Genomic DNA, 56645 nt, shown 5'->3' with positions numbered 1-56645 from the left:
GCGGCTTCGATGAGTTCGTGGTCGATGGGGGCGACGGGGTCGGGGGGCGCGGGGTGTGGGTGGTGCGGGTCGTGCGGGTGGTGCGGCGCGTGTGGGTGGTGCGGGTCGTGCGGATGGTGCGGCGCGTGTGGGTGGTGCGGGTCGTGCGGGGGCATGTTCTCCGCCTTCGTGGGACAGCGAGGGGGAGACAGTACTCTGAGGCCAGCGGGATCGGGCCCGCCGCACAGTGTCCGGGAGGCATGTCATGACTGCCGAGATGGTGGCCCCGGCGTGGATGCACGAGCAGATCACGGCGGAGGAATACGAGTCGTGGTCCGAGGAGCAGTGCGCAGGTATCGAGATCGTGGACGGAATGGTCGTCGTGAGCCCCAGCGCCTCCAAGCGGCACAACCGGCTGGCCCGCATCCTGGCCAACGCCCTGGACGTCGCCGCGGGCCCCGACTGGAACGCCGACACCGACTTCGACGTCCGCTTGCAGGACGTCCCGCTCACCAATCGCCGCCCCGACGTGATCGTCTACCGCGCCGACACGATCGACGTCACGCCCACCCGGCCCGAGCACGTCCTGCTGGTGGCCGAGGTCGTGTCGCCGGGCTCGGAGACCACCGACCGCATCGTGAAGGTCGACCAGTACGCCAAGGCTGGCATCGCCTTCTACTGGCGTATCGAACAGGCCGCGACGGGCGTGCCCCTGGTGTACACGTACCTCCTCGACCCCGCGACGAAGACCTACCGGGAGGGAGACGTGTTCACCGGGGTGATGAAGGTGACCGCTCCCTTCCCCGTGGAAATCGACCTCGGCCAGGTCTGAACGAGCATCATTACGTCTCCGTCTCGACTCACCCCTCACCCCTGACCCCTGACCCCTCACCGTACGACCCGTACCCACACCGCCTTTCCCTGCTCGCGGTCTCTGACCTCCCAGGCGTCTGCGAGGGACTCCACGAGGAGCAGGCCACGGCCTGAGGTGGCCTGCGGGTCGTAGTCGCGGCGGACCGGGTGGTGGGGGGACGGGTCGCAGACCTCGATCTCGATCGCCTTGCCGTCGCCGTCGGCGTCGCAGGTCAGGCCCACGTCGAAGGTGCGGTCGGGACGGTGGGCGTGGGTGACGGCGTTCGCGGCCAGCTCCGTGACGATCAGGGCGACCGTCTCCGTGGTGTCTTCCGGGACCGCCCAGGAGTCCAGCACGGCACGGACACCCTGCCGGGCCTCGGTCACGTTTTCGATGACCGGCATGAAGCGGCGGCACCAGGTGTGATGACTTTCTGTGTTCACACCTCCACTGTCAGTCCTCATCGCTAGCGTCACCAGGGGCCTAGCGTCAACGCCCCTGACCGGCGCGGACGTTGAGCGGACCGTTGAACTGTCGATGAGGTGTGTTGAGGAGGTGACTGCGATGCCGCAGTCCGGGAAGAAGTCATCGTCACCGGCCGCCCAGTACTTCGGTGAGGTGCTCCGCATGTTGCGCACGGCAGCGGGGCTCTCGCAGAGCGAACTGGGCGAGCGGATGTCCTACTCGGGCGCGGCGGTGAGCGCGGTGGAGACGTTCACCAAGCCCGCGACGGACGAGTTCATCAAGGCGGCGGAGAAGGCGCTGGAAGCCGGGGGAATCATCTCGGCGGCGTCCAAGTACCTGCGGTTGGAGAGGTATCCGGCGCACTTCCAGGGGTTCGTGCGGGTGGAGCAGGAGGCGCTCAGCGTCTCCTCGTACTGTCCTCAGCTCATCGACGGTCTACTTCAGACGCCCGACTACGCCCGTGCGGTGCTCAACTGTGCCTTCCCACCGTTGGAAGACGACGTGGAGGTGCTCGTCTCCGCTCGCATGGAACGCAAGGCGCTGTTGGATCGCAAGCCGACCTGCGTGGTCAACGTGATCCTTGAGGAGGTGGCGCTACGACGCCATATCGGCGGGCCCGAGGTGATGCGGGCGCAGTACGAGTTCCTGGTCGCCTCCGCGGCGCGGCCGAACGTCGTGCTCCAGGTCATGCCGACGGAACGGGCTGAACACGCCGGGTTGCAGGGCGGCCCTCTGACCCTCGTGGAGACTGCGGAAGAGACCATGCTGGCCTACATGGAAGGGAACGGGCACAGCGTCCTCGTATCCGATCCGCGCGAGGTCGGTCTCCTCGCGCGCCGCTATGCGATGATCAGAAGTCAGGCCCTCTCCCCGGAGGAATCCGTCGCCCTCATCGAGCAGTTGGCAGGTGAGCTTTGACCGAGCTGACGTGGTTCAAGAGCAGCTACAGCGACTCAAGCGGAGGCCAGTGCGTCGAGGTGGCCATCACCTCCGCCGTTCACATACGCGACTCCAAGGCCCCTACCCAACCGCACCTCACCGTCTCGCCCGCTGTCTGGGGACGCTTCCTCACGGAGGCACTCGGTCGTCGGGCGTCGGGCGGCGCCTGAGCCCTCCTTCAAGCACGCATGACTGACGAGTGACCGTGGGGGCCGCCCGCTTCTTTGGCCAGGGTCGTGCTTCCACGGCCCGGCCTCAAGGGCGCTCCGCTGTCGCTCCGCGTCGCCTTCGGCGATGGCCCTTCGGGCCACCCTTGACCCCGGTCCGCTCCAGCACGGGAGAGAAGCGCGCGGGCGGCCCGGAAAGACGGGGGGCCTGGGCCTGTTGGTCCCTCACGCTTGCTTCGGGGTTGGGGTGGGTGTGGGGGCGCGTCGGCGCCTCGCCTGCACGCCGGGAGGGCTTAGCGGCTTGCGGCCCGGTGGCGAGTGCGCGCCCGGCAAGTGGCGGCACGCCGGGCTGGCTCAGCGGCTTGCGGCCCGGTGGGAGTAGCGCGTCAGTCGGGTGGCGGCACGCCGGGCTGGCTCAGCGGCTGACGGGCCCGGCGAGGGGTGATAGCGGGCGCTCAGTGGGGATGGGGTGAGCCCATTGTGGTCTCCTCTGTCTCACAGGTCCCGGGAGTCACAGCTCAGGCAGCGATTGGTCCCTTTGACCCACGGCCCATTTGGTCGGGGGAGGAAGACCCGAGAGTGACGGGCGAGGGCAGGGACCGCCTTGAGTCAAAGGCGCCAATTACCCACTCCGGGCTCATTGGTGAGGTTGATGTGACAGGAGAGGCACTTCCACCCCGTCAGCATCTGCGTCTTCGCCGAGGTCTAGCGGCCCCTCGCGGGACCGTACTCGCGCCGCGCCCAACCACCACAGCCCGCACCCGCCAAGCACCTCAAGGCGCCCCACTCACCGGGCGCGCGCGACCCAGCGGCCGTCAGCCGCTGAGCTGCCCCGGCGTGCCGCCACCCGACTGACGCGCCACTCCCACCGGGCCGCAAGCCGCTAAGCCAGCCCGGCGTGCCGCCACTTGCCGGGCGCGCACTCGCCACCGGGCCGCAAGCCGCTAAGCCCTCCCGGCGTGCAGGCGAGGCGCCGACGCGCCCCCGCACCCACCCCGACCCAGCAACCCACCCAAGGGACCAACAGGGCGCGGCCCCCCGTCTTTCCGGGCCGCCCGCGCGCTTCTCACCCGTGCTGGAGCGGACCGGGGTCAAGGGGCGGCCGTAGGCCGATCGGCGCAGCCGACGCGGAGCGACAGCGGAGCGCCCTTGAGGCCGGGCCGTGGAAGCACGACCCTGGCCAAAGAAGCGGGCGGCCCCCACGGTCACCCCCGAAGGAAGGCGCCGTGCTACGACGCCGTACCCCTTGCCTGCGCCGCCTGGATCTTCATCGCCTGTTGGACCCCCACCGGCTGTGGTACCTCCGCCTCGCCGCCCGTGCCCACGGCTGAGCTGAGGCGGATCAGGGTCGGGCCCCGGCGGACCAGCGTGTACGACGTCGGGTTGGCGCGGCCGGTCAGGTGGAAGGACACCGCCTCGTCGCCGACCGGGACGGAGTCGCGCTTGCGGACCTCCGTGAAGGTCAGCGCGCCGCCCGCATAGCCGCCCGCGTACTTCGCCACCGCCGCCCGCAGCTCCGCCATCACCTTCTCGGCCCGCGCCGTGGTGAAGGACGTCAGGGTGATCGTCGTACCCGTGCTCCGGTAGTCGCCGGTCGTCGCCGCGGCGAAGCGGCGGGCCGTGGCTGTCGGGGCGGGGGGCAGCGCCGCCGTCGACATCGCTGCTGCCGTCCTCAGCCGCGTACCTCTGCGTCGCTCCATGACCCCCCACTCCTCACCCGTTCCCCGCCCCTCGGCGGAAGCGGATCACGCCGCAGGGGCCACCAGCGGGCACCCGTGAAACTACGCAACGACGTCAGCGCCACGCCGCCCACCAGCAGGACCGCCGCGCACCAGCGCAGCCCCGTCACCGGCTCGCCCAGGAACAGGGCCGCCGAGGACATGCCGAAGACCGGGACCAGGAGGGAGAACGGCGCGACCGTCGACGCCGGGTGGCGGTGGAGCAGCCAGCCCCAGGCGCCGAAGCCGAAGACCGTCGTGACCCAGGCGACGTAGGCGATCGTGCCCGCGCCCTGCCAGTCCAGGGAGCGCAGGGCGTCCAGGTCCCGGCTCGGGCCCTCCCACAGGAGGGAGAGGGCGAGGAGGGGGAGGACCGGGACCGTGCTGACCCAGACCATGAAGTTCAGGGCGTCCGGTGGGGACGCCTTGCGGGTCAGGACGTTGGACGCGCCCCAGCAGACCGCCGCCAGGACCACCAGGGCGAAGGCGCCGAGCGGGCCCGTCGTGCCCTCGTCCACGGCGGCGACCGCGATGCCGGAGAGGGCGATCACCATGCCCGTCAGCGCCAGGCGGGTCGGGCGTTCGCCCAGGGCCGCGAAGGCTATCAGCGCCGTGAAGACCGCCTGGATCTGGAGGACCAGGGAGGAGAGGCCCGCTGGCATTCCCGCGTCCATGCCGATGAAGAGGAGGCCGAACTTCGCCACCCCGAGGACCAGGCCCACCGCCAGGATCCAGCGCCACGCCACCTTCGGGCGACCCACCAGGAACACCGCCGGGAGCGCCGCCGCCAGGAAGCGCAGGGCCGAGAAGAGCAGGGGCGGGAAGTGGTCGAGGCCGATCTCGATGACGGTGAAGTTGACGCCCCAGACGGCGGCGACCAGGACGGCGAGGGCGACATGTGCGGGGCGCATGTCTGTGAGGATCACCCGGGCTGACCGTGAAGCACCAGCGATGATTTCTACATGGTTGGATTAAGCGACGCTGATGAATGGAGGGGACCCATGCTTGATCTTCAGCGGCTGCGCGCCCTGCACGCCGTCTCCGTGCACGGCACCGTCGGTGCCGCCGCCAGCGCGCTCGGGTACACCTCGTCCGCCGTGTCCCAGCAGATCGCCAAGCTGGAGCGGGAGACCCGGACGGTCCTCCTGGAGCGGGAGGGGCGGGGGGTGCGTCTTACCGCCGAGGCTCGGCAACTCGTCGATGCGGCGGCGGAGTTGCTGGCCATCGTCGAGCGGGCCGAGACCGAGCTTGAGGAGCGGCGTGGGGTGCCGTCGGGGCGGTTGACCGTCGCCGCGTTCGCCTCGGCCGCGCGGGGGCTGCTGCCCGGCGTGCTGGCGGATCTCGCCGTACGGCATCCCGCGCTGGACGCCCGGCTCAGCGAGGTCGACCCGCATCTGTCCGTCGACATGGTCGCCAAGGGCGCCGTCGACCTGGCCGTGGCGCATGACTGGGACATCGCGCCGCTGCCGCTGCCGCCCGGCGTGGAGCAGGCGGCCATCGGGGAGGACCCGTGCACGCTGCTCGTGCCGCGCGGGCACCGGTTCGCCGGGCGGGAGTCGGTGTCCCGGGCGGAGTTGGGCGGGCAGCGGTGGGTGTGCCAGCCGCCGGGGCGGGTGTGTCACGACTGGCTGCTGCGGACCCTGCGGACGGCCGGTCACGAGCCGGAGATCGTCCATCAGGCCGACGAGAACCCGACCCTCGTCGCGCTCGTCGCGGCCGGGCTCGGCATCTGTCTGGTGCCGAGGCTCGGGCGGGGGCCGTTGCCCGACGGGGTGGTGGAGGTGGTGCTTGATCCGGTGCCGGTGCGGCGGCTGTACGCGTTGTGGCGTACGGGGGTCGGGCGGCGTCCGGCGATCGCCGAGACCGTGCGCACGCTTCAGGCCCACTGGCCACCGGAGAGAACGTGACGACGCCTCCGCGCGCACTCCCTTGACTGGCAGAAACTTCCCGGATATTGGTGGCACCTCGGAAGTTTCCTTCAACGGATCTCCTCCGGAAGGAGCGCACGTGCAAGACACCGGCGCGGGTACCCCCGCATCCGTCCCCTCCAGACGCACCGTCCTCGCCGCCACGGCGGGCGTCACCGCCGCACTCGCCATGGGAGCACCCGCCTACGCCGCCCCCGACGACGACCGCCTCCGCGCCCTCATCTCCCGGATGACGCTGGAGGAGAAGGTCGGCCAGCTGTTCGTCTCCCGGGTCTACGGCCACTCCGCCACCGAACCCGACCAGGCCGACGCCGACGCCAACCTCGCGCAGTTCGGCGTGCGCACCGCCGCCGAGCTGATCGCCAAGTACCGGCTCGGCGGCGTCATCTACTTCGCCTGGGCGCACAACACCCGGGACCCGCAGCAGATCGCTGCCCTCTCCAACGGCATCCAGCGGGCGTCCCTCGGGCTGCCGCGCGGGCTGCCCGTGCTGGTCTCCACCGACCAGGAGCACGGCATCGTCGCCCGGGTCGGGAAGCCCGCCACGCTCTTCCCGGGTGCCATGGCCATGGGTGCCGGAGGGTCCGTCTCCGACGCGCGGACGCTCGGGCGGATCGCGGGGCGTGAGCTGCGGGCCATGGGGATCCGGCAGGACTACTCCCCCGTCGCCGACGTCAACGTCAACCCGGCCAACCCCGTCATCGGGGTGCGGTCCTTCGGCGCCGACCCGCAGGCCGTGGCCGGGCTGGTCGCCGCCGAGGTGACGGGGTACCAGAAGTCGGGGGTCGCCGCGACCGCCAAGCACTTCCCGGGGCACGGGGACACCGCCGTCGACAGCCACTACGGCTTCCCGACGATCACGCACACGCGCGAGCAGTGGGAGACCCTGGACGAGCCGCCGTTCCGCGCGGCGATCGAGGCCGGCATCGACTCGATCATGACCGCGCACATCCTGGTCCCGGCCCTCGACGACTCCGGCGACCCCGCCACCCTCTCCCGGCCCATCCTCACCGGCGTCCTGCGCGAACGCCTCGGCTACGACGGCGTGGTGGTCACCGACGCGCTCGACATGGCGGGCGTCCGCACCAAGTACGGCGACGACCGGGTGCCCGTGCTCGCCCTGAAGGCGGGCGTCGACCTGCTGCTGAACGCGCCCGAGCTGGACCTCGCCTGGAACGCCGTACGGCAGGCCGTCCTGGACGGCGAGCTGACCGAGGCGCGGCTTGAGGAGTCGATCCTGCGGGTGCTGCGGCTGAAGGCCAAGCTGGGCCTCTTCGCCGAGCCGTACGTCAGTCCGCGCGGGGTCGAGCACACCGTCGGCACCCGGGGGCACCTGGAGGCCGCCGACCGGATCGCCGAGCGGACCACCACCCTCCTCGTCAACGAGGGGTCCGTGCTGCCGCTCTCGCCGCGCCGCCAGCGGAAGCTCCTCGTGGCGGGACCCGACCTCTCCTCGCCCTCCGGTACGACGGGGCCCCCGACGAGTGTCCTCGCGGGGGCGCTGACTGAACTGGGGTTCACCGCCAGCCCGTTGACGACCGGCACCAGTCCGTCCGCCGCGGTCATCGAGCAGGCCGTCGCCGCCGCGGCGGACGTGGACGCCGTCGTGGTGACCACGTACAACGTCTCCGCCACCAGCGCCCAGCGCACCCTGGTGCGACGGCTCCTGGAGACCGGGAAGCCGGTGGTCGCGGTCGCCATCCGCAACCCGTACGACGTCAACCGGTTCCCGTCCGTGCGGGCCTACCTGGCCACGTACTCCTGGACCGACGTCGAACTGCGCGCCGCGGCGCGGGTCATCGCGGGGCGGGTCTCGCCGCGCGGGCGGCTGCCCGTGCCGGTGCAGCGGGCCGACGACCCGACGGCGGTGCTGTATCCCATCGGGTACGGACTGTCGTACTGACACCGGAAAAGGGCCGCGCCCGTCCGGGAAGGGACGGGCGCGGCCCGGCGTCAGGTCACGGGCGCAGGGTGCGTTCCGCTCCCCGGTGGTCGAGCCTGGTGTCGAACTTCGCCAGCGGCTTCGCGGTCGTCGGGTCCGACTGGACGGCGGCCGGGGCGACGCCCGCCCACTCCAGGATGCGGGCTGTGGCGAGCGCCCGCTGGTCCTCGACGAGACCGGCGACCCGGGCGCCGTGGTTGGCGCCGGGGGCGGTGAAGACGTAGCTGTCCCGCGCGCCCTTGCCGAGGCGGAACGGTTCCGCGCCCCACGGGTCGTTCTCGCCGTAGATGAACAGCATCCGGGTGGCGTGGTGCCGGACCCAGTTGTCGACGTCGCGCATCGCGGACGGCTGGAAGCGCATCGGGATGTCCCGGGGGACGAAGGAGCGCGGCGGGAGGTAGCCGTACCGGACGTACTTCTTCTCGATGTACGGGAAGTGGATCGTCGGCGCGCCGAGCTGGGTGCCCGCCTGGTAGTAGTACGGCGTGTAGGGCTCCAGGCCCTGGTCGGTGTAGAACGAGAAGCCCGCGATGGTGTCGACGGTCTCCCAGATCTGGTCGTCCGTGGCGTTCGCGGCGTCCGCCGGGACGGTGTCGCAGTCGGAGAGCAGGCTGTACTGCCAGAAGCCCCAGACGAAGTCGAGGACCGTCGCCTCGTACGCCTTGTCCAGGCTGCCGACGGTGTCGAAGGTGAAGCCGTTCTCGGCGGCGTAGGCCGCGTAGCGCTCCTCCAGCGGTTCGCGGCGCACCAGGGCCTCGCGCTGGACGCCGTTCAGGCGGTCGCGGCACTCCTTGGTCCCGACGGTCGCGAAGAAGCGGTCGTAGGCCGAGTCCTCCTTGTTGACGACGTCGTTGGGCGCCACGTAGGCGACGACGGCGTCCATGTCACGGGGGTAGAAGCGCTCGTAGTAGGTGGCGGTCATGCCGCCCTTGGAGCCGCCCGTGGACAGCCACTTCCTGTCGTAGACCGGCTTGAGCGCCTGGAAGACGCGGTGCTGGTCGCTCGCCGCCTGCCAGATGTCCAGCTTGCTCCAGTCGGCCGGGTCGGGGCGCGACGGGGTGAAGAAGCGGTACTCCATGGAGATCTGGTTGCCGTCCACGATCTGGGTCGGCTCGCGGCGGCTGGGCGTCGTGGAGACGTTGTAGCCGCCGGTGTAGAAGACCGTCGGGCGGGACTCGTCCCTGTGCAGCACGGTGACGCGCTGCTGGAACGTGCCCTGGGACGGGTGCCGGTGGTCGACCGGCTGGGTGTAGTTCAGGACGAAGAAGCGGTAGCCGGGGTACGGCTTCTCCTCGACCAGGCTCATGCCCGGGATGTCCAGGAGCCGGTCCTTGATGTCCGTGGCCTCCGGCTGGACGGCGGTGGCCGTTCCCGCCGTGCTCAGTGCGCCTATGAGCACCGTGAGCGCGAGCAGCCATCTGAGCGCCTTGCGCATACAGCCTCCCCTGTGAAACACATGTGCGCCGGAAGTTATCGGAGCAACCTCCCGCGCACCAGGGGGCTTCAGCAGAGGATCCAGCCCGAACTGACCGCACCCCGGCCCACCTTGCCCTTCACCCACACGCACCGCTGACCGGCGTGCACGGTCACCGGGCCCGCGCGGTAGCGGTACGTGCCCTTGTCGACGACGGGACGGTTGCCGCGCGCCTGCACGCTCACCGACATCGAGCGCTTCGGGCCGGGGTTCCTGGGCACGGTGACCGCGCAGACGTAGCCGCCGCCGCGGTGGATGTGCACGGTGCCGGTGGAGAACGGCAGCGACCTGACGGCGCGGCCCGCGCAGGACGACGCCGCCCGCGCGTCCGTGGGCGTCATGAGCGTCAGCAGCCCGGACGTGGCCAGCACCGCCGTGCACAGCGCCAGCCACCGCCGTATCGCACCCCTGTCACCCCTGCCCACTGGCCTGACCTCCCCGCCGTCCATGGACGTACTGGTGTACGGACGCACGGCGTGGGGCCGTTGGTTGCGTCAGCGTCCGGTGGACGCCGGGGCCAGGTCCTTCTCCTCCGGCGCGCCGATGAACGTCCGCCACAGCTCGGCGTACCGGCCGCCGCGCGCGAGGAGTTCGTCGTGCGTGCCGTCCTCGGCGACCCGGCCGTGGTCCATCACCACCACCCGGTCGGCGCGGGCCGCCGTGGTCAGGCGGTGGGCGACGACCAGTGTCGTACGGCGGCCGGCGAGCCGGTCGGTGGCCTGGTTGACCTGCGCCTCCGTCGCCAGGTCGAGGGCGGCCGTCGCCTCGTCGAGCAACAGCACGTCCGGGTCGACGAGTTCGGCGCGGGCCAGCGCGATGAGCTGCCGCTGACCGGCGGAGAGGTTGCGGCCGCGCTCGGCGACCTCGTGCAGGTAGCCGCCCTCCAGCGTGGCGATCATCTCGTGGGCGCCGACCGCGCGGGCCGCCGCCTCCACCTCGGCGTCGGTGGCGTCGGGGCGGCCGTAGGCGATGGCGTCCCGGACGGTGCCGGGGAACAGGTACGCCTCCTGCGGTACGACGCCCAGCCGGTGCCGGTACGCCGTCAGGTCGAGGGCGCGGATGTCGGTGCCGTCGACGGTGACCCGGCCGCCGGTCGGGTCGTAGAACCGGGCCACCAGCTTCACCAGCGTCGACTTGCCCGCGCCGGTCTCGCCGACGAACGCGACGGTCTGCCCGGCGGGGACGCGCAGGTCGATGCCGGTCAGGGCCGCCTCACCGTCATCGGCGCCGCCGTACGCGAAGTGGACGTCCTCGAAGGCGATCTCGCCGCGCAGGGAGCGTACGCCGGTGGGCTCGGCGGCGTTCCGGGTGGAGGTCGGCTCGCGCAGGAGTTCCTGGATCCGGCCGAGGGAGACGGTCGCCTGCTGGTAGCCGTCGAAGACCTGGGACAGCTGCTGCACGGGCGCGAAGAACAGGTCGATGTAGAGCAGGTACGCCACCAGCGCGCCGGTCGTCAGCGTGCCCGCCTCGATACGGCCCGCGCCGACGACGAGTACGGCGACCGCGGCGGCCGACGACAGGAACTGCACGAAGGGGAAGTAGACCGAGATCAGCCACTGGCCGTGGATCCGGGCCTGGCGGTAGCTGTCGCTGGCTTCGGCGAAGGCCCGGCCGCCGTCTCCCTCGCGGCGGAACGCCTGCACGATCCGCAGGCCCGCCACCATCTCCTGGAGGTCGGCGTTGACCGTGGAGACCCGTTCGCGGGCCAGTTCGTACGCCTTCACGCTCGCCCGGCGGAAGAAGAACGTGGCGACGACCAGCGGCGGCAGGGTGGCGAAGACGACCAGGGCGAGTTCGACGTCGAGGACCAGCAGGGCGACCATGATGCCGAAGAAGGTGACGACCGAGACGAACGCGGTGACCAGGCCGGTCTGGAGGAACGTCGACAGGGCGTCCACGTCCGTCGTCATCCGGGTCATGATCCGGCCGGTCAGCTCGCGCTCGTAGTAGTCGAGGCCGAGGCGCTGGAGCTGGGCGAAGATCTTCAGGCGCAGGGCGTAGAGGACGCGTTCGCCGGTGCGTCCGGTCATCCGGATCTCGCCGGTCTGCGCGGCCCACTGGGCGAGCACGGAGAGCAGCGCCAGCAGGGAGGCCGCCCAGACCGCGCCGATCGCCGCCTCGGTGACGCCGCTGTCGATGCCGTGCCGGATCAGGACGGGCAGCAGCAGGCCCGTGCCCGCGTCCACCGCGACCAGGGCGAGGCTGACCAGGAGGGGGGCGCGGAAGCCACGCAGGAGGCGGCGCAGGCCGTAGGAGTCCTCGGGGGTGACGGCGCGGGCCTCGTCGACGTCGGGGACGTCGGTCGCCGGGGGCAGGGCGTCGACCTGGGCGAGGAGTTCGGGGGTGGCGGGGCTGCCCTCCATCGCGGCGTCCCTCGGCTGGCGCTCGCCCGCCCAGAGCCTCGGGGTGATGCCGCGCTCGGCGTCGAACTCGGCGTCCAGCTCGTCGCGTACGGAGGTGTCCTCCCGGGGTGCCTCGGGCAGGGCGTGGCCCGGGGAGACGGCGCCGAGTTCGTCGGGGTCGGTGAGCAGGCGGCGGTAGAGCGGGGAGCGCTGTTGCAGTTCCTCGTGGGTGCCGACGGCGGCGAGGCGGCCCGCGTCCAGGACGGCGATGCGGTCGGCGAGGTTGAGGGTGGAGCGGCGGTGCGCGATGAGCAGGGTGGTGCGGCCCGCCATGACGTGCTGGAGGGCCTCGTGGATCTCGTGCTCGACGCGGGCGTCCACGGCGGAGGTGGCGTCGTCCAGGACGAGGAGGCGGGGGTCGGTGAGCAGGGCGCGGGCGAGGGCGATGCGCTGGCGCTGGCCGCCGGAGAGGGTGAGGCCGTGCTCGCCGACCTTGGTGGCGTAGCCCTCGGGCAGCTCGGCGATGAAGCGGTCCGCCTGGGCGGCGCGGGCGGCCTGCTCGATCTGCTCGTCGGTGGCGTCGGGGTGGCCGTAGGCGATGTTGGCGCGGACGGTGTCGGAGAAGAGGAAGGAGTCCTCCGGGACCAGCCCGATCGCCGCCCGCAGCGACTCCTGCGTCAGCTCGCGCACGTCGTGGCCGCCGACGCGGACGGCGCCGCCGGTGACGTCGTAGAAGCGGGGCAGGAGCAGGGAGACCGTGGACTTGCCGGAGCCGGAGGAGCCGACGACGGCGAGGGTCTCGCCGGGGGCGATGCGGAAGGAGAGGCCGTCGAGGACGGGGCGGTCGGGGTCGTAGCCGAAGGAGACGTCGTCGAAGTCGACGGTCGCGGGCGCGTCGGCGGGCAGGTCGCGCTCGCCGTCGGTCAGGGACGGCTCGGTGTCGATCAGCTCCAGGACGCGTTCGGTGCCCGCGCGGGCCTGCTGGCCGAAGGTGAGGACCATGGCGAGCATCCGGACCGGGCCGACGAGCTGGGCGAGGTAGGTGGAGAAGGCGACGAAGGTGCCGAGGGTGATGTGCCCGTGGACCGCGAGCCAGCCGCCGAGGGCCAGCATGGCGACCTGGCCGAGCGCGGGGACGGCCTGGAGGGCGGGGGTGTAGCGGCTGTTCAGGCGGATGGTGCGCAGCCGCCCCGCGAACAGCTTCCGCCCGACCTCGCGCAGCTTGCCCGTCTCCTGCGCCTCCTGCCCGAACCCCTTCACCACGCGTACGCCGCTCACCGCGCCGTCGACGACGCCCGCGACGGCGGCGGCCTGCGCCTGCGCGTACCAGGTGGACGGGTGCAGCCGGGTGCGGCTGCGCTTGGCGATCCACCACAGCGCGGGCGCGACGGCGAGGGCGACCAGCGTGAGCGGTACGGACAGCCACGCCATGATCACCAGGGAGATCAGGAAGAGCAGGAAGTTCCCGATGGTCATCGGGAGCATGAAGAGCAGGCCCTGGATCAGCTGGAGGTCGCTGGTGGCGCGGCCGACGACCTGCCCGGTGGACAGCTCGTCCTGGCGGCGGCCGTCGAGCCGGGTGATCGTGCCGTACATCTCCGTGCGCAGGTCGTGCTGGACGTCGAGGGCGAGACGGCCGCCGTAGTAGCGCCGGATGTAGGTGAAGACGTAGACGAGCAGCGCGGCGCCGATCAGCGCGCCCGCCCAGGGCGCCATGTCCCGGCTCTCGTCCACGACGACGTCATCGATGATCACCTTGGTGATCAGCGGCACGACCGCCATGACGGCCATTCCGGCGAGGGACGAGCCGAGGGCGAGGACGACGTCCTTCGGATACCGCCAGGCGTATCCGGCCAGCCGCCGAGCCCATCCCCGTTGCCTGTCCACGCGGGTGCCTTCCCTCCATCGAGCTGATCTTCCGGAAGGCACCAACGCGGACGGGGTCTGATTTCATCCCGGCACCCGCTCCGGTATTCGATTGCGGCGGGTCCGCCCGGTCGGATAGGAAGCGCGCATGTTGAAGGGGAGCAAGGTCGGGCTGCGGGCCCGGCACGAGGACGACATCCCGGTCCTGCGGACCGAGCTGTACGACGACGTGGTCAACGCCTCCCGGGCCGAGGCCGGGCCGTGGCGGCCGGTCACGCCGGGGGCGCGGGACCCCCGGCTCGTGGTGGACGACACACGGGAGGGCGTCGTCCCGTTCTCCGTGGTGGAGCTGGCCGGCGGCACGCTGGTCGGCACCGCCAACCTGTGGGGCATCGACACCCACAACCGGTGCGCGCACATCGGCCTCGGCCTGCTGCCGTCCGCGCGCGGCAAGGGCTACGGCACCGACGTGGTCGCGGTGCTGTGCCACTACGGCTTCGTGGTGCGCGGGCTGCACCGGCTCCAGGTGGAGACGCTGGCGGACAACGCCGCGATGCTGCGCTCGGCCGAGCGCAACGGCTTCGTCCGCGAGGGCGTGCTGCGGTCCTCGGCGTGGGTGCTGGGCGAGTTCCTGGACGAGGTGCTGCTGGGGCTCCTCGCCCAGGACTGGAGGCCGGGCTCGGCTCAGAGCCGGACGTGAGCGCGTAGCGGCGGGTCGTCCGGTTCGGGTTCCCGTCGTGGTCGCTGGCGAGGAGGACGCTCGGGCGGTGCCCGGCGCGACCGGTGACCGTCATCGCCCCGGCGTTGTCGGGCGGCGGGTCGGGCTGCGGCTGCTTCGCCGGGGCGCCCGGGGCGGGGCAGCCGACGAGGTCCGCGAGGAGGGGCTCGCGGACCAGGCGGACGGAGGATGACCGCCGTGGCGCGCCCGCCTCTCCGTCCGGGACGGACGCCCCCGAGGGCGTACGCGCGGTGATCCCACGGCTGGGGGAGCGTGGCCAGGACGCCAACACGCCCGGCGCCGCGACGGGTTGACGGACGCGTGTGGCGCAGGGGGACCAAAGTGCCGGGGTGGGGGATGTCGCCCCTCCGCCGGACGCGAGGGTGCCGGGTTCGGACGCGTGACGGAAATCTTCTGTTCACCCGTGGGTATGCATGTCCATGTCATGCTCAATCCGAGCCTTCGATCAACGCGCGTAGAGCACCTCGTCCACTCCCCCCGCGTAGAACGGACCCCCCATGCCCGTGACCTCGGTACGCCGCCGCCACCACCGACTCAAGCCCCTCGCCCTGGCCGTCTCGGCCGTCCTCGTCGCCCTCACGGCCCCCGCGCTCACCGCCGCCCCGGCCGCGGCGACGACGACCGACTACGACTCGACGTACTACAGGAACGCGGTCGGCAAGACCGGCAGCAGCCTGAAGAGCTCGCTGAACACGATCATCAGCAGCCAGACCAAGCTGTCCTACTCGGCGGTCTGGAACGCCCTGAAGGTCACCGACCAGGACCCGAACAACAGCGCCAACGTGCGGCTGCTCTACTCCGGCATCTCCCGCAGCAAGTCCCTCAACGGCGGCGACGTCGGCGACTGGAACCGTGAGCACGTGTGGGCCAAGTCCCACGGCGACTTCGGCACCGCCACCGGCCCCGGCACCGACCTGCACCATCTGCGTCCCGAGGACGTGCAGGTCAACAGCGTCCGCGGCAACAAGGACTTCGACAACGGCGGCAGCTCCTTCAGCAACAGCGGGGGCAGCCTGACCGACGCCAACTCCTTCGAGCCCCGCGACGCGGTCAAGGGCGACGTGGCCCGCATGGTCCTCTACATGGCCGTCCGCTACGAGGGCACCGACGGCTGGCCCGACCTGGAGCCCAACGACTCGGTCAGCAACGGCAGCGTGCCCTACCTCGGCCGCCTGTCGGTGCTGAAGCAGTGGAACGAGCAGGACCCGCCGGACGCCTTCGAGGAGCGCCGCAACGAGATCATCTACACCACCTACCAGCACAACCGGAACCCGTTCGTCGACCACCCGGAGTGGGTCGAGGCGATCTGGTAGGCGCCCGCCTCCGGCGCCGGTGCTCAGGGGCCCGTACGCCCCGCGCGCCGGCGCCCGGCACCGCACCGGACGCACCGCGCCAAGCCACCGGTTCGCTCCAACAGGTGGTGTGAACGCCCGTTCACGGGAAGACGGCCCCCGGGCCCGCGACCATGGCGAAGTCCCGTCGGACAGCCGACCGGGGCGTCCGCAGTGGTCCGCCCAGGACCCCCTGAGAACCCGTGGAGAGACCCGTGAAGCCTCGTACCTGGTCCGCCGCCGCCGCACTCGCCCTCACGGCGCTGGTGCTGCCCGCCCCGTCCGCCGCCGCCGCGCAGCAGGAGGCCGCCGCCCCGCCCCCGTGCGCCGACGGGTCGGTCTGCTTCTGGAGCGGGGAGGGCTTCGGCGGCGACACCTGGGAGTGGACGGCCCGCAGCGGCTACCGCGACATGCCGCCCTTCCTGCACGACCACGTCGGCTCGTTCGTCGCGAGCACCCGCGCCTGCTTCGTCAACTGGGGCCCCGAGGAGAAGCGCAACGTCTTCAACGGCGACTGGCGCTCGCGCTACCTCGGTGACTTCGGCGGGCGCATCGACGGGGTGGGCCCTGGCGGCTGCTGACGTCCCGTCATCCCGTATGGGTGGGCGCGAACATCCGCAGCACCGCCGGGAGCACCACCACCGAGGGCCCGGGTGACGCCAGGGCCTCGGTGAGGTCCGCTTCCAGGGTCCCGGGGGTGGTGCGGACCCCCGGGACGCCGAAGGACTCGGCGAGGGCGACGAAGTCCGGGCGGGTCAGCTCGGTCGCCGTCGTCCGGCCGAAGGCGTCGGTCTGGTACTCGCGCAGGATGCCGTAGCCGCCGTCGTCGACGATCAGCCACGTGACGTCGAGGTCGTGCTGCCGGGCGGTCGCCAGCTCGGCGACGGAGTACAGCGCTCCGCCGTCCCCCGAGACTGCGAGGACCGGGCGGGTCGGGTCGGCGACGGCGGCGCCGAGGGCGGCCGGGAAGCCGTAGCCGAGGCCGCCCGCGCCCTGCGCGGAGTGCATGAGGTTGGGCGCCTTGGCGTCGAAGGCCGACCAGGCCCAGTAGGCGAGGATCGTCATGTCCCAGAACGACGGCGACCGCGCGGGCAGCGCCCGCCGCACGGCGCCCAGCACCTCCCGCTCCAGGCCGAGGTCCTGCCCGGCGATCCGCTCCCGCACCCGCTCCAGCAGCGCCCGCACCCGCTCCAGCAGCGCCCGCACCCGCTCCGGCGCCGTCGGGTCGGTGCGCTCCCCGACCGTCTCCAGCAGCGCCTGGAGGGCGAGCCGGGCGTCGGCGTGGATGCCGAGCGCCGGGTGGTTGGACTCCAGCTTGCCGAGGTCGGCCTCGATCTGGACGACCCGGCCGCGCGGCCGGAACGTGAGGTAGTTCGAGGAGAGTTCCCCGAGCCCGGAGCCGACCACGAGGAGGACGTCGGCGTCCTCCAGGAAGTCGGTGGTGTGCCGGTCCTCCAGCCAGGACTGGAGGGACAGCGGATGCGTCCACGGGAAGGCGCCCTTGCCGCCGAAGGTGGTGACGACCGGCGCCTGGACCCGCTCGGCGAGCTGCCGCAGCTTCCGCGCCGCGTCCGCCCGCACCACTCCCCCGCCCGCGACGATCACCGGACGCTCGGCACGCGCCAGCAAGTCGGCCGCCACGGCGGTCAGTTCCGGCCTCGGCACCAGCTCCTCCGGCGTGGCGTTGACGCCGGTCACCACCGGGACCGCCGTCTCGGCGGCGAGCACGTCCCGCGGGATCTCCACCCACACCGGCCCGTGCGGGGCCGTCAGCGCCGACTGCCAGGCGGCGGCGACCGCGGACGGGATCTGTGACGCCGTACGGACGGTGTGCACCGACTTCACCACGCCCCGGAACGAGGCGGCCTGGTCGGGCAGTTCGTGCAGGTAGCCGTGGCGCCCGCCGCCCAGCCCCCGGGCCGGGACCTGGCTGCTGATCGCCACCACGGGCGCGCTCGCCGCCGCCGCTTCCTGGAGCGCGGGCAGCGCGGTCAGCGCACCCGGCCCGGTCGACAGCAGCAGCGGCGCGGCCTCGCCGGTGGTCCGGCCGTACGCGTCCGCCGCGAACCCGGCGTTGTTCTCCACCCGGAGCCCGACGTACCGCAGGTCGGAGCGGCGCAGGGCGTCGAACACGGCGAGGGCGTGCTGGCCGGGCAGCCCGAAGACGGTGGTCGCGCCGAGCCCGGCGAGCGTCTCCACGACCAGGTCCCCGCCGGTGCGGCCGGGGGGCGGGTTCAGCGCGGCCTCCGTCTGGGAGGCGGTGGGGCGGAGCACCAGGTCGTGGTCGTGGGTCACTGCGCGCGGGCCTCGGCAATCTGGCGGGACATGATCGTGATCAGCTCGTACGCCGTGTGGGACGCGGCCACCGACGTGATCTCCGCGTGATCGTACGCGGGCGCCACCTCGACGACGTCCGCCGAGACCAGGTGGCAGGAGGCCAGACCGCGCAGGATCTCCAGCAGCTCGCGGGAGGTCATGCCGCCCGCCTCGGGGGTGCCGGTGCCGGGGGCGTGCGCCGGGTCGAGGCAGTCGATGTCGATGGAGACGTAGAGCGGCCGGTCGCCGACGCGCTGGCGGAGCTGGTCGGCGATCTCGTCCACCCCGCGCCGCATGACGTCGGCGGAGGTGACGATGCCGAAGCCCATCTTCTCGTCGTCGGTGAGGTCCTGCCTGCCGTACAGCGGACCGCGCGTGCCGACGTGGGAGAGGGCGGAGGTGTCGAGGACGCCCTCCTCGACCGCGCGGCGGAAGGGGGTGCCGTGGGTGTACTCGGCGCCGAAGTAGGTGTCCCAGGTGTCGAGGTGGGCGTCGAAGTGGAGCAGCGCGACCGGCCCGTGCTTCCTGGCGACGCTCCGGAGCAGGGGCAGCGCGATGGTGTGGTCCCCGCCGAGGGTCATCAGCCGGGCACCGGTGCCGAGCAGGTCGTCGGCGGCGGCCTCGATCGTCTCGACGGCCTCGTTGATGTCGAAGGGGTTCACGGCGATGTCCCCGCCGTCGGCGACCTGCGCCAGCGCGAAGGGGGCGGCGTCCTGCGCCGGGTTGTACGGCCGCAGCAGCCGGGACGCCTCACGGATCGCGTTGCCGCCGAAGCGGGCGCCGGGACGGTACGAGACACCCGAGTCGAACGGCACCCCGACCACGGCGACGTCGGCGGTGCCGACCTCGTCCAGGCGGGGCAGCCGGGCGAAGGTCGCGGGACCGGCGTACCGGGGGACGCGGGAGGAGTCGACAGGGCCTCGGGGGGTCTCGTTACTGGTCATGGTTCCGACCCTAGGACCGCCGCCGAGCCGCCGCGAAGTGTACGTATCCTCCATATGTCGGTCTCTGAATGGAGGAACCGCACACCATGACCGTCCCACCCACCCCGCCGGTGCCGCTGGCGGAGCTGCTGGCCCGCGAGGACCTGGCCCTGCGGCGGATCGCCGGGCCCGCCGACGTGTCCGGCGTCGTCATCCACGGGGCGCACGCCTCGGAGATGCCCGACCCGTACCCGTACCTGCTGGGCGGGGAGCTGCTGCTGACGGCGGGCGCGCAGCTGCCGGAGGCGCCGGGCGCGGCGTACTTCGACGACTACGTCTCCCGGATCGTCGCGGCGGGCGGCGCGGCGCTGGGCTTCGGGCTCGCCCCCGTGCACGACACCGTGCCCCCGGGGCTGGTCGCGGCCTGCGAGGCGCGGGGGCTCCCGCTGCTGGAGGTGCCGCCGCGGACCACCTTCGCGGCGGTCGCCCGTGCCGTCTGGCAGCTCATGGCGGACGCCCGGCACACCGAACTCCGCCGCGTCACCCAGGCGCAGCAGGGCCTCGCCGCGGCGGCGGCCCGCCCCGACCCGGTGCCGTCGGTGCTGCGGCAGCTGGCGCGGGCGGTGGCGGGGTGGGCGGTGCTGTACGACCCGGAGGGGGAGCCGGTCGCGGAGGCGGGGCGCACGCCGGAGGCGGCCGGGGCGCGGACGGGGCTGCGGGAGCTGGCGCGCCTGCTGACGGCGCGGTCGACGACGACGGCCACGGACACCGCGGAGGGCACGGAGCTGACCGCCTACGCCCTCGGGGCCGCCCGGGGCCACGTCCTCGGCGTGGCCGCCCCCCACCGCGCGCCCGGCGACCACACCCTCGCCTCCGTGGCCGCCGTCCTGCTCTCCCTGCTCACCGGCGAGCACCAGGGCGGCGCGGCGTCGGCGCGCTCGTCGGCGCTGGTGCGGCTGCTGCTGGGGGCCGCGCCGGAGGCGGTGGCGCCGCTGCTGGGCGGGGGCGAGGAGGGGTGGCTGGTGGTGCGCGCCCGGCCGCGCACCCCGCCCGCCGACGCGCTGGCGGCCTCCGCCCTGGGTACGGCGCTGGGCTCGCCCCTGGTCGACCTGGCCGGGGACGTCGTACGGGTCCTCGTCCCCGCCGACCGCGCACCGGCCCCGCAGCCCGGCTGGACCCTGGGCGTGAGCGCCCCCGCCCGCCCCGCCGACTGGCCCACCGCCGACGCCCAGGCGGCCCGCGCACTGGCCCGCGCGCTCGCCACGCGCACGCCCCTTCTCCGCCACCACACGCCCCGGCTCGCGGAGCTCGTCCCGCCCGCGGAGGCCGACGCGCACGCCCGCGCGCTCCTCGCGCCGCTCACCCCCGCCCTCGCCGAGACCCTGCGCGCCTGGCTCTCCCTGCACGGTGGCTGGGACCGCACCGCCGTGGCGCTGGGCGTGCACCGCAACACCGTCCGCCAGCGCGTCGCCCGCTGCGCCGCGCTGCTGGACACGGACCTGGACGACCCGGACGTCCGGATGGAGCTGTGGTTCGCCCTCCGCGGGTTCCGAGGGGCGTGACGAGGCCCACGCGGACCGCTCTGGACGACGATCCGTACTGACCGGTACGGTAGCCCTCTGAGCAAGCGCTTAGACATGTACCCGTGGAGGTGACGGCGTGCGCCGTACGGTGTTCAACGAGGATCACGAGGCGTTCCGGGAGACCTTGCGCGCCTTCATCGAGGCCGAGGTCGTACCCGTGTACGACGAGTGGTTCGCCGCGGGCCAGGCGCCGCGCGACTTCTACTACAAGCTCGGTGAGCTGGGCGTCTTCGGCATCAACGTGCCGGAGGAGTTCGGCGGCGCGGGCCTGGAGACGCACAAGTTCGAGGCGATCCAGTACGAGGAGACGGCCCGCGCGGGCGTCACCTTCGGCGGCTCGGGCGTGCACGTCCTGCTCGCCCTGCCCTACATCAAGATGCTCGCCACCGACGAGCAGAAGAAGCGCTTCCTGCCGAAGTTCGTCTCCGGCGAGGAGATGTGGGCGATCGCGATGACCGAGCCGGGCACCGGCTCCGACCTCGCGGGCATGAAGTCCACCGCCAAGCTCAGTGAGGACGGCACGCACTACGTCCTCAACGGCGCCAAGACCTTCATCACCGGCGGCGTCCACGCGGACAAGGTCATCGTCTGCGCCCGCACCGCCGCGCCGACCGCCGAGGACCGCCGCTTCGGCATCTCCCTCTTCGCCGTCGACACCAGGTCCGAGGGCTACAGCGTCGGCCGCAAGCTGGACAAGCTGGGCCTGAGGACGTCCGACACCGCCGAGCTGGCCTTCGTCGACGTCAAGGTCCCGGTGGAGGACCTCCTCGGCGAGGAGAACAAGGGCTTCTCCTACCTCGGCGCCAACCTGCCCTCCGAGCGCTGGGGCATCGCCTTCGGCGCGTACGCGCAGGCCAAGGCCGCCGTCCGGTTCGCCCAGCAGTACGTGCAGGAGCGCACCGTCTTCGGCAAGCCGGTCGCCGCGTTCCAGAACACCAAGTTCGAACTGGCCGCCTGCCAGGCCGAGGTGGACGCCGCCGAGGCGGTCGCGGACCGCGCCCTGGAGGCCCTGGACGCCGGTGAGCTGACGGCCGCCGAGGCCGCGAGCGCCAAGCTGTTCTGCACCGAGGTCGCGCACCGCGTCATCGACCGCTGCCTGCAACTGCACGGCGGCTACGGCTACATGAACGAGTACCCGATCGCCCGCCTGTACGCGGACAACCGGGTCAACCGCATCTACGGCGGCACCAGCGAGGTCATGAAGATGATCATCGCCAAGAACATGGGTCTGTAGGCCCACGAAAAGGTTGCCCGATACAGGTACAACTGACCCCATGAGTCAGGCACTGTCGTCCCTGCTCGATCTGCTCGACCTGGAGCAGATCGAGCGGGACATGTTCCGCGGCCGCTCCCGGTCCGCCGTGGTCCCCCGGGTCTTCGGCGGCCAGGTGGCGGCCCAGGCGCTGGTGGCGGCGGGCCGCACGGTCCCCGCCGACCGCCCGGCGCACTCCCTGCACGCGTACTTCCTGCGCCCGGGGGACCCGGGGGCGCCGATCATCTACACGGTGGACCGCATCCGCGACGGCCGCTCCTTCACCACCCGCCGCGTGGTCGCCGTCCAGCACGGCCACCCGGTCTTCCACCTCTCGGCGTCCTTCCAGACGGCGGAGGAGGGCCTGGACCACCAGTACCCCATGCCGCCCGCCCCCGACCCGGCCACCCTCCCCACCTCGGAGGACCGGCTGCGCGGCTACGCCCACCTGGACCCGAGGGTCGTCGAGCGCTTCCTGGAGACCCGCGCCGCGGTGGACCTCCGCTACGTCGAGGAACCCCCCTACGGCGAGTACGGCGCCCCCCGCGACCCGCACTCCCAGGTCTGGTTCCGCACCCACGGCAAGCTCGACGGCGACATCGACACCCCGCTGCTCCATGTCGTCCTGGCCACCTACGTCTCCGACATGACCCTGCTGGACTCGGTCCTGCTGGCGCACGGCCGCGGCGGCTGGGCCGTGGGTGACGTGGTCGGGGCGTCCCTGGACCACGCGATGTGGTTCCACCGCCCGTTCCGCGCCGACGAGTGGCTGCTCTACGACCAGGAGTCCCCGTCGGCCCACGGCGGCCGGGGCCTGGGCCAGGCCCGCATCTACACGCGCGACGGCCGCCTGGCGATCACGGTGATCCAGGAGGGCGTGGTACGCGTGCCACGGGGACGGGACTGAACGGGGCGGACCCCGTTCGCGGCCTCGGTGTCCACGGCGGCCGCCAGCCTGACCCGCGTCGCGCGCACTCCCTTCCGCCTCGGCTCGCCGGGGGCGGCAGCATCCCAACGGCTGTCGGCGGAGCGCCCCACCGACAGCCGCCGTCCGGCCCCCTCACCTCACGGCTAGGCGAGCCCCGCCTCCGCCAGCAGATACGCGGTCATGGGGTCGTAGTACCGGGGACTGACGACGTGGTCGTCCAGCGGTACGGCCACCTGGAGCGTGCCCTCCGACTCCGCGAGGAAGAGGGCGGGGTCGTTGCAGTCGGCGTAGCCGACGGAGTCGACGCCGTGCTGGGCGGCGTAACCGGCCCAGCCGTGGTCGGCGACGACGAGGTCGGGCAGCGGACGCCCCTCGCGCTCCAGCGCGGTGAGGATGGCCTTCATCGGCTCACCCGAGTGCGTGTGCCACAGGGTCGCCCCGTGCTCCAGCACCGCGACGTCGGCGAACTGCATGACGTACCCCTCGTCGGTCTGCAACCCGTCGGGGATGACGACGACCTCGCACCCGGCCGCACGCACCGCGGCGGCGGTGGCCCGGTGGACGTCCAGCAGCCCGCCCGGGTGCCCGGTGGCGAACAGCACCCGCTGCCGCCCGTCCACGGCCTTCCGCAACCGCCCTGCCATCCGCTCCAACGCGGCGACGGTCAGCTCCGGGTCGATGGTGTCCTGCCCGTACCGGTACTCGTGGTCGTCGTTCACCCCCACCCGCTCCGCCATCACCGCGAGCACGTCCTGCTCGTCGCTCCAGCGGTCACCCAACTCCAACCCGAGCCAGAAGTTGCGCACCCCGTTGGACAACTGACGGTAGTGGGAGAGGTTGTTCTCACGCGGCGTCGCCACCTCACCCGCGATACGGGTCCTGACGAGGTGGTCGACGAGTTCGGCGCGGCTGGGTGTCCCGGATATCGGCATGTCCCCATTGTGAGGCAGCGACCTCCCTCCGTCCTGCCTGTCCCGCCCGCTGGGACACGCCTCACGGGAGCTCTTGCCTTACGGACTGAAGGCCCACTCCACCCCAGGGGCAACCCGCGCGGGAGGTCGATTGGCCCTTCTGACTCACAGCCCGTTCGCCTCAGCTCAGGGGAAGTTGCCCCGCCGCCTCGTGGTCGGGCGACGTCGTGGGCCGAAGGGGCCAGTCAGCGCGTTCCCCTTCTCCCGCGTGCCGGAAAGAGGGTCAGCTCTGCCCCGCCGCCGCCCCGAACGCCCCCCGCGCCATCCGGTGCAGTAGCTCCGCCGTGGCCCCGCGCCCCGGCAGGGAGCCGCGGCGGCCCAGGTGGGGGGTGGAGTTCAGGAGGCCGAAGACCGAGTGGACGGCCGAGCGGGCCGTGGGTTCCGTGAGGGTCGGGTACGTCTCCCGGACCACCGACACCCACAGTTCGACGTACTGCCGCTGGAGCTGGCGGACCAGTTTGCGGTCGCTGTCGCGGAGGCGGTCCAGCTCGCGGTCGTGCAGGGTGATCAGGGGACGGTCGTCCAGGGCGAAGTCGATGTGGCCCTCGATGAGGGAGTCGAGGGCGGCCGAGGGCGTGCCGCCGTCCGCGTCCGCGAGGCGGCGCTTCGCGCCGGCGAGGAGCTGGCCGCTGATGCCGACCAGCAGCTCGGCGAGCATCGCGTCCTTGCCGGGGAAGTGGCGGTAGAGGCCGGGACCGGAGATGCCGACGGCGGCGCCTATCTCGTCGACCCCGACGCCGTGGAAGCCGCGCTCGGCGAAGAGCCGGGCGGCCTCCTTGAGGATCTGCTCGCGCCGCGTGGGGGCGTCGGTCCTGATGCTCATGGAGGCAATTGTAGACAGGGTGGTTAGCGGTCGTTAACATGACGGACATACGTTAACGCTCATTAACACGGCCGGCCCACCGGTCGGCCGTACGGGTGAGGGGATCGCACGATGCACGAGGCACCCGAGCTGGCGACCGCGGCCGACCCCGCGTCGGCGGCCTGGCGGGCCAACGAGGAGGCGCACCGCGCTCTCGTCGAGGAGCTGCGCGGCAAGCTCGCCGCGGCCCGGCTGGGCGGCGGTGAGAAGGCCCGCGCCCGGCACACCGCGCGCGGCAAGCTGCTGCCGAGGGAGCGGGTGGACACCCTGCTCGACCCCGGCTCGCCCTTCCTGGAGCTGGCGCCCCTCGCCGCCGACGGGCTGTACGACGGACAGGCCCCGGCCGCCGGGGTCATCGCCGGGATCGGTCGGGTCAGCGGGCGGGAGTGCGTCGTCGTCGCCAACGACGCCACCGTCAAGGGCGGGACGTACTACCCGATGACCGTGAAGAAGCACCTGCGGGCGCAGGAAGTGGCCCTGGAGAACCGGCTGCCCTGTCTCTACCTCGTCGACTCCGGTGGGGCCTTCCTGCCCATGCAGGACGAGGTGTTCCCGGACCGTGAGCACTTCGGGCGGATCTTCTACAACCAGGCCCGGATGTCCGGCGCCGGGATTCCGCAGATCGCCGCCGTGCTCGGGTCGTGTACGGCCGGGGGCGCGTATGTGCCCGCCATGAGCGACGAGGCCGTCATCGTGCGGGAGCAGGGGACGATCTTCCTCGGCGGGCCGCCGCTCGTGAAGGCCGCCACCGGGGAGGTCGTCACCGCGGAGGAGCTGGGCGGCGGGGACGTGCACGCGCGCGTGTCCGGCGTCACCGACCACCTCGCGGAGGACGACGCGCACGCGCTGCGGATCGTGCGGAACATCGTCGCCACCCTCCCCGCGCGCGGGGCCCTGCCCTGGCACACGGAGCCCGTCGTCGAGCCCAAGGTCGACCCCTACGGGCTGTACGGCGCCGTGCCGGTCGACTCCCGCACCCCCTACGACGTGCGCGAGATCATCGCCCGGGTCGTCGACGGTTCGCGGTTCGCGGAGTTCAAGTCCGAGTTCGGGCAGACCCTCGTCACCGGCTTCGCCCGGATCCACGGCCACCCGGTCGGGATCGTCGCCAACAACGGCATCCTGTTCTCCGAGTCCGCCCAGAAGGGCGCCCACTTCATCGAGCTGTGCGACCAGCGCGGCATCCCGCTGGTGTTCCTCCAGAACATCTCCGGCTTCATGGTCGGCAAGGACTACGAGGCCGGCGGCATCGCCAAGCACGGCGCCAAGATGGTCACCGCCGTCGCCTGCGCGCGCGTGCCGAAGCTGACCGTCGTCGTGGGCGGGTCGTACGGCGCGGGGAACTACTCCATGTGCGGGCGGGCGTATTCGCCGCGCTTCCTGTGGATGTGGCCCAACGCCAAGATCTCCGTCATGGGCGGCGAGCAGGCCGCCTCCGTCCTCGCCACCGTCAAGCGGGACCAGATCGAGGCCCGGGGCGAGGAGTGGTCCCCGGAGGACGAGGAGTCCTTCAAGGCGCCCGTGCGGGAGCAGTACGAGCGTCAGGGCAACGCCTACTACGCCACCGCCCGGCTCTGGGACGACGGCGTCATCGACCCGCTGGAGACCCGGCAGGTGCTGGGCCTGGCACTGACGGCCTGCGGCAACGCGCCCCTGGGTGACCCCCAGTTCGGCGTCTTCCGGATGTGAGGGTGAGCTACGAGATGGCCATGTTCGACACCGTCCTGGTCGCCAACCGCGGCGAGATCGCCGTGCGCGTCATCCGCACCCTGCGCGCCCTCGGGGTGCGCTCGGTGGCCGTCTTCTCCGACGCCGACGCCGACGCCCGGCACGTCAGGGAGGCCGACACCGCGGTACGGATCGGGCCCGCCCCGGCGTCCGAGAGCTACCTGTCCGTGGAGCGGCTGCTTGAGGCCGCCGCGCGGACCGGCGCCCGGGCCGTCCACCCCGGCTACGGCTTCCTCGCGGAGAACGCCGCCTTCGCGCGGGCCTGCGCCGACGCCGGGCTGGTGTTCATCGGGCCGCCCGCCGACGCCATCGCCCTGATGGGCGACAAGATCCGGGCGAAGGAGACCGTGCGGGCGGCGGGGGTGCCGGTGGTGCCCGGCGGGCGGGACCCCGACCTCGTCGAGGCCGCCCGGGAGCTGGGCGCGCCGGTGCTGCTGAAGCCCAGCGCGGGCGGCGGCGGCAAGGGGATGCGTCTGGTGCGCGACCTGACCCTCCTGGAGGAGGAGATCGCCGCCGCGCGGCGCGAGGCCCGGACGTCCTTCGGGGACGACACGCTGCTGGTGGAGCGGTGGGTCGACCGGCCCCGGCACATCGAGATCCAGGTCCTGGCCGACGGCCACGGCAACGTCGTCCACCTGGGTGAGCGCGAGTGCTCCCTCCAGCGGCGGCACCAGAAGGTCATCGAGGAGGCGCCCAGCGTGCTCCTCGACGAGGCCACCCGCGCGGCGATGGGCGAGGCGGCCGTGCAGGCGGCGCGGTCGTGCGGGTACCGGGGCGCGGGGACGGTGGAGTTCATCGTGCCCGGCGGCGACCCGACGTCGTACTACTTCATGGAGATGAACACCCGCCTCCAGGTGGAGCACCCGGTCACGGAGCTGGTCACCGGGGTGGACCTGGTGGAGTGGCAGCTGCGGGTGGCGGCGGGTGAGCCGCTCGGGTTCGCGCAGGACGACGTCACGCTCACCGGGCACGCCGTCGAGGCGCGGATCTGCGCCGAGGACCCCGCGCGCGGGTTCCTGCCGTCCGGCGGCACGGTGCTGCGGCTGCGCGAGCCGCGGGGGGACGGAGTGCGCACCGACTCGGGGCTCAGCGAGGGCACCGAGGTCGGCAGCCTGTACGACCCGATGCTGTCCAAGGTGATCGCGTACGGCCCCGACCGCGCGACCGCGCTGCGCAAGCTGCGCGCCGCCCTCGCCGGGACGGTCACGCTCGGCGTGCCCACCAACGCCGGGTTCCTGCGGCGGCTCCTCGCGCACCCGGCGGTCGTCGCGGGCGACCTGGACACCGGGCTGGTGGAGCGCGAGGTGGACGGGCTGGTCGACACCGGCGTACCCGAGGAGGTGTACGAGGCGGCGGCGGCCGTCCGGCTGGACGCCCTGCGGCCCCGGGAGCGGGGCTGGACCGATCCGTTCTCCGTGCCCGACGGGTGGCGGCTCGGCGGCACCCCGCGCCCGGCGCGCTTCCCGCTGCGGGTCGGGGACCCGGTCGAGTACGTCCCGCGCGGGACGCACACCGTCACCGGCGACCAGGTGTCCGTCACCCTCGACGGCGTCCGGCACACCTTCGACCTCGCGCCCGCGCCGGACGGCGTCTGGCTGGGCCGTGCGGGCGACGCCTGGCACGTGCGCGACCACGACCCGGTCGCCGCGAGCCTCACCCGGTCGGCGCACGCGGGCGCGGACTCCCTCACCGCGCCGATGCCCGGCACGGTCACGGTCGTCAAGGTCGCCGTGGGCGACGAGGTGGCGGCCGGGCAGAGCCTGCTGGTGGTGGAGGCGATGAAGATGGAGCACGTCATCTCCGCGCCGCACGCGGGGAAGGTCACCGGGCTGGACGTCCGGCCCGGCGCCACGGTCGCCATGGACCAGGTGCTCGCGGTGGTCGTCCCGTACGACGAGGAGGCCGGGTCATGACCAGTTCCCCGCTGCCCATGGTGGTCCCGGACGACAGCCTCCCCACCCGGGTCCGCATCCACGAGGTGGGCCCCCGCGACGGCCTCCAGAACGAGAAGGCGACCGTCCCGACCGAGGTCAAGGCGGAGTTCATCCGGCGCCTGGCCGACGCCGGGCTGACGACGGTCGAGGCGACCAGCTTCGTGCACCCGCGGTGGGTGCCCCAGCTCGCGGACGCCGAGCAGCTGTACCCGCGGGTGGCTCAGCTGCCGGTGGCGCTGCCCGTGCTGGTGCCGAACGAGCGCGGTCTCGACCGGGCGCTCGCCCTCGGCGCCGACCGGGTGGCGGTGTTCGCCAGCGCCAGCGAGTCCTTCGCCCGGGCCAACCTCAACCGCTCGATGGACGAGGCGCTGGCCATGTTCGAGCCGGTCGTCACCCGGGCGAAGGGGGCGGGGGTGCACGTACGCGGGTACCTGTCGATGTGCTTCGGCGACCCCTGGGAGGGCGAGGTCCCGGTCGCGCAGGTGGTGCACGTCTGCCGGGCGCTGCTGGGCATGGGGTGCGACGAACTGAGCCTGGGCGACACCATCGGCGTCGGCACCCCGGGCCATGTCAGCGCGCTGCTCACGGCGCTCGACGGGGCGGGGGTGCCGGTGTCCGCCCTCGGCGTGCACTTCCACGACACCTACGGCCAGGCCCTCGCCAACACCCTCACCGCCCTGCGGCACGGCGTGACGACCGTCGACGCCTCCGCGGGCGGCCTCGGCGGCTGCCCGTACGCCAGGTCGGCGACCGGCAACCTCGCCACCGAGGACCTGGTGTGGATGCTGCGGGGCCTCGGCGTCGGCACCGGCGTAGACCTCGGCCGTCTCACCGCCACCAGCGTGTGGATGGCCGGACAACTGGGCCGACCCAGCCCGTCCCGCACCGTACGAGCCCTCTCCCACCAGGAGTCGTGATCAGAGCCATGGACCACCGTCTCTCCCCCGAGCTGGAAGAACTCCGCCGCACCGTCGAGGAGTTCGCGCACGACGTGGTCGCCCCCAAGATCGGCGACTACTACGAGCGGCACGAGTTCCCGTACGAGATCGTCCGGGAGATGGGCCGTATGGGCCTGTTCGGGCTGCCCTTCCCCGAGGAGTACGGCGGGATGGGCGGCGACTACCTCGCCCTGGGCATCGCGCTGGAGGAGCTGGCCCGGGTGGACTCCTCGATCGCCATCACCCTGGAGGCGGGCGTCTCGCTGGGCGCGATGCCGATCCACCTGTTCGGCACCCGGGAGCAGAAGGAGCGGTGGCTGCCCCGCCTCTGCTCCGGCGAGGTCCTCGGCGCGTTCGGCCTGACCGAGCCGGACGGCGGCTCGGACGCGGGCGCGACGCGCACGACGGCCCGCCTGGACCCGGAGACCGACGAATGGGTCATCAACGGCACCAAGTGCTTCATCACCAACTCCGGTACGGACATCACCGGCCTGGTCACGGTCACCGCGGTCACCGACCGCACCCCGGAGGGCAAGCCGCGGATCTCCTCGATCATCGTCCCCTCCGGCACCCCGGGCTTCACGGTGGCGCCCGCCTACTCCAAGGTCGGCTGGAACGCCTCCGACACGCGTGAGCTGTCCTTCACCGACGTCCGGGTCCCGGCCGCCAACCTCCTCGGCGAACCGGGCCGCGGGTACGCGCAGTTCCTGCGCATCCTCGACGAGGGCCGGGTCGCGATCGCGGCACTGGCGACGGGGCTGGCGCAGGGGTGCGTGGACGAGTCGGTCCGCTACGCGAAGGAACGTCACGCCTTCGGCCGTCCGATCGGCGCCAACCAGGCGATCCAGTTCAAGCTGGCCGACATGGAGATGCGCGCCCACACCGCCCGCCTCGCCTGGCGGGACGCGGCGTCCCGGCTGGTGGCCGGTGAGCCCTTCAAGAAGGAGGCGGCCCTCGCCAAGCTGCACTCCTCGACGATCGCGGTGGACAACGCCCGCGACGCCACCCAGATCCACGGCGGCTACGGCTTCATGAACGAGTACCCGGTGGCCAGGATGTGGCGCGACTCCAAGATCTTGGAGATCGGCGAGGGCACCAGCGAGGTCCAACGGATGCTGATCGCCCGGGAGTTGGGCCTCACGGGCTGAGCGCGGCCGGAGCGCCCGGCGGGGCGGCAGTGATCCACACCACGCCCCGTCAGGGCCCCCGGACCCTGGACAACATCTGAGGTTAGGCTAACCTACCTTCGAATTGTCCGGCGGGCGCTCCGCCCCGTTCGAAAGCAGTCGCCCATGTCCCACGCCCGTGCCACCCACCTCACCCGCCGCGGCATCCTCGCCGCCGGTGGCGCCCTCGGCCTCGGCGCCGTCCTCGCGGCCTGCGGCGACGAAGACAAGAACAGCGGTGGCGCGGACGCGACGGCCTCCGCCCAGGAGTCCGGCCCCTGGTCCTACCAGGACGACCGCGGCGAGACGGCCAAGGCCGACAGGATCCCCGCGAACATCGTCGCCTTCGTCGGCGTCGGCGCCGCGCTGTACGACTACGGCATCCAGGTCAAGGGCGTCTTCGGCCCGACCAAGACCGCCGACGGCAAGGCCGACGTCCAGGCCGGTGACATGGACATCAGCAAGGTCGAGGTCCTCGGCAACGAGTGGGGCCAGTTCAACATCGAGAAGTACGTCTCCCTCAGCCCCGACCTGCTGGTCTCCACGATGTTCGACGACCAGGGCACCCTCTGGTACGTCCCGGACGAGTCCAAGGACAAGATCCTCGCGGTCGGCGCCCAGAGTGTCGGCATCTCCGTGTACGACCGCCAGCTGACCGAGCCCCTCCAGCGCACGCTGGAGCTGGCCGGGTCGCTGGGCGCCGACGTCACCTCGGCGGAGATCACCGAGGCGAAGAAGCGCTTCGAGGACGCCTCGGCCCGGCTGCGCGCCGCCGCCAAGGCCAAGCCGGACCTCACGGTGATGGCGGGCTCCGCGAGCCAGGACATCTTCTACGTCTCCGGCACCAACCTCTCCGTCGACCTGGAGTACTTCAAGGCCCTCGGCGTGAACTTCGTCGAGCCGCCGGAGGACGCCAAGGCGGAGGGCGGCGGCTGGTTCGAGTCGCTGAGCTGGGAGAACGTCGACAAGTACGACGCGGACATCATCATGATGGACGACCGCACCTCGGCCATCCAGCCCGCCGACATCACCGAGGGCACCTGGAAGAAGCTGCCCGCGGTCAAGGCCGGCCAGGTCATCGCCCGCTCGGCGGAGCCGATCCTGTCGTACGACAAGTGCACTCCGCTGGTGGAGAACCTGGCCGAGGCGCTGGAGAACGCCAAGAAGGTCAGCTGACCCCCGGCGCCCCCGCCGACACAGCCCCCTGACGCCCCATCAGGAGTCCTCGCATGTCCACCGCCGCCCCGTTCCGCTTCTTCTCCCTCCAGGTCGTACGGACGAGGCGGCTCGGCCCGTCCCTGGTCCGGATCGCCTTCGCCGGACCGGGGCTGCGGGACTTCCACTCCGACGGCCTCGACCAGTCGCTGTCGCTGTTCCTGCCGCACCCGCACCAGGACGAGCCGGTGGTGCCGGTGACGGAGGGCGACGACTGGTGGCGGTCCTGGATGGCCCTCCCGGCGGACGTCCGGGCGGTGATGCGCTCGTACACCCTGCGTGAGCTGCGCCGGGGCGCCGACGGGGTCACCAGCGAGATCGACGTCGACTTCGTGCTGCACGGCGTAGAGCCGGACGCGACCGCCCCTGCGGGCCCCGCGTCCCGCTGGGCGGCCCAGGCGGCCCCGGGCGACCGGGTCCTGCTGATCGGCCCGGCGGTCGCCGACAACCGGGCGATCCGCTTCCGCCCGCCGGAGGACACCGACCTGGTCGTCCTCTGGGCCGACGAGACCGCCGTACCCGCCGCCTCCGCGATCCTGGAGTCCCTGCCGCCCGGCACCCGCGCCGTCGCCTGGCTGGAGGCGCGGCACGCCGACGACGTGCAGGAGCTGACGGTGGCGGCGGACGCCGACGTCACCTGGCTCGTCACCGGCGACGAGGCGTCCCCCGCGGCCGTCGACGCCATCCGCGCGGCCCGGCTGCCCGACGCCGGGCACCCGTACGCCTGGATCGCGGGCGAGGCCGGTCGGATGAAGGAGCTGCGCCGCCACCTCGTCAAAGAGCGCGGCCTCGACCGCCGCCGGATCGCCTTCGTGGGCTACTGGCGGCAGGGGCTGACGGAGGAGCAGCTCCGCGAGCAGGGCGAGTAGACCGCCACCCAACTCCGCGCAATGCGGCCGCTGTTCGACGTGACAGCGGTCACGCGTAAGGCTGCGTTCCCCGCGCATTAATTAGGTTAGCCTTACCTAAATTTAGATCGAGTGACCCGGACTGTCCCCACCGGAGGACCCCCACATGCGTGCGCACCTGCTCAATGACACGACCACGGAGCACTACCGCCGCTCCGTGACCGAGGGAGTGGAGCGGGTGGCGGCCAGACTCGCCACCACCGACCGGCCGTTCACCGGAGCGACGGTCGACGACCTCACCCCCCGCGTCGAGCAGATCGACCTCGACCGCCCCCTCCACGACACCGCCGCGGCCCTCGACGAGCTGGAGGAGGTCTACCTCCGGGACGCCGTCTACTTCCACCACCCCCGCTACCTCGCCCACCTCAACTGCCCGGTCGTCATCCCGGCCGTGCTCGGGGAGGCGATCCTCTCCGCCGTCAACTCCTCGCTGGACACCTGGGACCAGTCGGCGGGCGGCACCCTCATCGAGCGCAAGCTGATCGACTGGACCGCGGACCGCGTCGGCCTCGGCCCCGCCGCCGACGGCGTCTTCACCTCCGGCGGCACCCAGTCCAACCTCCAGGCACTGCTGCTGGCCCGCGAGGAGGCCAAGACCGGCGACCTCGCGCGACTGCGCGTCTTCGCCTCCGAGGCCAGCCACTTCAGCGTGCAGAAGTCCGCGAAACTGCTCGGCCTCGGCCAGGACGCCGTCGTCGTCATCCCCGTCGACCACGACCAGCGGATGCGGACCGTGGCGCTCGCCCACGAGCTGGAGCGCTGCGCGCGCGACGGCCTCGTCCCCATGGCCGTCGTCGCCACCGCGGGCACCACCGACTTCGGCTCCATCGACCCGCTGCCGGAGATCGCCGAGCTGTGCGCCCGGTCCGGCGCGTGGCTGCACGTCGACGCCGCCTACGGCTGCGGACTGCTCGCCTCCCGCACCCGCCGCGCCCTGCTCGACGGCGTCGAACGCGCCGACTCCGTCACCGTCGACTACCACAAGTCGTTCTTCCAGCCGGTGAGTTCCTCCGCCGTACTGGTCCGCGACGCCGCCACGCTGCGGCACGCCACCTACCACGCGGAGTACCTCAACCCGCGCCGGATGGCGCGGGAACGCGTCCCCAACCAGGTGGACAAGTCCCTCCAGACCACCCGCCGCTTCGACGCGCTCAAGCTCTGGATGACCCTGCGCGTGATGGGCGCCGACGGTATCGGCCAGCTCTTCGACGAGGTCTGCGACCTGGCCGCCGAGGGCTTCGGCCTGCTCGCCGCCGACCCGCGCTACGACGTGGTCGTCGAGCCCACCCTCTCCACCCTGGTCTTCCGCTACGTCCCGGCGGCCGTCACCGACCCCGCCGAGATCGACCGCGCCAACCTGCACGCCCGCAAGGCGCTGTTCGCCTCCGGTGCCGCCGTCGTCGCGGGCACCAAGGTCAACGGCCGCCACTACCTGAAGTTCACCCTCCTCAACCCCGAGACGACGGCGTCCGACATCGCCGCCGTCCTCGACCTGATCGCCGGCCACGCCGAGCAGTACCTGGGAGCGTCCCTTGACCGCGCTTGCTGACCCCACGGACCGCGTCCACGACTTCGTAGGCATCGGACTCGGCCCCTTCAACCTCGGCCTGGCCTGCCTCACCGAGCCCATCGACGCGCTCGACGGCGTCTTCCTGGAGTCGAAGCCCGACTTCGAGTGGCACGCCGGGATGTTCCTGGAAGGCGCCCACCTCCAGACCCCGTTCATGTCGGACCTGGTCACCCTCGCCGACCCGACGTCGCCGTACTCCTTCCTCAACTACCTCAAGGAGAAGGGCAGGCTGTACCCGTTCTACATCCGGGAGAACTTCTACCCCCTGCGCGTCGAGTACGACGACTACTGCCGCTGGGCCGCCGCACAGCTGAGCAGCGTCCGCTTCGACACGACGGTCACGGAGGTGACGTACGAGGACGAGGTGTACGTCGTCACGACCGCCGCCGGTGACACCTACCGCGCCCGCCACCTCGTCCTCGGCACCGGCACGGTCCCCTACGTGCCCGAGCCCTGCCGCGGCCTGGGCGGCGACGGCGTGCTGCACACCGCCGAGTACGCGCACCGCAAGGCGGAACTCCGGAAGAACCGGTCGATCACGATCGTCGGCAGCGGTCAGAGCGCCGCCGAGATCTACCACGAGCTGCTGACGGAGATCGACGCCCACGGCTACCAGCTCAACTGGGTCACCCGCTCCCCGCGCTTCTTCCCCCTCGAATACACCAAGCTGACGCTGGAGATGACGTCCCCGGACTACGTCGACTACTTCCACGCGCTGCCCGAGGAGACCCGCTACCGGCTGGAGAAGCAGCAGAAGGGCCTGTTCAAGGGCATCAACTCCGACCTCATCGACGCGATCTTCGACCTGCTCTACCAGAAGAACGTCGAGAGCGGCGACCGCCCGGTCCCCACCCGGCTGCTCACCAACTCCACCCTGCACACCGCCCGGTACGGGGACGGCACGTACACCCTGGGCTTCCGCCAGGACGAGCAGGGCAGGGACTTCGAGATCGCGACCGAGGGCCTGGTCCTGGCCACCGGCTACCACTACGCCCCGCCCGCCTTCCTCGCCCCGATCCACGACCGCCTCCGGTTCGACTCCCACGGCCGCTTCGACGTCACCCGGGACTACGCCATCGACGTCACCGGCAGAGGCGTCTTCCTCCAGAACGCCGGGGTCCACACCCACAGCGTCACCTCACCCGACCTGGGCATGGGCCCCTACCGCAACAGCTGCATCATCCGTGAGCTGCTCGGCAGCGAGTACTACCCGGTCGAGAAGTCGATCGCGTTCCAGGAGTTCTCCGTATGACCTTCACGTTCCGCCCCCTCGACCCGCTGAAGGACGCCGAACTCCTGCACGCCTGGGTCACCCACGCCAAGGCGGCGTTCTGGATGATGCAGGACGCCAAGCTGGAGGACGTCGAGCGCGCCTACATGGAGATAGCCGCCGACGAGCACCACCACGCCTACCTCGGCCTGCGCGACGGCGAGCCCGTCTTCCTCATGGAGAAGTACGACCCCGCCCACCGCGAGCTGGTCGGCCTGTACGAGCCGCTCCCCGGGGACGTCGGGATGCACTTCCTCACCCCGCCGACCGACACACCGGTGCACGGCTTCACCAGGTCCGTCATCACCGCCGTCATGGCCTTCCTCTTCGAGGACCCGGCGACCGCGCGGGTCGTCGTCGAACCGGACGTCTCCAACACGGCCGTCCACGCGCTGAACGCGGCGGTCGGCTTCGTGCCCGAGCGGGAGATCGACAAGCCGGAGAAGCGGGCACTGCTCAGCTTCTGCACGCGCGAGCGGTTCGAGAAGGCGGTGGAGCGCGCATGACGCACCTCGCCGACGCCGTCAGCCACCTCACCCCCGAGCGCTGGGAGCGGGCCAACCGCCTGCTGGTCCGCAAGGCGCTCGCGGAGTTCGCCCACGAGCGTCTGATCACACCGGAGCGCGAGGAGGGCCGCTGGGTGGTCCGGAGCGACGACGGCCGGACCCGCTACCGCTTCACCGCCACCCGCCGCGCCCTGGACCACTGGCAGGTGGACGCCGACTCGATCACCCGCCACGGCCCGGACGGCACCGAACTCCCGCTCGCCGCCCTGGACTTCCTCATCGAGCTGAAGGACGCCCTCGGCCTGAGCGACACGGTCCTCCCGGTCTACCTGGAGGAGATCTCCTCCACCCTCTCCGGCACCTGCTACAAGCTCGCCAAGCCGCAGGTCACGGCCGCGGAGCTGGCGGCGTCCGGGTTCCAGGCCATCGAGACCGGCATGACCGAGGGCCACCCCTGCTTCGTCGCCAACAACGGACGGCTCGGCTTCGGCGTCCACGAGTACCTGTCGTACGCCCCCGAGACCGCGAGCCCCGTCCGCCTGCTCTGGCTGGCCGCCCACCGCTCCCGCGCCGCGTTCACGGCCGGGGCCGGCGTCGAGTACGAGGCGTTCTTCCGCGAGGAGCTGGGCGGGGCGACCGTCGACCGCTTCCACGCCACCCTGCGCGACCAGGGCCTCGACCCCGCCGACTACCTGCTGATCCCGGTCCACCCCTGGCAGTGGTGGAACAAGCTCACCGTCACCTTCGCCGCCGAGGTCGCCCGCCAGCACCTGGTCTGCCTCGGCGAGGGCGACGACGCGTACCTGGCCCAGCAGTCGATCCGCACCTTCTTCAACACCACCAGTCCTGAGAAGCACTACGTCAAGACGGCCCTGTCCGTCCTCAACATGGGCTTCATGCGCGGGCTGTCGGCCGCCTACATGGAGGCCACCCCGGCCATCAACGACTGGCTCGCCCAGCTCGTCGACCACGACCCGGTGCTCAAGGCCACGGGCCTGACGATCATCCGGGAGCGGGCGGCGGTCGGCTACCGGCACCTGGAGTACGAGCGGGCGACCGACCGCTACTCTCCGTACCGCAAGATGCTGGCGGCGCTGTGGCGGGAGAGCCCGGTCGCGTCGCTGCGGGACGGCGAGTCCCTCGCCACCATGGCGTCCCTCCTCCACGTCGACCACGAGGGCGCGACCGTCGCGGGCGCCCTGATCGCCCGCTCGGGCCTGACCCCGGTGGAGTGGCTCCGCCGCTACCTCCGCGCCTACTACACCCCGCTCCTGCACAGCTTCTACGCCTACGACCTCGCCTACATGCCGCACGGCGAGAACGTCATCCTCGCCCTGCGGGACGGCGTGGTCGAGCGCGCGATCTACAAGGACATCGCCGAGGAGATCGTCGTCATGGACCCGGACGCGGTACTGCCGCCCGAGGTGCGGCGCGTCCGCGCCGAGGTCCCGGACGACATGAAGCTGCTGTCGGTCTTCACGGACGTCTTCGACTGCTTCTTCCGCTTCCTCGCCGCGAACCTCGCCACCGAGGGCGTCCTCACGGAGGACGACTTCTGGCGCACCGTCGCCGAGGTCACCCGGGAGTACCAGGCGTCGGTCCCGGAACTCGCCGACAGGTTCGCCCAGTACGACTTGTTCGCCCCCGAGTTCGCCCTGTCCTGCCTCAACCGGCTCCAGCTCCGCGACAACCAGCAGATGGTGGACCTCGCGGACCCCTCGGGCGCGCTCCAGCTCGTCGGCACCCTGGAGAACCCGATCGCCGGGTTCTGACCGACGGGTCCGCGCCGTGTGGCGTGGATCACTCGGGTCGGCTGTCACGTGTGCGGTGCGCCGTCTGTCCCATGGGCGTCCTCAGTCGTGAGAGCAGGGCGAGTGCCGGGAGTGAGCGAGATGAACGCGAAGCACCGGATCGTCGTTCTGGGTGCCGGTTACACGGGCATGACGGCCGCCGTCCGTCTTGTCCGGCGCACTCGCCGGACGGGGGTGCGGATCACGCTGGTCATTCCTCGGAGACGCGGTACGGCGATCCGCCCGCCGTCGCGGCGACGGGCGCCGGGACCGCCTGGCCGAACGGGGAGACGGCGGCACGGGCGTCCCGCGCGGGCCCGGCACCCGTGACGGCGGCTCCGGCGGCGGTGACGAGCAGCGGGGAGACGAGGAGGCGCAGGGTGCGGCGGTGCGGTCGGAACGGTCTCAGTAAGCTCACGAGCGATCCCTTCTGAGCACCCAAAAGGTCTGGACCAGCCTCCCGTCGAACCGGTGGAAGAATCGCCCTCATGGCGGAAATCTTCCAGAAGGACGGCTCCTGGACCTTCGACGGCGACGCCCTGCGCCTGACCCCGGGACGCGACAAGGGCGTCAGCCTGTTCCGCAGGACGCTGGGCGAACTCGTCGTCCCGCTGGGGGCGTTGGCGGGCATATCGTTCGAGCAGGGCCGGAGGTCCGGACGGCTGCGACTGCGGCTGCGCGACGGCGCCGACCCGCTGCTGCTCGCCACCGGGGGCCGTCTCACCGAGCCCCACGACCCGTACCAGCTCACCGTCGAGTCGGACCGGTACGGCGTCGCCGAGTACGTCGTGGACGAGGTCCGCAACGCGCTGCTCCTCGACCAGGTGCCGACCGACCCGGTCACCGCGTACCTGCTGCCGGGCCCGGCCGTGCCGCTGACGGCGTCCGCGGGGGACGGCACGGCGAGCTTCGACGGCGAGCAGGTGCGGCTGGAGTGGAACTGGAAGACCGAGGACGCCAAGTCCGCCCGGGGTCCGCGCACCCTCGCCGTCGCCGACATCACGGCGGTGGAGTGGCAGCCCGCGGTCGGCCTGGAGAACGGCTACCTCCGCTTCACCGTCCGCGACTCCCCCACCGCCGCCCCACCGAAGTACGACCCCCACGCCGTCGACCTGTGGGGCTTCAAGAAGGACCCCCTGATGGCACTGGTCGCCGCCGCCGTCCAGGCCCGGCTCCCGCACCCGGCGGCCCCCGCCCCCGCCCCGGTCCCGGAGGCGCGGCAGCCGGAGCCCCGGGAGAACCCCGCCGCCCCGGCGCCCACCGCCGAGGACGACCACGACGCCCTGCTGCGACGGCTGCGCGAGCTGGGCGAGCTGCACCGCACGGGGGTGCTGACGGACGAGGAGTTCGGCCTCGCCAAGCAGGCGATTCTGAAGCGCATGTAGGGGATGACTCTGGGTTCCTGCCCGGAACCGGGCAGGATTCTTGCGAATCCGTCGCGCATAGCCCAGGATCTACCGGGTGCACGACGAACTCGTAGATCACCTGACACGCTCCACGCCCCTCAGCCGGGGCGAGGCACTGCGGGTGGTCCAGGACGTGCTCGCCTACTTCGACGAGACGACCGAGGACTACGTCCGTCGCCGCCACCGCGAGTTGCAGGCCCGGGGCCTGGTCAACGCGGAGATCTTCGAACGGATCGAGGCGGACCTCACCTACCGCGCCGTGGCTCCACCGGAGCTGACCCTCAGGCAACTGCGGCGCATCGTCTACGGCTAGGAACACCCATCTATGTGCGGAATCGTCGGATACATCGGCAAGCGTGACGTCGCCCCGCTGCTCCTGGAGGGCCTCCAGCGGCTGGAGTACCGGGGGTACGACTCGGCGGGCATCGTCGTCACCTCCCCCAGGGCCAGCGGACTGCGGATGGTCAAGGCCAAGGGCCGGGTGCGCGACCTGGAGGCCAGGGTCCCGGCGCGCTTCAAGGGCACCACCGGCATCGCCCACACCCGCTGGGCCACCCACGGCGCCCCCTCCGACGTCAACGCCCACCCGCACCTGGACGCGGAGGGCAAGGTCGCCGTCGTCCACAACGGCATCATCGACAACGCCTCCGACCTGCGGCGCAAGCTGGAGGCGGACGGTGTCGAGTTCCTCTCCGAGACCGACACCGAGGTCCTGGTCCACCTGATCGCCCGGTCCCAGGCGGAGAAGCTGGAGGACAAGGTCCGCGAGACGCTGCGCCTCATCGAGGGCACGTACGGCATCGCGGTGATGCACGCGGACTTCCCGGACCGCATCGTCGTGGCCCGCAACGGCTCCCCGGTCGTCCTCGGCATCGGCGAGAAGGAGATGTTCGTCGCCTCGGACATCGCCGCGCTGGTCGCCCACACCCGCCAGATAGTGACCCTCGACGACGGCGAGATGGCCACCCTCAAGGCCGACGACTTCCGCACCTACACCACCGAGGGCACCCGCACCACCGCCGAGCCCACCACCGTGGAGTGGGAGGCCGCCTCGTACGACATGGGCGGCCACGACACCTACATGCACAAGGAGATCCACGAGCAGGCCGAGGCCGTGGACCGCGTGCTGCGCGGCCGGATCGACGACCGCTTCTCCACCGTGCACCTCGGCGGCCTCAACCTGGACGCCCGCGAGGCGCGCCGGATCCGCCGCGTCAAGATCCTCGGCTGCGGCACCTCGTACCACGCGGGCATGATCGGCGCCCAGATGATCGAGGAGCTGGCCCGCATCCCCGCCGACGCCGAGCCCGCCTCCGAGTTCCGCTACCGCAACGCGGTCGTCGACCCCGACACCCTCTACATCGCCGTCTCGCAGTCCGGTGAGACGTACGACGTCCTCGCGGCCGTCCAGGAGCTGAAGCGCAAGGGCGCGCGGGTGCTCGGCATCGTGAACGTGGTCGGCTCGGCGATCGCCCGCGAGGCGGACGGCGGCATCTACGTGCACGCGGGCCCCGAGGTCTGCGTGGTCTCGACGAAGTGCTTCACCAACACCACGGTCGCCTTCGCCCTGCTCGCCCTGCACCTCGGCCGCACCCGTGACCTGTCGGTGCGCGACGGCAAGCGGATCATCGAGGGGCTGCGCAGGCTGCCCGCCCAGATCGCCGAGATCATGGAGCAGGAGGCGGAGATCGAGAAGCTGGCCAGGAACTACGCCGAGGCCCGCTCGATGCTCTTCATCGGCCGCGTCCGCGGCTACCCGGTCGCCCGCGAGGCCTCCCTGAAGCTCAAGGAGGTCTCCTACATCCACGCCGAGGCGTACCCGGCCTCCGAGCTGAAGCACGGCCCGCTGGCCCTGATCGAGCCCGCCCTGCCGACGGTCGCGATCGTGCCCGACGACGACCTGCTGGAGAAGAACCGCGCCGCGATGGAGGAGATCAAGGCCCGCAGCGGCAGGATCCTCGCGGTGGCCCACCAGCCGCAGGAGAAGGCCGACCAGACCCTCGTCGTCCCCAAGAACGAGGACGAACTGGACCCCATCCTGATGGGCATCCCCCTCCAACTCCTGGCCTACCACACGGCCCTGGCCCTGGGCCGGGACATCGACAAGCCGAGGAACCTCGCGAAGTCGGTGACGGTGGAGTAGCCCGCCCGTACGACGGAACGGACCCCCGCGTGCTGCCACCGGGCACGGGGGGCCCGCTCCACGCGGCCGGGACGGAACAACCACCCGGCCCGCGCGGTCGGCCCGTGGCCGTCACTCCCCGGCCGGCCGCGCGTCGGTGGTGCTTCCCGCGGGGACTCCGTCGTGGCGCGGTGAGCGTTATATGCCCTTCACAAGCTCACAAACACCTCCGCGTGTGAGGAGGTTCACCCTCGGCGAGTCCGCCGACGCCGTGCGCTGGAGGGAGTTGACGGTGGAGGGCTACGGGATCACGACGACGGGCCGCTGCGCCCGCTTGGCGAGCCGTCCGGCCACCGAGCCGAAGATGCGGCCCACGATGCCGTGCGTGGAGCCGACGACGATCGCGTCGGCCTCGTACTCCCGCCCCACCTCTTCGAGTTCGTGGCAGATGTCACCGCCGCGCTCGACCAGGATCCACGGCACCTCGGCGAGGTAGTCCGCGCAGGCCAGCTCCAGACCGAGCACCTCGGTGCGGTGGTCCGGGACGTCCACGAAGACCGGGGGCTCACAGCCCGCCCACACCGTGGTGGGCAGCCGGTTGGCCACGTGCACGATGATCAGGCCGGAGCCGGAGCGCCGGGCCATGCCGATCGCGTAGGCGAGGGCACGCTCACTGGAGGTCGAGCCGTCGAAGCCGACGACCACCCCGTGCTTGAAGGCGGGATCGCAGGACTGGCGCGGCTCGTCCGCCGCCTGGGGATCGGCCGCCGTGGGTTCGGCGAGCGGTCGCTTGCGGTCCGCGGGTTCGAAGAATTCGTGACCGGCCATGGCTGTCTCGGCGTTGTGATCCTTGTGTGGGTGGGACGACAGTGTGCGGCGGAGCTGTGTCCGGGAATCATCTTCCCAACCCCATACCCCCAAGGGTACGGCGGCACGCCTCCTTAGCCCAGATCCCGCACGCCGTCCGCGACGGGTTCACCGGAGGATGCACGAGGGGGCGCCCGTAACGCAATGGTCGCTGCCCCGTACAGGCGGTTTGCGCGGGATTGACCCACGGCGGTTGCGGGTCGGCCACCCCGTCACCGAGGGCGTCGACACCGGAACGGAAAGTCACCATAGGCGCGAGGCGGTGACCGACCCCTCGAACAGCCGTTGAACCCGGTGACCCGCCGCCCGAGGGAGCCCCGCGATGCCCGCACCCCGCCCCACGCCCGACCCCACCTCCGGAGTCATCGGCTGGGCGGCGTTCGCCTGCGTCCTCGTCCCGGTGGTCCTGCTGGCCTACGGCACCTCCCTGGCCGGTGCCGCCGGGACGGCGCTCGGGCTCGCCGCCGTCACCGCCGTATGCCGCCTGCTGCTGCGCCGGTCCGAGCGGTGCGCGGCGCGGCAGCCCGCCGAGGCGCCCGGGGCGGGGCCGCGCGGGCGGCACCACCGGGCGGTCGCGGGCGCCAACAGGGGCCGGACGGGGGCGAAACGGGGTGGAACGGGTGTGCGCCGGGGCGGGCGCCACTCAGGCGGAAACACACCGGTCGGCTGACCGGTTTTCGCGCACGCGCCCGTAGCTTTTCAGCCAACTTCCAGAACCCGTGCATCCCTCCGCCGGACCACCCCCCAACCCCCGTTCGACCTGCATGGAAAGGGTCCTGCGGGGATCACGCACCCTATGCTGATTGGCCACCGCGACAAGGCGCACTTCCCTACGCGGCCCGTGAGTGCAACGCTTCGTGATCGAATGCTTCACGCCAAGTTGCCATGTCGACAATGAGCCTGGGTGCGAACTGGCCACCCGGGTAAGGCGGAACGCAGTAGATTCGATCTTGACTGTCGTACGGCGGGGGACTCGTGGAGGACCGAGGGGAAACGTGTTGGAGCGACAGACCCGAAAGGATCAGGGCGCCGCGACCACCGAGGGGGGCTTAGCAGTATGAGCCACGACTCCACTGCCGCGCCGGAAGCCGCGACCCGGAAACTGTCCGGGCGGCGGCGCAAGGAGATCGTCGCGGTGCTGCTGTTCAGCGGCGGCCCCATCTTCGAGAGTTCCATACCACTGTCGGTGTTCGGCATCGACCGCCAGGACGCCGGGGTGCCGCGCTACCGCCTGCTGGTGTGCGCGGGCGAGGAAGGCCCGCTGCGGACCACGGGGGGCCTCGAACTCACCGCGCCGCACGGCCTGGAGGCGATCTCCCGGGCCGGGACCGTCGTCGTGCCCGCCTGGCGGTCGATCACCTCGCCGCCACCGGTGGAGGCACTCGACGCGCTGCGCCGGGCACACGAGGAGGGCGCCCGCATCGTCGGGCTGTGCACCGGCGCCTTCGTCCTCGCCGCGGCGGGCCTGCTGGACGGCCGCCCGGCCACCACCCACTGGATGTACGCGCCGACGCTGGCCAAGCGCTACCCGTCGGTGCACGTCGACCCGAGGGAACTCTTCGTCGACGACGGGGACGTCCTCACCTCCGCCGGTACGGCGGCGGGGATCGACCTCTGCCTCCACATCGTGCGCACGGACCACGGCAACGAGGCGGCGGGCGCGCTCGCCCGGCGCCTGGTGGTCCCGCCGCGCCGGACCGGCGGGCAGGAGCGCTACCTCGACCGTTCTTTACCGGAGGAGATCGGCGCCGACCCGCTGGCCGAGGTCGTCGCCTGGGCGCTGGAACACCTCCACGAGCAGTTCGACGTGGAGACGCTCGCGGCACGCGCCTACATGTCCCGCCGCACCTTCGACCGCCGGTTCCGCTCGCTGACGGGTTCCGCCCCGCTCCAGTGGCTGATCACCCAGCGGGTCCTCCAGGCGCAGCGCCTCCTGGAGACGTCCGACTACTCGGTGGACGAGGTCGCGGGCCGCTGCGGCTTCCGTTCGCCGGTGGCGCTGCGCGGGCACTTCCGCCGCCAGCTGGGCTCGTCCCCGGCCGCGTACCGGGCCGCCTACCGGGCCCGGCGTCCGCACGGTGACCGGGTGCCGGACGGCGACGGCCCGCCGAGCACCGTCCCGAACGTCTCCCCGCCGCCCCCACCGGTCGGGCCGCCCCCGGGCAGCCTCCACCCGGACTCACCGGTGCCCCACCAGAGCCGCCGCCCCGCGGCGTCCCTGGCCGGGGTGCCGGGGCAGCGCAGCGGGGCCTGAGCGCGTTCCGGCGGCTTCCCCGGGCAGGGCCCGGGTGAGCCGCCGGACGGCCCGTCACCGCCGGGGTCTGGTTCGAACGACGGGGCCGTAGGGTTAGACACATGAACGATCGCATGGTGTGGATCGACTGCGAGATGACCGGCCTCTCGCTGTCCGACGACGCGCTCATCGAGGTGGCCGCCCTCGTCACCGACTCCGAGCTGAACGTGCTCGGCGACGGCGTCGACATCGTCATCCGTCCGCCGGACTCGGCGCTGGAGACGATGCCGGAGGTGGTGCGCCAGATGCACACCGCGTCCGGCCTGCTCGCCGAACTGCCCGGCGGCACGACGCTCGCGGACGCCGAGGAGCAGGTCCTCGCCTACGTCCGCGAGCACGTCAAGGAGCCCGGCAAGGCCCCGCTGTGCGGCAACTCCGTCGGCACCGACCGCGGCTTCCTGCTGCGCGACATGCCCACGCTGGAGGACTACCTCCACTACCGCATCGTCGACGTCTCCTCGATCAAGGAGCTGGCCCGCCGCTGGTACCCGCGGGCGTACTTCAACAGCCCCGAGAAGAACGGCAACCACCGCGCCCTCGCCGACATCCGCGAGTCCATCGCCGAGCTGCGCTACTACCGCGAGGCCGTCTTCGTCCCCCAGCCCGGCCCCGACTCCGAGACCGCGAAGACGATCGCCGCCCGGCACGTCCTGCCCGCTCGGTAGCCGTCCCGGGGCCCGTGCGGGGGCCTCGGGAAAAGGCGGGCGCGAGCACCCCTTCGGACCCTGTACACTTTTTCTCGGCCGGTCGGAGACACCACGGTAGAACCGCCGGTCATGGTGGGTGTAGCTCAGCTGGTAGAGCACCTGGTTGTGGTCCAGGATGCCGCGGGTTCGAGTCCCGTCACTCACCCTGTATGACCGAGGCCCGACCTGCGAGAGCAGGTCGGGCCTCGGTGTTTCTCCCCTCGCGGGAAAACGGCGGGAACACCCGCCGGGGCGGGTGTTCCCGGAGACCGGGCGCTACGACGACGCCCGTTCCACCAGTTCCGTCAGCAGCACCATCTGGCGCGGCTCCAGGCCCCGGGAGACCGCCGGGCGGCGGTCCGCTATCTCGCCGAGGAGGAGGTCGATCATCGCGCGGCCCATCTCCTCTATGGGCTGGCGCACGCTCGTCAGCGGCGGGTGCATGTGGCGGGCGATCGCGGAGTCGTCGTAGCCGACGAGGGCGACGTCCTCCGGTACCCGGCGGCCGGACTCGCGCAGGACCTGGCGGGCGCCCGCCGCCGTCACGTCGGAGGCGGCGAAGACGGCGTCGAGGTCGGGGCGGCGGGCGAGCAGCTCGGTCATCGCCTGCCGTCCGCCGTCCTCGGTGAAGTCGCCGGACGCGATGAGCTGCTCGTCCGCCTCCAGACCGGCGTCCCGCAGGGCGTCCCGGTAGCCGTCGGTGCGCCGCTGGGCGCCGTAGACGTCGAGGCGGCCGGTGATGTGGGCGATGCGCTGGCGGCCCCGGGACAGCAGGTGCTCCACGGCCTGCCGGCCACCGCCGTAGTTGTCGGAGTCGACCGACGGCAGCGTCTCCGCGGCGGAGCGGGGGCCGCTGATCACCGCCGGGATCTCCAGCTGGGAGAGGAGGTCGGGCAGCGGGTCGCCGGCGTGCACCGAGACCAGCAGGACGCCGTCGACCCGGTGCGCGGCGAGGTACTGGGCCAGGCGCTGCCGCTCCCGGTCACTGCCCGCGAAGATCAGCAGCAGCTGCATCTCGGTGTCGGACAGCTCGGCGCCGACGCCCTTGAGCATGTCCGAGAAGTACGGCTCGGCGAAGAACCGGGTCTCCGGTTCGGGGACGACGAGGGCGATCGCGTCGGTACGGTTGGCGGCAAGCGCGCGGGCGGCCGTGTTCGGAACGTAACCCAATTCGGCGACCGCGGCCTCGACGGCCGCGCGAGTGGCGTCGCTCACACGAGGGGAGCCGTTGATGACGCGGGAGACCGTGCCACGGCCGACGCCCGCGCGGGCCGCCACCTCTTCCAGGGTGGGCCGGCCGCCGCTCCGGCCCCGTGCTCCGTGGCTTGCCACTGGCTCCACCCTCCCGTCGACACCACGCCTGGCCTGGAATGTAACAGTGCGGAGGCACCGCCGTGACGGGCGGGCGCCAGAAGGCCGACGACGCCGCTCCAGTTAACAGGCCGATAACTGAACGCATCTCTCCGCGCTCACTCCCTTGACACCCCGTCCCGAAGCTACGAACCTTCAACACATCACCGATGGGAGCGCTCCCACGGTACCTGGCACTTACACAACCCGCACGTTCCCCGCCCGAGCCGCAGCGAGAAGAACAACGGGCCCAAGCAAGTATTTTGGCCGGGGGGTCGGCACGTCAGGGCAACAGGAGGACTGCAATGCGAGCACCTACCCGAATCCGCCGTAAGGCGGTGGTTCTCGCGGCCATCGCGTCGCTGGGGGCTGGGCTGCTGGCCGGTTGTGCCGACGACGGCGACGACAGCGAGTCGAACTCGTCTGACGGCGGCGGCGGTGGCAAGACCACCATCACGTTGGGGCTCTTCGGTACGTTCGGCTTCAAGGAGGCCGGGCTCTACGACGAGTACATGAAGCTGAACCCCGACATCAAGATCGAAGAGAACGTCGTCGAGCGCAACGAGAACTACTACCCGGCGCTCGTCAACCACCTGACGACCAACAGCGGTCTGATGGACATCCAGGGCGTCGAGGTCGGCAACATCGCCGAGGTCGTCCAGACGCAGTCCGACAAGCTGCTCGACCTGTCGAAGTACGGCAAGGAGAGCGACTACCTCGACTGGAAGTGGCAGCAGGCCACCACCAAGGAGGGCCAGACCGTCGGCCTGGGCACCGACATCGGCCCGATGGCCATCTGCTACCGCACCGACCTGTTCAAGGAGGCCGGTCTGCCGACCGACCGCGAGGAGGTCGGCAAGCTGTGGGCGGGTGACTGGGAGAAGTTCGTCGACGTCGGCCGCGACTACCAGAAGAACGCCCCCGAGGGCACCACCTTCATGGACTCGCCCGGCGGTCTGATCAACGCGATCCTCAGCTCGGAGACGGAGAAGTTCTACGACTCCTCCGGCGAGGTCATCTACAAGACCAACCCGGCGGTCAAGGCGGCCTTCGACCTCACCGCCGCCGCGGCCGAGGACGGGCTGGTCGGCAACCAGACGCAGTTCCAGCCCGCCTGGGACACCACCATCGCCAACACCAAGTTCGCGGCGATGTCCTGCCCGCCGTGGATGCTCGGCTACATCAAGGGCAAGTCGAAGCCGGAGGCCGCGGGCAAGTGGGACGTCGCCCAGTCGCCCAAGTCCGGCAACTGGGGCGGTTCCTTCCTCTCCGTGCCGAAGGCCGGCAAGAACACCGAGGAGGCCGCCAAGCTGGCCGCCTGGCTGACCGCGCCCGAGCAGCAGGCCAAGCTCTTCGGCAAGCAGGGCAGCTTCCCGAGCACCCCGGCCGCGTACACCATGCCGCAGGTCGTGGACGGCAAGAACGACATGACCGGTGACGCCCCGATCGGTGAGATCTTCGCCGAGGCCGCCAAGGCCGCCCCCGTGCAGGTGATCGGCCCGAAGGACCAGATCATCCAGCAGGGCCTGACCGACAACGGCGTCATCCTCGTCACCCAGGGCAAGTCGGCCAAGGCCGCCTGGGACAACGCCGTGAAGACCATCGACAACAACCTGGACCAGTGACCGGCATGACCACCCGGCACGACACGGCCGCCGCGTCCCCCGTCAAGGGGGGCGCGGCCCCGCGCCCGCCCGCCGCCCCGCTCACCGACCAGGAGGAGCGGAAGCGGAAGCGGCTGTCCCGGCGCTGGCAACGCGACATGCGATGGAGCCCGTACGCGTTCGTCTCGCCGTTCTTCCTGCTCTTCCTCGCCTTCGGCCTGTTCCCGCTGATCTACACGGGCTGGGCCTCGCTGCACCAGGTGGAGCTGACCGCCCCCACCGACATGGAGTGGGTGGGCCTGCGCAACTACACCCGGATCTTCGACGACGACTTCTTCTGGAACGCGGCGCGCAACACGCTGTGGATCGGCGTCATCTCCACCGTTCCGCAGCTCCTGATGGCGATGGGCATCGCGCACATCCTCAACTACAAGCTGCGGGGATCGACCTTCTACCGGGTCGTCATGCTCGCCCCGTACGCCACCTCGATCGCCGCCGCGTCGCTGGTCTTCGTGCTGCTCTTCGGCCGCGACTACGGCATGATCAACTGGGCGCTGAACGCGGTCGGCATCGACAACATCGACTGGCAGAACGGTTCGTGGGCCTCGAAGATCGCGGTGTCCACGATCATCATCTGGCGGTGGACCGGCTACAACGCGCTGATCTACCTGGCCGCGATGCAGGCGATCCCGCAGGACCTGTACGAGTCGGCGGCCCTGGACGGGGCCAGCCGCTGGCAGCAGTTCCTGCACGTCACCCTGCCGTCGCTGCGGCCGACGATCCTGTTCACCGTGGTCGTGTCGACGATCGGCGCCTCGCAGGTGTTCGGCGAGCCGCTGCTGTTCGACGCGAACAAGGGCGCCTCCGGCGGCTCCGAGCACCAGTTCCAGACGCTGGGCCTGTACCTGTACGAGCAGGGCTGGGTCAACCAGCACCTGGGCCGGTCCTCCGCCATCGCCTGGACGATGTTCCTGATCCTCATCGTGATCGGCATCGTCAACTACGTCATCTCGCGCCGGCTGCGCGCCAGTAGTTAGGAGAACCGGCCGTGACGACGACCCTGAGCCCCGAGGACACCAAGCGGGGCGAGCACCGGCGCGCACGCCGTCCCAAGTCCGCACGCGCGGGCGGGACCATGCACGCCGGGCCCCTCGCCTACGTCATCCTCGCCCTGTTCACGATCGGCTCGCTGTTCCCGCTGGTGTGGACCGCGATCGCCGCCTCCCGTGACAACCAGCGCCTCGCGGAGAACCCGCCGCCACTGTGGTTCGGCGGCAACCTGTTCGACAAGCTGGAGGTGGCGTGGACCGACGCCAACCTGGGTGAGGCGTTCCTCAACACCACCATCGTGGCCGGGATCTCGGCGGTCACCATCGTGGTGCTGTCGACGATCGCCGGGTTCGCCTTCGCCAAGCTGCGGTTCAAGGGCCGTAACGCGATGATGCTGATCGTCATCGGCACCATGATGGTGCCGCCGCAGCTGAGTGTGATCCCGCTGTACATGATGGTCGCCAAGCTGGACTGGACCGACCAGCTCCAGGCCGTGATCTTCCCGTCGCTGGTGAGCGCGTTCGGTGTGTTCTTCATGCGGCAGTACCTGATCCAGGCCCTGCCGGACGAGATCATCGAGGCCGCCCGGGTGGACGGCGCCAGCAGCTGGCGCGTGGTGTGGCACGTGGTGTTCCCGGCCGCGCGGCCCGCGATGGCCGTACTCGGCATGTTGATGTTCGTGCAGACCTGGAACGACTTCCTGTGGCCGTTCCTGGTGCTGACCCAGACCGGCAACCCGACCGTGCAGGTCGCGGTGGCGGGCCTGGGCCGCGGTTACACGCCCGACCAGTCCCTGATCATGGCGGGCGCGCTGCTCGGCACGCTGCCGCTGCTGCTGGTCTTCGCGATCTTCGGCAAGCAGATCGTCGGCGGCATCATGCAGGGCGCGGTCAAGGGCTGACGCCCGTGTACCAGGGGGCCGGGTCACCGCCGCCTCGGCCCCTCCTCCCCCCACCCCCTCTCCTGATTCCTTCCTTCCGTCTACCCGTGGGTCCGCGCGACCTGCGATGGGAGCGCTTCCATGCCTGAGCCCGAAACGCCGGTGTCCTTCCCCTCCACCTTCCTCTGGGGCGCGGCGACCTCCGCGTACCAGATCGAAGGGGCGGTGCGGGAGGGCGGTCGCACCCCGTCGATCTGGGACACCTTCAGCCACACGCCCGGGAAGACGGCGGGCGGCGACCACGGTGACATCGCTGTCGACCACTACCACCGCTACCGCGATGACGTGGCGCTGATGGCGGAGCTGGGCCTGACGGCGTACCGCTTCTCCATCTCCTGGTCCCGGGTGCAGCCCACCGGCCGCGGGCCCGCCGTCCAGGTCGGTCTGGACTTCTACCGGCGGCTGGTGGACGAGCTGCTGGACAAGGGCATCAAGCCCGCCGTCACCCTCTACCACTGGGACCTGCCGCAGGAGCTGGAGGACGCGGGCGGCTGGCCGGAGCGGGACACGGCGTACCGGTTCGCGGAGTACGCGCAGATCGTCGGCGAGGCGCTCGGCGACCGCGTGGAGCAGTGGATCACCCTCAACGAGCCCTGGTGCAGCGCCTTCCTCGGCTACAGCTCCGGGGTGCACGCCCCCGGCCGCACCGAACCGGCCGCCTCCCTGAAGGCCGCGCACCACCTGAACCTCGCGCACGGGCTCGGCACCGTCGCGCTGCGCTCGGTGATGCCCGCCCGCAACTCGGTCGCCGTCTCCCTGAACTCCTCCGTGGTCCGCCCGCTCTCCCAGGACCCGGGCGACCTGGCCGCCGCGCAGAAGATCGACGACCTCGCCAACGGCGTCTTCCACGGCCCGATGCTGCACGGCGCCTACCCGGCGACCCTGCTGGAGGCGACGTCGTCGCTCACCGACTGGTCCTTCGTGCAGGACGGCGACCTCGCCACCATCAGGCAGCCGCTGGACGCGCTGGGCCTGAACTACTACACGCCCGCGCTGGTCTCGTCCGCCGCCAACGCCCCCACCGGTCCGCGCGCCGACGGCCACGGCTCCAGCGACCACTCGCCGTGGCCCGCCGCGGACGACGTGGCGTTCCACCAGACGCCGGGTGAGCAGACCGAGATGGGCTGGACGATCGACCCGACCGGTCTGCACGACCTGATCATGCGCTACAGCCGCGAGGCCCCGGGCGTGCCGATCTACGTCACCGAGAACGGCGCCGCCTACGACGACAAGATGGACGCCGACGGCCGGGTCCACGACCCCGAGCGCGTCGCCTACCTGCACGGCCACCTCTCCGCCGTGCGCAAGGCGATCACGGACGGCGCCGACGTGCGCGGCTACTACCTGTGGTCCCTGATGGACAACTTCGAGTGGGCGTACGGCTACGGCAAGCGCTTCGGCGCGGTCTACGTCGACTACACGACCCTCGCCCGTACGCCGAAGTCGAGCGCCCTCTGGTACGGCCAGGCGGCGCGCACGGGTGCGCTCCCCCCGGCCGTTCAGGACTGAACGGACCTGAACCGGGGGGAGCGACGGGGGGCGGGGCGCGGCACTGTGGGGGTGCCGCGCCCCGTTTCGCCTCCTGGCGGGCCTACTTGTAGGCGGCGAACGCCTTGGTGAAGGCGTGGGCGTCCTGGAGGACCGAGCTGCACGTGGCGTCGGCGGAGTTCTTCGCGCCGCCGGGGCACTGCTTGTCACGGGTCGCGGACCACATCGACAGCCAGCCGATCCCCCTGGCCCGCGCGAACTCCACCAGCTGCGTGGCGTCCTCGACTTCGAAGACCTCGGACGCGACGTCGTTGACGCCGATCATCGGGGTGACCGCGACGGTCTTCCAGGCGGCGCTGTCGCTGAGCCCGAGGACGCTCTTGATCTGCGCCTGGGTGGCGGTGGCGGCCTGCTCGGCGTAGGTGCCCATGTCGCCGCTGTACGACGCCCCGTAGTCCATCGCCATGATGTTGACGGCGCTGATCCGCACGCCGTTGCGCCGGGCGTCGGCGAGGAGGTCGACGCCGGGCTGGGTCAGGCCCTCCGGCATCACCGGCAGGGTGAAGGAGACGTCCAGGCCGGGGTGGGCCTGCTGGAGCCGCGCGATGGCCTGGGCGCGGCGGGTGTTGGCCGCGGTGTCGGGCAGCGCGCCGCCCTCCACGTCGAAGTCGACCTTGGTGAGGCCGTAGGCGTCCACGGCCTGGCCGTACGCCGCCGCCAGCGCGTCGGCCGAGGAGCAGGCGGTGGCCAGCTCGGTGCCGGACGCGCCACCGAAGGAGACCCGCACGTCGCCGCCCTGGGCTCGCAGGGCGCCGATCTGCCCGGCGACCGCGTCGCTCGCCAGGTCGGTGACGCCGCCCCACTTCGGGGTGCAGCCGCCGCCGGAGGTGATGAAGGCGAGGTTGTAGTCCTTCACCCCGGTCGCCTCGGCGCTGGCGAGCAGGTCGAAGGCCGGGTAGAGGGAGGTGTCGACGTACGGGGCGAAGGCGGCGGTGGTGGGGGTGCCGGGCGTCTGGGTGGGGGTGGGGCTCTGGGTCGCCGTCTTGGTGGGGGTGGAGGTCGGGGTCGGGGTGGCCGTCTGGGTGGGGGTGTGGGTCGGGCGGCCGGTGGGTTCGGGGGTGGCGGTGTCGTCCGTGGAGCACTTGGTGTCGTCGATGAGGCAGCCCGTGGGGTCGCCGGAGCCGTTGACGACGAAGCCGACGGTGACGGACTCGCCGACGGCCAGCCCGTCGGTGTCCCACTTCGGGGGCCGGACGGTGATGTGCTGCCCGCTGGCGCTGGACTCGGCGTTCCACAACGAGCTGAGCTTCGCGCCGGACGGCAGGTCGAACTCCAGCGTCCAGTCGGTCTTCCGGGCGCCGCTGTCGTTGGTGACGACGTACTGCGCGGTGTAGCCGGTCGACCAGTCGCTGGTCCTGGTGTAGGCCGCGCCGACACCGGCGGCCTGCGCGGTGCCGGAGAACACGATGGCACCGCCGCCGATCACGGCCACGGCGACCGCCCCGCCGATCGCCTTGTTCCTGCCGCTCAGTCCGCGCCGGTGCGTGCTCATCGTGCCTGCCTCTGTGGTTCGGGGTGGGGGGTGGCTGTGGCAGCACGTTAGCGATCTCGAAACTCCCAAAACGCCTGTTCCGGTCGGTGGTTGCCGGTCTTAGGGCGGCCTTAAGGGAGCCATCGGGACGGGTTAATCGAGGAGGGGCGGGGGCGGTCTGGGGCGGCACGGGGGGCCCGGGGGGCGGGTCCGGGGCGGCCCGGTGGCAGTCCCGGGGGGCGGTCCGGGGGCGGCCCGGTGCAGTCCCGAGGGCGGCCCGGGGGGCGGCCCGGGGGCAGTCTCCGGGGCGGCCCGGGGGCCCGGGGGGCGGGTCCGGGGCGGCCCGGTGGCAGTCCCGAGGGCGGCCCGGGGGGGCAGTCCCCGGGGCGGTCCGGGGGCCGCTTCTCAGCCGCGCCCGGCGTGTCCCGCCTGTCCGCCGTGCCCGGCGTGTCCCGACATCGCGGCGAGCGCCTTGCCCGCCCCGCGGCGCCGTACGGCGCCCCGGTGTCCACGGCGCCGGGGTGAGCGCTCCCTGGCGTCGAGCTGGATCCAGATCCGGACCTCCGTGCCGCCGAGGACGGACGAGCCGATGCGCACGTCACCGCCGGTGGACTCGGCGAGTCTGCGGACGATGTCCAGTCCGAGGCCGGTCGAGCCGTCGGCGCCGGACCCCCGGCCCCGGGACATCGCCGCCCGGGGGTCGGGGATGCCGGGGCCCGCGTCGGAGACCAGGACGATCACCGCGTCCTCGCCGTTGTGGACGTCGACCGCGAACGCCGTGCCCTCCCGGGTGTGCCGGAACACGTTGCCGAGCAGCGCGTCGAGGGCGGCGGCCAGGTCGGCGCGGGTCACGGGTATGCGCACCGGGCGGTCCACCCCGGCCACCCGCCACTTGCGGCCCTCGTCCTCCGCGAGCGCCGACCAGAACCCCATCCGCTCCCGCACCACCTCCGCCGCGTCGCACCCGGCGCCGGGGCCGGCCGCCGCGGTCTGCGGCTTGGCCTCGCGGGCGGTGCGGATGATGGTGTCGACCTCCCGCTCCAACTGGGCGACCGCGGCCCGGGTCTGGTCCGCGGCCGGTCCCTCCCCGAGCGAGGCGGCGTTCAGCCGGAGCACGGTGAGCGGGGTGCGCAGCCGGTGCGAGAGGTCGGCCGCCAGCTCCCGCTCGTTGGCGAGGAGCTGGACGACCTGGTCGGCCATCGAGTTGAACGCGACCGCCGCGAGCCGCAGTTCGGTCGGCCCCTCCTCCGGCACCCGCGCCCCCAGCTTCCCCTCCCCCAGGTCGCTCGCGCCGTCGGCCAGGCGCTGCGCGGGCCGCACCATCCGGACGCCCAGCCGGTCGGCGACCGCGACCGAGCCGACGATCAGTGCCAGGCCCACCCCGGCGAGCACCGCCCACGCCGTGCCGACGCCGTTGCTGACCTCGGCGTCGGGGACGTACACCTCGACGACCGCGATCTGCGTGGAGCTGAGCGCGACCGGCTGGAGCAGCGCCGAACCGCCGGGCACGCGCGCGGTGGAGGCGCGGCCCACCTTCCGAGTGGCCTCGATGTCCTCGTCGGCGGCGCGCCGCCGCCCGATGTCCAGCGCGGCGGCGCCTTCCGCGGCCGGTAGGTGCACGGCCATCCCGTCGTCCGAGCCCGCGGAGGCGACGACGCGCTCCAGCTGGTCCCGGTCGGTGGTGATGGACAGCGCCGGCGCGATCGCCGCGGCCTCCCGCTCGGCGTTGGCGAAGGCGCGGTCGCGGGCCATCTCCTTGATGACCAGCCCGAGCGGTACCGCGAAGGCCACCACGACCATGGCGGTGACCGCGAGCGAGACCTTGACCAGCGCCCACCTCATCGGGTCGGCCCCGCTTCCCCGACCGGCGGCTCCAGCTTCACGCCGACCCCGCGCAGGGTGTGCAGATAGCGCGGCCGGGCGGCCGTCTCCCCCAGCTTCCGCCGCAGCCACGACAGATGGACGTCGATGGTCTGGTCGTCGCCGTACGACTGCTGCCACACCTCGGCGAGCAGCTCCCGGCGCGCCACGACCACCCCGGGACGGCCCGCGAGGAAGGCGAGCAGGTCGAACTCGCGGCGGGTCAGGTCGAGGCGCGCGCCGTCCAGTTCGGCCTGGCGGCGCAGCGGGTCGACCGTCAGCCCGCCGACCCGCAGCACGCTGTCCGGCGCGGCGTCGGCGCTGGCGGAGCGGGCCCGGCGCAGCACCGCGGCGATCCGCGCCGACAGGTGCTCGACGGAGAACGGCTTGGTCAGGTAGTCGTCCGCGCCCGCGTTGAGCAGCCGGACGATCTCCGCCTCGTCGTCCCTCGCGGTGGCGATGATGACGGGGACGTCGGTGATGCCGCGCAGCATCTTCAGGGCCTCGGACCCGTCGAGATCGGGCAGTCCGAGGTCCAGGATGACCACGTCGAAACGGAGGTGGGCGACCTCGCGCAGCGCCTCCAGCGCCGTACCCACGCTGCGCACGGTGTGCGCGGCGTCGGTCAGGTGCCTGATCAGCGCCGAGCGTACGAACTGGTCGTCCTCGACCACGAGCACACTTGCCATGCGCCGCACCGTACGCCATCCGGGCGACACCGGTCGGGGCCTGTGGATAACCGCCTGTGGATAACTCACCCCGGGTGTGCGCGGCCTGACGGGTGCGGCAGTATGGCCGCGATGTTCAGAGGACTCGTACACGTACTCGCCTGGTCGCTCGCCACCAGTGCCGCCGCCGCGCTGTCCTGGTGGGGCGTGCACACGATGCTCGCGGGCACGGTGTACGACCCGCCCCGCGCGCTGCCGGTCACGGCGGCCGACGCGACCGTGCGGGAGTCCGAGGCGCTGGCGACGTCGGCGAGCACGCGCCGCCCGGGGGCGTCGAAGAGCCCGGCCGACGCCTCGGGTTCATCCGGCTCGTCCGGTGCGTCCGGTTCATCTGACGGGTCGACCTCCTCCGCGCCGGGGACCGCGCCGCCCCCGTCCGCCTCGCCCCGGCCGTCGTCCTCCGCGCCCGCCGCCTCCCCGAGCGCCTCCGGCCAGGTCAAGAGCTACGACACCGACGGCGGCCGGGCGGTGTTCGACCTGCGGGACGACTACGCGACCCTGGTCTCGGCGACGCCGGGAGCGGGCTGGTCGATGCAGGTGTGGAAGACGGAGTCCTGGATCCGGGTGGAGTTCACCTCGGGCGCCGACCGGGTGTCGGTGTTCTGCACCTGGCACGACGGCCCGCCGCGGGTGGAGATCGGGTCGTACTGACCGGTCTTCGGGCGGCCGTGTCAGCGGAACACCGAGGGGGGCGGTGCCGGTGAGGCGACCGCGGCGGCGTCCGTGACGGCCGGGGCGCCGCCCGTGAAGTCGGTGAGCGTCCTGCCGTGTTCCACGCGCGCGGGGTGCGGGTCGGACGCGGCGCGGCGGGTGAGTTCCGCGACGGGCAGCGGCTGGTCGGCGGCGACCAGGACGGCGTTGCCGAAGCGTCTGCCGCGCAGCACCGCCGGGTCGGCGATCAGGGCGAGTTCCCCGAAACGGGCGGCGGCGGTGGCGATCTGGCCGCGCAGGTGCGCGAGCGGTGGTCCGTCGGCGAGGTTGGCGGCGTACACGCCGTCCGGGCGCAGGGCGCGGCGGACCTCGTCGAGGAACTCCGTGGAGGTGAGGTGGGCGGGGGTGCGGGCCCCGCTGAACACGTCGGCGACGACGAGGTCGGCCCAGCCGTCCGGCACCTTGG

General features: G+C 72.1%; 50 protein-coding genes and 1 tRNA gene (2 of these 51 only partly in view). 33 read left to right on the top strand and 18 right to left on the bottom strand.

Annotated elements, in window-relative coordinates:
* Positions 1-26: the 5' end (the start) of a cytidine deaminase gene (locus ABZ659_RS03965; RefSeq protein ID WP_360213390.1), read on the bottom strand. The gene continues 367 nt to the left of window position 1, outside the view; the window shows 26 of its 393 coding nt (coding positions 1-26); the start codon lies at positions 24-26; its stop codon lies off the left edge, out of view.
* A 218-nt stretch (positions 27-244) separates the two neighbouring features.
* Here ABZ659_RS03965 and ABZ659_RS03960 point away from each other — a divergent pair, with 218 nt between their 5' ends.
* Complete coding sequence (locus ABZ659_RS03960) at positions 245-811, top strand: Uma2 family endonuclease (protein WP_360213115.1); 567 nt, start codon at positions 245-247, stop codon at positions 809-811.
* A gap of 56 nt (positions 812-867) precedes the next feature.
* Here the strand turns inward: ABZ659_RS03960 and ABZ659_RS03955 are convergent, their stop codons facing one another.
* Positions 868-1236, bottom strand: a complete 369-nt coding sequence (locus tag ABZ659_RS03955; protein ID WP_360213113.1) for an ATP-binding protein — start codon at positions 1234-1236, stop codon at positions 868-870.
* A 160-nt stretch (positions 1237-1396) separates the two neighbouring features.
* Here ABZ659_RS03955 and ABZ659_RS03950 point away from each other — a divergent pair, with 160 nt between their 5' ends.
* Both ABZ659_RS03950 and ABZ659_RS03945 read left to right on the top strand, forming a co-directional pair.
* Positions 1397-2215, top strand: coding sequence for a helix-turn-helix transcriptional regulator (locus ABZ659_RS03950; RefSeq protein WP_360213111.1), 819 nt, complete (start codon positions 1397-1399; stop codon positions 2213-2215).
* On the top strand, positions 2212-2406 hold the full coding sequence (locus ABZ659_RS03945) for a DUF397 domain-containing protein (RefSeq protein WP_360213109.1): 195 nt from the start codon (positions 2212-2214) through the stop codon (positions 2404-2406). Before ABZ659_RS03950 ends, ABZ659_RS03945 begins: the two co-directional genes overlap by 4 nt.
* Positions 2407-3632: 1226 nt before the next feature.
* Here ABZ659_RS03945 and ABZ659_RS03940 read toward each other — a convergent pair.
* Both ABZ659_RS03940 and ABZ659_RS03935 read right to left on the bottom strand, forming a co-directional pair.
* A complete protein-coding gene (locus tag ABZ659_RS03940) occupies positions 3633-4103 on the bottom strand; it encodes a hypothetical protein (RefSeq protein ID WP_360213107.1) in 471 nt (156 codons plus the stop codon).
* Entirely contained in the window at positions 4076-5032 is a 957-nt protein-coding gene (locus ABZ659_RS03935) for an EamA family transporter (protein ID WP_360213105.1), read from the bottom strand. The genes ABZ659_RS03940 and ABZ659_RS03935 overlap by 28 nt, the downstream gene beginning before the upstream one ends.
* 90 nt (positions 5033-5122) lie before the next feature.
* On the opposite strand from ABZ659_RS03935, the gene ABZ659_RS03930 reads away from it, so the two are divergent.
* Together ABZ659_RS03930 and ABZ659_RS03925 are read left to right on the top strand one after the other, a co-directional pair.
* Positions 5123-6028, top strand: a complete 906-nt coding sequence (locus ABZ659_RS03930; RefSeq protein WP_360213103.1) for a LysR family transcriptional regulator — start codon at positions 5123-5125, stop codon at positions 6026-6028.
* 100 nt (positions 6029-6128) lie between these two features.
* Positions 6129-7952, top strand: a complete 1824-nt coding sequence (locus ABZ659_RS03925; RefSeq protein ID WP_360213101.1) for a glycoside hydrolase family 3 protein — start codon at positions 6129-6131, stop codon at positions 7950-7952.
* Between the two features lie 55 nt (positions 7953-8007).
* On the opposite strand, the gene ABZ659_RS03920 is transcribed toward ABZ659_RS03925, so the two are convergent.
* From ABZ659_RS03920 to ABZ659_RS03910, 3 genes are all read right to left on the bottom strand, one after another.
* Positions 8008-9426 carry a S28 family serine protease gene (locus ABZ659_RS03920; protein WP_360213099.1) on the bottom strand — a complete coding sequence of 473 codons (1419 nt, stop codon included), beginning with the start codon at positions 9424-9426 and terminating at the stop codon, positions 8008-8010.
* A 68-nt stretch (positions 9427-9494) separates the two neighbouring features.
* Positions 9495-9854, bottom strand: a complete 360-nt coding sequence (locus ABZ659_RS03915) for a hypothetical protein (RefSeq protein ID WP_360213388.1) — start codon at positions 9852-9854, stop codon at positions 9495-9497.
* Positions 9855-9959: 105 nt separating this feature from the next.
* Positions 9960-13694, bottom strand: coding sequence for an ABC transporter ATP-binding protein (locus tag ABZ659_RS03910; RefSeq protein ID WP_360213097.1), 3735 nt, complete (start codon positions 13692-13694; stop codon positions 9960-9962).
* A gap of 127 nt (positions 13695-13821) precedes the next feature.
* Between ABZ659_RS03910 and ABZ659_RS03905 the strand changes: the two genes are divergently transcribed.
* The 3 genes from ABZ659_RS03905 (at position 13822) to ABZ659_RS03895 (ending at position 16324) form a co-directional block, all read left to right on the top strand.
* Positions 13822-14373, top strand: a complete 552-nt coding sequence (locus ABZ659_RS03905) for a GNAT family protein (RefSeq protein WP_360213095.1) — start codon at positions 13822-13824, stop codon at positions 14371-14373.
* 536 nt (positions 14374-14909) lie between these two features.
* The gene (locus ABZ659_RS03900) at positions 14910-15725 is read left to right on the top strand and encodes an endonuclease (RefSeq protein ID WP_360213093.1); all 816 of its coding nucleotides are present in this window, start codon (positions 14910-14912) and stop codon (positions 15723-15725) included.
* A gap of 233 nt (positions 15726-15958) precedes the next feature.
* Positions 15959-16324 carry a peptidase inhibitor family I36 protein gene (locus ABZ659_RS03895; RefSeq protein WP_360213091.1) on the top strand — a complete coding sequence of 122 codons (366 nt, stop codon included), beginning with the start codon at positions 15959-15961 and terminating at the stop codon, positions 16322-16324.
* 7 nt (positions 16325-16331) lie between these two features.
* Here the strand turns inward: ABZ659_RS03895 and ABZ659_RS03890 are convergent, their stop codons facing one another.
* Both ABZ659_RS03890 and speB read right to left on the bottom strand, forming a co-directional pair.
* Complete coding sequence (locus ABZ659_RS03890) at positions 16332-18038, bottom strand: thiamine pyrophosphate-binding protein (protein ID WP_360213089.1); 1707 nt, start codon at positions 18036-18038, stop codon at positions 16332-16334.
* Positions 18035-19003: an agmatinase gene (speB, locus tag ABZ659_RS03885; protein WP_360213087.1), complete on the bottom strand. Its 969-nt coding sequence runs from the start codon at positions 19001-19003 to the stop codon at positions 18035-18037. The genes ABZ659_RS03890 and speB overlap by 4 nt, the downstream gene beginning before the upstream one ends.
* A gap of 68 nt (positions 19004-19071) precedes the next feature.
* Between speB and ABZ659_RS03880 the strand changes: the two genes are divergently transcribed.
* The 3 genes from ABZ659_RS03880 to ABZ659_RS03870 all read left to right on the top strand — a co-directional run bounded on the left by ABZ659_RS03880 (position 19072) and on the right by ABZ659_RS03870 (position 22724).
* Positions 19072-20544 carry a helix-turn-helix domain-containing protein gene (locus ABZ659_RS03880; protein ID WP_360213085.1) on the top strand — a complete coding sequence of 491 codons (1473 nt, stop codon included), beginning with the start codon at positions 19072-19074 and terminating at the stop codon, positions 20542-20544.
* A gap of 97 nt (positions 20545-20641) precedes the next feature.
* Positions 20642-21799: an acyl-CoA dehydrogenase family protein gene (locus ABZ659_RS03875; protein WP_360213083.1), complete on the top strand. Its 1158-nt coding sequence runs from the start codon at positions 20642-20644 to the stop codon at positions 21797-21799.
* Between the two features lie 40 nt (positions 21800-21839).
* Complete coding sequence (locus ABZ659_RS03870) at positions 21840-22724, top strand: acyl-CoA thioesterase II (protein WP_360213081.1); 885 nt, start codon at positions 21840-21842, stop codon at positions 22722-22724.
* 164 nt (positions 22725-22888) lie between these two features.
* On the opposite strand, the gene ABZ659_RS03865 is transcribed toward ABZ659_RS03870, so the two are convergent.
* Both ABZ659_RS03865 and ABZ659_RS03860 read right to left on the bottom strand, forming a co-directional pair.
* On the bottom strand, positions 22889-23677 hold the full coding sequence (locus tag ABZ659_RS03865) for a phosphatase (protein ID WP_360213079.1): 789 nt from the start codon (positions 23675-23677) through the stop codon (positions 22889-22891).
* Between the two features lie 262 nt (positions 23678-23939).
* Positions 23940-24539 (bottom strand): TetR/AcrR family transcriptional regulator, encoded by a 600-nt coding sequence (locus ABZ659_RS03860; protein WP_360213077.1) that lies wholly within the window; start codon positions 24537-24539, stop codon positions 23940-23942.
* Between the two features lie 111 nt (positions 24540-24650).
* On the opposite strand from ABZ659_RS03860, the gene ABZ659_RS03855 reads away from it, so the two are divergent.
* The 10 genes from ABZ659_RS03855 to ABZ659_RS03810 all read left to right on the top strand — a co-directional run bounded on the left by ABZ659_RS03855 (position 24651) and on the right by ABZ659_RS03810 (position 37585).
* Positions 24651-26267 (top strand): carboxyl transferase domain-containing protein, encoded by a 1617-nt coding sequence (locus ABZ659_RS03855; protein WP_360213075.1) that lies wholly within the window; start codon positions 24651-24653, stop codon positions 26265-26267.
* A gap of 20 nt (positions 26268-26287) precedes the next feature.
* Positions 26288-28219, top strand: a complete 1932-nt coding sequence (locus ABZ659_RS03850; protein ID WP_360213386.1) for an acetyl/propionyl/methylcrotonyl-CoA carboxylase subunit alpha — start codon at positions 26288-26290, stop codon at positions 28217-28219.
* Positions 28216-29157, top strand: coding sequence for a hydroxymethylglutaryl-CoA lyase (locus tag ABZ659_RS03845; protein WP_360213073.1), 942 nt, complete (start codon positions 28216-28218; stop codon positions 29155-29157). Before ABZ659_RS03850 ends, ABZ659_RS03845 begins: the two co-directional genes overlap by 4 nt.
* Before the next feature lie 8 nt (positions 29158-29165).
* Positions 29166-30326 carry an acyl-CoA dehydrogenase family protein gene (locus tag ABZ659_RS03840; RefSeq protein WP_360213384.1) on the top strand — a complete coding sequence of 387 codons (1161 nt, stop codon included), beginning with the start codon at positions 29166-29168 and terminating at the stop codon, positions 30324-30326.
* A 144-nt stretch (positions 30327-30470) separates the two neighbouring features.
* Complete coding sequence (locus ABZ659_RS03835) at positions 30471-31520, top strand: ABC transporter substrate-binding protein (protein ID WP_360213071.1); 1050 nt, start codon at positions 30471-30473, stop codon at positions 31518-31520.
* A gap of 53 nt (positions 31521-31573) precedes the next feature.
* A complete protein-coding gene (locus ABZ659_RS03830) occupies positions 31574-32428 on the top strand; it encodes a siderophore-interacting protein (RefSeq protein WP_360213069.1) in 855 nt (284 codons plus the stop codon).
* Positions 32429-32573: 145 nt separating this feature from the next.
* A complete protein-coding gene (desA, locus tag ABZ659_RS03825; RefSeq protein ID WP_360213067.1) occupies positions 32574-34016 on the top strand; it encodes a lysine decarboxylase DesA in 1443 nt (480 codons plus the stop codon).
* Positions 34000-35289, top strand: coding sequence for a lysine N(6)-hydroxylase/L-ornithine N(5)-oxygenase family protein (locus ABZ659_RS03820; protein WP_360213065.1), 1290 nt, complete (start codon positions 34000-34002; stop codon positions 35287-35289). The genes desA and ABZ659_RS03820 overlap by 17 nt, the downstream gene beginning before the upstream one ends.
* Entirely contained in the window at positions 35286-35813 is a 528-nt protein-coding gene (locus ABZ659_RS03815) for a GNAT family N-acetyltransferase (RefSeq protein ID WP_360213063.1), read from the top strand. Before ABZ659_RS03820 ends, ABZ659_RS03815 begins: the two co-directional genes overlap by 4 nt.
* Positions 35810-37585 carry an IucA/IucC family siderophore biosynthesis protein gene (locus ABZ659_RS03810; RefSeq protein ID WP_360213061.1) on the top strand — a complete coding sequence of 592 codons (1776 nt, stop codon included), beginning with the start codon at positions 35810-35812 and terminating at the stop codon, positions 37583-37585. Before ABZ659_RS03815 ends, ABZ659_RS03810 begins: the two co-directional genes overlap by 4 nt.
* 229 nt (positions 37586-37814) lie before the next feature.
* On the opposite strand, the gene ABZ659_RS03805 is transcribed toward ABZ659_RS03810, so the two are convergent.
* Positions 37815-38021 carry a hypothetical protein gene (locus ABZ659_RS03805; protein ID WP_360213418.1) on the bottom strand — a complete coding sequence of 69 codons (207 nt, stop codon included), beginning with the start codon at positions 38019-38021 and terminating at the stop codon, positions 37815-37817.
* Positions 38022-38091: 70 nt separating this feature from the next.
* Between ABZ659_RS03805 and ABZ659_RS03800 the strand changes: the two genes are divergently transcribed.
* The 3 genes from ABZ659_RS03800 to glmS all read left to right on the top strand — a co-directional run bounded on the left by ABZ659_RS03800 (position 38092) and on the right by glmS (position 41152).
* Positions 38092-38988, top strand: a complete 897-nt coding sequence (locus tag ABZ659_RS03800; protein WP_360213059.1) for a DUF4429 domain-containing protein — start codon at positions 38092-38094, stop codon at positions 38986-38988.
* Between the two features lie 76 nt (positions 38989-39064).
* Positions 39065-39322 (top strand): hypothetical protein, encoded by a 258-nt coding sequence (locus tag ABZ659_RS03795; protein ID WP_360213057.1) that lies wholly within the window; start codon positions 39065-39067, stop codon positions 39320-39322.
* Positions 39323-39334: 12 nt separating this feature from the next.
* Entirely contained in the window at positions 39335-41152 is a 1818-nt protein-coding gene (gene glmS / locus ABZ659_RS03790; protein WP_360213055.1) for a glutamine--fructose-6-phosphate transaminase (isomerizing), read from the top strand.
* Between the two features lie 279 nt (positions 41153-41431).
* Here glmS and ABZ659_RS03785 read toward each other — a convergent pair whose 3' ends face one another.
* A complete protein-coding gene (locus ABZ659_RS03785) occupies positions 41432-41959 on the bottom strand; it encodes a universal stress protein (RefSeq protein ID WP_360213053.1) in 528 nt (175 codons plus the stop codon).
* Between the two features lie 361 nt (positions 41960-42320).
* On the opposite strand from ABZ659_RS03785, the gene ABZ659_RS03780 reads away from it, so the two are divergent.
* The 4 genes from ABZ659_RS03780 to ABZ659_RS03765 all read left to right on the top strand — a co-directional run bounded on the left by ABZ659_RS03780 (position 42321) and on the right by ABZ659_RS03765 (position 45143).
* The gene (locus ABZ659_RS03780; RefSeq protein ID WP_360213051.1) at positions 42321-42668 is read left to right on the top strand and encodes a hypothetical protein; all 348 of its coding nucleotides are present in this window, start codon (positions 42321-42323) and stop codon (positions 42666-42668) included.
* Positions 42669-43055: 387 nt separating this feature from the next.
* Entirely contained in the window at positions 43056-44252 is a 1197-nt protein-coding gene (locus ABZ659_RS03775; RefSeq protein WP_360213049.1) for a helix-turn-helix domain-containing protein, read from the top strand.
* A gap of 101 nt (positions 44253-44353) precedes the next feature.
* Complete coding sequence (orn, locus tag ABZ659_RS03770) at positions 44354-44956, top strand: oligoribonuclease (protein WP_360213047.1); 603 nt, start codon at positions 44354-44356, stop codon at positions 44954-44956.
* Positions 44957-45070: 114 nt separating this feature from the next.
* Positions 45071-45143: transfer RNA gene (locus tag ABZ659_RS03765), tRNA-His, on the top strand.
* Positions 45144-45253: 110 nt separating this feature from the next.
* Here ABZ659_RS03765 and ABZ659_RS03760 read toward each other — a convergent pair.
* Positions 45254-46309 carry a LacI family DNA-binding transcriptional regulator gene (locus tag ABZ659_RS03760; protein WP_360213045.1) on the bottom strand — a complete coding sequence of 352 codons (1056 nt, stop codon included), beginning with the start codon at positions 46307-46309 and terminating at the stop codon, positions 45254-45256.
* 323 nt (positions 46310-46632) lie between these two features.
* Between ABZ659_RS03760 and ABZ659_RS03755 the strand changes: the two genes are divergently transcribed.
* From ABZ659_RS03755 to ABZ659_RS03740, 4 genes are all read left to right on the top strand, one after another.
* Positions 46633-47952 carry an extracellular solute-binding protein gene (locus ABZ659_RS03755; RefSeq protein WP_360213043.1) on the top strand — a complete coding sequence of 440 codons (1320 nt, stop codon included), beginning with the start codon at positions 46633-46635 and terminating at the stop codon, positions 47950-47952.
* Positions 47953-47957: 5 nt separating this feature from the next.
* Positions 47958-48968, top strand: coding sequence for a sugar ABC transporter permease (locus ABZ659_RS03750; RefSeq protein WP_360213382.1), 1011 nt, complete (start codon positions 47958-47960; stop codon positions 48966-48968).
* Positions 48969-48979: 11 nt separating this feature from the next.
* Positions 48980-49882 carry a carbohydrate ABC transporter permease gene (locus ABZ659_RS03745; RefSeq protein WP_360213041.1) on the top strand — a complete coding sequence of 301 codons (903 nt, stop codon included), beginning with the start codon at positions 48980-48982 and terminating at the stop codon, positions 49880-49882.
* A 120-nt stretch (positions 49883-50002) separates the two neighbouring features.
* The gene (locus ABZ659_RS03740) at positions 50003-51430 is read left to right on the top strand and encodes a GH1 family beta-glucosidase (RefSeq protein ID WP_360213039.1); all 1428 of its coding nucleotides are present in this window, start codon (positions 50003-50005) and stop codon (positions 51428-51430) included.
* 82 nt (positions 51431-51512) lie between these two features.
* On the opposite strand, the gene ABZ659_RS03735 is transcribed toward ABZ659_RS03740, so the two are convergent.
* From ABZ659_RS03735 to ABZ659_RS03725, 3 genes are all read right to left on the bottom strand, one after another.
* The gene (locus ABZ659_RS03735; RefSeq protein WP_360213037.1) at positions 51513-52961 is read right to left on the bottom strand and encodes a cellulose binding domain-containing protein; all 1449 of its coding nucleotides are present in this window, start codon (positions 52959-52961) and stop codon (positions 51513-51515) included.
* 384 nt (positions 52962-53345) lie between these two features.
* Positions 53346-54782, bottom strand: coding sequence for a HAMP domain-containing sensor histidine kinase (locus ABZ659_RS03730; protein WP_360213035.1), 1437 nt, complete (start codon positions 54780-54782; stop codon positions 53346-53348).
* The gene (locus ABZ659_RS03725) at positions 54779-55489 is read right to left on the bottom strand and encodes a response regulator transcription factor (RefSeq protein WP_360213033.1); all 711 of its coding nucleotides are present in this window, start codon (positions 55487-55489) and stop codon (positions 54779-54781) included. Before ABZ659_RS03725 ends, ABZ659_RS03730 begins: the two co-directional genes overlap by 4 nt.
* A gap of 111 nt (positions 55490-55600) precedes the next feature.
* Here ABZ659_RS03725 and ABZ659_RS03720 point away from each other — a divergent pair, with 111 nt between their 5' ends.
* Positions 55601-56179 carry a hypothetical protein gene (locus tag ABZ659_RS03720; RefSeq protein WP_360213031.1) on the top strand — a complete coding sequence of 193 codons (579 nt, stop codon included), beginning with the start codon at positions 55601-55603 and terminating at the stop codon, positions 56177-56179.
* Between the two features lie 20 nt (positions 56180-56199).
* On the opposite strand, the gene ABZ659_RS03715 is transcribed toward ABZ659_RS03720, so the two are convergent.
* Positions 56200-56645 carry the 3' portion of a fused MFS/spermidine synthase gene (locus tag ABZ659_RS03715; protein WP_360213029.1) on the bottom strand. It continues 424 nt past the right edge of the window, so 446 of the gene's 870 nt are visible here — the last part of the coding sequence; the start codon falls outside the window, past its right edge; the stop codon is at positions 56200-56202.

Origin of the sequence: Streptomyces sp. NPDC006997, assembly GCF_040635175.1 — a bacterium.
GTDB lineage: Bacteria > Actinomycetota > Actinomycetes > Streptomycetales > Streptomycetaceae > Streptomyces.
Note: the sequence above shows the minus strand (reverse complement) of the source record. Positions and strands in the feature narration are given on the sequence as shown.

Excerpts from the sequence above, each read along its gene's own strand:
- glmS (WP_360213055.1), top strand. The coding sequence starts at position 39,335 with ATGTGCGGAATCGTCGGATACATCGGCAAGCGTGACGTCGCCCCGCTG.
- ABZ659_RS03855 (WP_360213075.1), top strand. The coding sequence starts at position 24,651 with ATGCACGAGGCACCCGAGCTGGCGACCGCGGCCGACCCCGCGTCGGCG.
- ABZ659_RS03755 (WP_360213043.1), top strand. The coding sequence starts at position 46,633 with ATGCGAGCACCTACCCGAATCCGCCGTAAGGCGGTGGTTCTCGCGGCC.
- ABZ659_RS03865 (WP_360213079.1), bottom strand. The coding sequence starts at position 23,677 with ATGCCGATATCCGGGACACCCAGCCGCGCCGAACTCGTCGACCACCTC.
- ABZ659_RS03850 (WP_360213386.1), top strand. The coding sequence starts at position 26,288 with ATGTTCGACACCGTCCTGGTCGCCAACCGCGGCGAGATCGCCGTGCGC.
- orn (WP_360213047.1), top strand. The coding sequence starts at position 44,354 with ATGAACGATCGCATGGTGTGGATCGACTGCGAGATGACCGGCCTCTCG.
- ABZ659_RS03940 (WP_360213107.1), bottom strand. The coding sequence starts at position 4,103 with ATGGAGCGACGCAGAGGTACGCGGCTGAGGACGGCAGCAGCGATGTCG.
- ABZ659_RS03780 (WP_360213051.1), top strand. The coding sequence starts at position 42,321 with ATGCCCGCACCCCGCCCCACGCCCGACCCCACCTCCGGAGTCATCGGC.
- ABZ659_RS03935 (WP_360213105.1), bottom strand. The coding sequence starts at position 5,032 with ATGCGCCCCGCACATGTCGCCCTCGCCGTCCTGGTCGCCGCCGTCTGG.
- ABZ659_RS03835 (WP_360213071.1), top strand. The coding sequence starts at position 30,471 with ATGTCCCACGCCCGTGCCACCCACCTCACCCGCCGCGGCATCCTCGCC.
- ABZ659_RS03720 (WP_360213031.1), top strand. The coding sequence starts at position 55,601 with ATGTTCAGAGGACTCGTACACGTACTCGCCTGGTCGCTCGCCACCAGT.
- ABZ659_RS03905 (WP_360213095.1), top strand. The coding sequence starts at position 13,822 with ATGTTGAAGGGGAGCAAGGTCGGGCTGCGGGCCCGGCACGAGGACGAC.
- ABZ659_RS03880 (WP_360213085.1), top strand. The coding sequence starts at position 19,072 with ATGGAGGAACCGCACACCATGACCGTCCCACCCACCCCGCCGGTGCCG.
- ABZ659_RS03920 (WP_360213099.1), bottom strand. The coding sequence starts at position 9,426 with ATGCGCAAGGCGCTCAGATGGCTGCTCGCGCTCACGGTGCTCATAGGC.
- ABZ659_RS03735 (WP_360213037.1), bottom strand. The coding sequence starts at position 52,961 with ATGAGCACGCACCGGCGCGGACTGAGCGGCAGGAACAAGGCGATCGGC.
- ABZ659_RS03830 (WP_360213069.1), top strand. The coding sequence starts at position 31,574 with ATGTCCACCGCCGCCCCGTTCCGCTTCTTCTCCCTCCAGGTCGTACGG.
- ABZ659_RS03815 (WP_360213063.1), top strand. The coding sequence starts at position 35,286 with ATGACCTTCACGTTCCGCCCCCTCGACCCGCTGAAGGACGCCGAACTC.
- desA (WP_360213067.1), top strand. The coding sequence starts at position 32,574 with ATGCGTGCGCACCTGCTCAATGACACGACCACGGAGCACTACCGCCGC.
- ABZ659_RS03860 (WP_360213077.1), bottom strand. The coding sequence starts at position 24,539 with ATGAGCATCAGGACCGACGCCCCCACGCGGCGCGAGCAGATCCTCAAG.
- ABZ659_RS03810 (WP_360213061.1), top strand. The coding sequence starts at position 35,810 with ATGACGCACCTCGCCGACGCCGTCAGCCACCTCACCCCCGAGCGCTGG.
- ABZ659_RS03730 (WP_360213035.1), bottom strand. The coding sequence starts at position 54,782 with ATGAGGTGGGCGCTGGTCAAGGTCTCGCTCGCGGTCACCGCCATGGTC.
- ABZ659_RS03950 (WP_360213111.1), top strand. The coding sequence starts at position 1,397 with ATGCCGCAGTCCGGGAAGAAGTCATCGTCACCGGCCGCCCAGTACTTC.
- ABZ659_RS03870 (WP_360213081.1), top strand. The coding sequence starts at position 21,840 with ATGAGTCAGGCACTGTCGTCCCTGCTCGATCTGCTCGACCTGGAGCAG.
- ABZ659_RS03785 (WP_360213053.1), bottom strand. The coding sequence starts at position 41,959 with ATGGCCGGTCACGAATTCTTCGAACCCGCGGACCGCAAGCGACCGCTC.
- ABZ659_RS03750 (WP_360213382.1), top strand. The coding sequence starts at position 47,958 with ATGACCACCCGGCACGACACGGCCGCCGCGTCCCCCGTCAAGGGGGGC.
- ABZ659_RS03930 (WP_360213103.1), top strand. The coding sequence starts at position 5,123 with ATGCTTGATCTTCAGCGGCTGCGCGCCCTGCACGCCGTCTCCGTGCAC.
- ABZ659_RS03775 (WP_360213049.1), top strand. The coding sequence starts at position 43,056 with ATGAGCCACGACTCCACTGCCGCGCCGGAAGCCGCGACCCGGAAACTG.
- speB (WP_360213087.1), bottom strand. The coding sequence starts at position 19,003 with ATGACCAGTAACGAGACCCCCCGAGGCCCTGTCGACTCCTCCCGCGTC.
- ABZ659_RS03840 (WP_360213384.1), top strand. The coding sequence starts at position 29,166 with ATGGACCACCGTCTCTCCCCCGAGCTGGAAGAACTCCGCCGCACCGTC.
- ABZ659_RS03960 (WP_360213115.1), top strand. The coding sequence starts at position 245 with ATGACTGCCGAGATGGTGGCCCCGGCGTGGATGCACGAGCAGATCACG.
- ABZ659_RS03900 (WP_360213093.1), top strand. The coding sequence starts at position 14,910 with ATGCCCGTGACCTCGGTACGCCGCCGCCACCACCGACTCAAGCCCCTC.
- ABZ659_RS03725 (WP_360213033.1), bottom strand. The coding sequence starts at position 55,489 with ATGGCAAGTGTGCTCGTGGTCGAGGACGACCAGTTCGTACGCTCGGCG.
- ABZ659_RS03740 (WP_360213039.1), top strand. The coding sequence starts at position 50,003 with ATGCCTGAGCCCGAAACGCCGGTGTCCTTCCCCTCCACCTTCCTCTGG.
- ABZ659_RS03955 (WP_360213113.1), bottom strand. The coding sequence starts at position 1,236 with ATGCCGGTCATCGAAAACGTGACCGAGGCCCGGCAGGGTGTCCGTGCC.
- ABZ659_RS03845 (WP_360213073.1), top strand. The coding sequence starts at position 28,216 with ATGACCAGTTCCCCGCTGCCCATGGTGGTCCCGGACGACAGCCTCCCC.
- ABZ659_RS03800 (WP_360213059.1), top strand. The coding sequence starts at position 38,092 with ATGGCGGAAATCTTCCAGAAGGACGGCTCCTGGACCTTCGACGGCGAC.